The following is a 56,789-nucleotide window of genomic DNA, read 5'->3' on the forward strand; positions in this document are numbered from 1 at the left end:
GCGCCTGCAGCCTGTCAGCGTGCAGGACCTGCTCACCGGCCTCCCCGGCATCGTCATGGCGAACTCCGGCGGCATCGGCCAGCAGACCTCGCTCTTCATGCGCGGCACCAACTCCTCGCACACGCTGGTCCTGCTCGACGGCGTGCGTGTCGGCACGGTTGGCGCCGGCATCCCGGCGTATGAGCAGTTGCCGGTGGACCAGATCGATCACATCGAGATCGTGCGTGGCCCGCAGTCGAGCCTGTACGGCTCCGACGCCATCGGCGGCGTCATCCAGATCTTCACCCGCCACGGCCAGGCCGGCGAAGCGCCGACCCCGTCGCTCTCGGTCACCGGTGGCAGCCACGGCTACACCGACGGCCAGTTCGGCCTGTCGGGCGGCACGCAGCACAGCTGGTACAACGCCAGCCTCGGCGGCCAGTACACCTCGGGTATCAATGCCTGCCGCGTCGGCGCGGGCGAGGCCTTCAAGGGCTGCTTCACCGACGAACCCGACCACGACGCCTACCGCACCTACAACGGCGCGCTCTCCGGCGGCTATCGCTGGGACGACGGCACCGAGCTCACCGGTAGCTGGCTGCGCAGCAAGGGCGACATCGAGTATGACGGCGACTTCCAGAACCTGACCCGCCGCACGCAGCAGGTCGCCGGCACCAAGCTCGCGTTCAATGCGCTGGAGAACTGGCGCATGTCGATCAGCCTGGGCCAGAACCAGGATCGCGCCGACAATTACCTCAACGGCGCCGACAAGACCCTGGACTTCGTGAACTACGGCGTCGACAAGGCACGCGTCGGCTACCTCTACTCCAAGCGCAACCAGGCGTCCTGGCAGAACGACTTCACCCTCGCCCCGGGCCAGACCCTGAGCGTCGGCGTGGACTACCAGCAGGAAAAGCTGAAGAGCGACACGGATTACCTCAGGGACACGCGCGAGAACACCGGTGTGTTCGCGCTGTACCAGGGCATCTTCGGCGCCAACGAGATCCAGTTGTCGGCGCGTCACGACCACAACAACCAGTTCGGCAACCACACCACCGGCCAGGCCGCGTACGGTTTCCGCTTCGACAACGGCATGAAGGTCACCGCCTCCTACGGCACCGCGTTCCACGCGCCGACCTTCAACGACGAGTACTACCCGTACGGCGCCCCGGTGAACCTGAGCCCGGAGAAGTCGCGCACCGCCGAGATCGGCCTGTCGGCTCGTCCGGGCATCTGGAACTGGTCGGTCAATGCTTACCAGACGCGGTTCAACGACCTGATCGGCTCCGACGCCAACTTCATCCCGATCAACGTCAGCAAGGCGCGCGTCCGCGGTGTCGAAGGCCAGCTCGGCGCGGACGTCGACGGTTGGCACCTGCGTGCCTACGGCACCCTGCAGCAGCCGAAGGACCGCGACCACGGCGACGAGTACAACAACCTGCTGGCCCGTCGCCCGAAGCGCACGGCCCGCGTGGACCTGGACCGCGACCTCGGCGCGTTCACCATCGGCGGCTCGGTCTACTCGGCCGGTTACAGCTACGACGATGCCGCCAACACGACCCGCCTGGGCGGTTACACGACGGCCGACCTGCGTGCCACCTGGCACGTGGACAGCGACTGGAGCGTTCAGGGTCGCCTGGCCAATGCGTTCGACCGTAACTATGAGACGGCCGCGTATTACAACCAGCTGGGGCGGACGTATTACCTGACCGTGCGGTATTCGCCGGCGCGTTGAGGCCCCCTGACCATTGAGGCAACCCCATCGCCGCTGAAGCGGCTCCCACACAGAGCGGCTTTTGTGGGAGCGGCTTTTGTGGGAGCCGCTTCAGCGGCGATTGCCTCGATATAAATGAACGCAACACCCCTGCCTTCCGGCAGGGCCCCCACTAAAGGCACACGCGACACGGTCGCCGTGCCGTCATAAAGTCCACGGGCGCGGGTATGCTTCCCGCGATCACAGGAAGTGTCGTGAACTTTTTTGCACCATTCATTCGCCGGCCAATCGGTACGTCGCTGCTCGCGGCGGGGCTGACCCTTGCCGGTGCTATCGCGTACATGCTGCTGGGCGTGGCGGCGCTGCCCTCGATCGAGGTGCCGGCGGTATTCATCCAGACCCAGATGCCGGGCGCCAACGCGCAGACCATGGCGTCGACCATCATCGCGCCCCTGGAACGCCATCTCGGCCAGATTCCGGGCGTCGACCAGATGTACTCGAACAGCTCCGAAGGCGCGGGTTTCGTTCGTGTCCGTTTCACCATGGACCGCAGCACCGATGCCGCCGCGCGCGACGTGCAGGCGGCCATCAATGCCGCCGCGGCCGACCTCCCGGCCGGCATGCCGACGCCGCCGCAGTACTTCAAGTTCGACACCGGCCAGATTCCCGTCCTGCTTGTCGCCTTCACCTCGAAGACGATGCCGCCGGACAAGCTCTTCGACGTGGTCAATACGCTGATCATGCCGAGCGTGAAGCAGATCGACGGCGTGTCGCGCGTACAGGTGTTCGGCGGCACGCCGCATGCGGTGCGTATCGAGCTCGATACCAACGCGCTTTCCTCGAAGCAGCTCACGGCCAACGATGTCTCCAATGCGCTGAACGCGGCCAACGTGAATTCCCCGCAGGGCGTGCTTTCCGACGGCCAGACGCAGATGACCGTGACGGCCAACGATGGCCTGCGTGAGCCGGAAGACTTCGCCAGGATCCTGATCGCCGTGCGTAACAACGTGCCGGTGCGCCTGTCGGACATCGCCAAAGTGACCAGCGGCGAGCAGGACCAGTACCAGGCAGCCTGGTTCCAGGGCGAACGCTCGGTCACCATGCAGATCAGCAAGCGGCCAGAAGCTAACTCCATCGCCACCGCCGAGGCGATCCGCGCCGCGTTGCCGCGCTTCCAGTCGTCGTTGCCTGCCGATGCCGTGGTCACCCCGATCTTCGATCTTACGCAGACCACCCAGTCGGCCCTGCACGAGGTAAAGGTCGCGCTGCTCATCAGTATCGTGATGGTGGTGCTGGTGATGATGGTGTTCCTGCGCCGTCTCGGCCCCACCCTGATCGCCACGCTGAGCGTGCCGCTCTCGCTGGCCGGTGCGTTCGTGGTGATGTGGATACTCGGTTACACGCTCAACACCATGTCGCTGATGGCGCTGGTGCTGTGCATCGGCTTCGTCGTGGACGATGCCATCGTGGTCATCGAGAACATCGTTCGGCACATGGAGCGGGGCACGGCTCCGATGCCAGCCGCGCTGGAGGGCGTACGGGAGATCGGGTTCACCGTCGTCTCGATCACGCTGTCGCTCATCGCCGTGTTCGCGCCGCTGCTGTTCGGCAACAACATGATCACCAAGCTGCTGCGCGAGTTCTCGGTGACGCTTGCCGCTGCCGTGGTGATCTCGGCCGTGGTCTCGCTGACCCTGACGCCGGCGCTGTGCGCCCGGTATCTCAAGCATGACGAGGCCGATCGCAAGGTAAGCCGCTGGGAGCGGTCACTCGAGCGTTTCGATCGTGGACTTCTCGCCACGTACGAACGCGCGCTCGACTGGGCCATGCGGCATCGGAGGGTGATGCGCTGGCAGCCACTGATCCTGCTTATCGCCACCTTCGGGCTCGGCTTCGCCGTGGTGAAGACCGCCGGCGGCAATTTCATGCCTGATGAGGACACCGGCATGATGCAGGCCGAGGTGACGGCGGACGCGAACATCTCTCCTGACGAGATGTCACGCCGCCTCAAGCGGGTCGGCGACATCATGCAGAAGGATCCCTCGGTCGCCGACGTCAATACCATCCTTGGCAGCGGCAACGACGGCGCGGCCGTCGGCAACACCGGCCTGATGTTCATCGACCTCAAGCCGAAGGGCAGCGGGCCGGGATATCGCAAGGAGTCGATCAAGGAGATCATGGAGCGACTGGGCAAGGACTACGAGAAGCTCTCCGACGTCCAGGTGTTCATGAGTCCCGTGCAGTTCCTCGGCGGCGGTGGCAACAACGGCAACCGTGGGCAGTATTCCTTCCAGTTGATCAGTACCGGCGGCGAGAACCTCCAGCCCTGGGTGATGAAGCTGGTGCGCAAGATGCGCACGATTCCCGAGTTCAAGGATGTCGGCAGCGACTTCGACGTGGTCGGCAAGCAGCAGATGCTCCAGGTGGACCGCGATTCGGCGGGGCGCCTGTCGGTGGGCATGGGCATGGTCGATTCCGCTCTCTATAACGCCTTCGGCCAGCGTCAGGTATCGATCATCTACTCGGACATCAACCAGTACTGGGTGGTGCTCACGGCAGCCGCGGCGCAAACGTTGAGCCCCGATGCCCTGCTGAATACCTACGTGAAGAGCGCCACGGGCGTCATGGTGCCGTTGTCCGCACTGGCAAAGATCGCGCCCGTCGCGACGCCGACCACGATCACGCACCAGAACCAGCTCGAATCGGCCGACATCACCTACAACCTTCCGCCGAAGATCGCTCCGGACAAGGGCAACACCATGGTCGAGGAGGCCGTACGCCAGCTCAACCTGCCCGAGGGGATCCGCATGGACTTCACCGGCACGAACCAGCGCCTGAAAGACGCCCAATCCAACGGGATGGTGTTGCTGATCGGTGCGATCCTCGCCGTCTACATCGTGCTCGGCATCCTTTACGAGAGCCTCGGGCATCCGTTGACGATCATCTCGACGCTGCCGGCCGCGGGCGCGGGCGCCTTCCTCGCCATGCTGATCACGCAGCAGCAACTCACGCTGATGACGATCATCGCGGTGCTGTTGCTGATCGGCATCGTGAAGAAGAATGCGATCCTGATGGTCGATTTCGCACTCGTGGCCCAGCGCGAGTACGGCATGTCGCCGGTGGAGGCGATCCGCCAGGCCGCGCTGGTGCGCTTCCGCCCTATCACCATGACCACCCTGGTGGCGATGGGCGCGGCGTTGCCGCTGGCGATTGGTTTCGGTGTGGGTTCGGAGATGCGCCGTCCGCTCGGTATCGCCATCGTCGGCGGCCTGCTCGTGTCGCAGCTGCTGACGCTCCTGAGTACGCCGGCGATTTACCTGTGGAACCACGACCGCCGGATTCGCGTGGCGCGGCGCAAGCACCGTCGGTTGTTGAAGCGTCGGTATAAGCGCTGGCTGAAGATTCGCAAGGCTGCCGATAACGGTCGGGGCATCGCCGCTGAAGCGGCTCCCACATAAGGCGGCCCTTGTGGGAGCCGCGGCTCCCACCATTCAGACGACGGGCTCTGGCGCGGCGACGGGCGGTGGGGTGGCGGGCAACATATGGGCTTTCTTCCAGGTGCCACGGCGGTAATACACCGTCGTGATCGCCAGCGAGACGAGTGAGCCGACAGGAAAGCTCCACCAGATCGCATCCGCACCGATGACCGGTTCGAGCAAGGCGGCGAACGGATAGCGTACGAGCCACATCGAGATGATCAGCACCACCAGCGGCAGCATCACCGCGCCGGTGGCGCGCACGACACCGAACATCACGAAGGTCACGCCGAACAGCAGGAAGGACCAGACCACGATGTGGTTGAGGTGCTGGGCGATACCGATCGCCGAGCTGTCGCTACCGAGAAACAAGGCCAGCGCCGCACGGTTGAACAGGTAGATGACCAGCACCAGGCTGCCGGTCAGCGCGAAGTTGGTCAGCACGCCAGCACGACCGATGCCGGCCACACGGTCCCAGCGTTTCGCGCCCACGTTCTGCGCGACCATGGACGACACGGCACTGCCTATCGCCAGCGCAGGCATCTGGATGTAGGTCCAGAGCTGCGACGCGGCACCGAACGCGGCGGTGGTCTGTGAACCGTGGCGATTGACCAGGGACATCATGATGATCGCCGACGACGAGATCACGACCATCTGCGCGCCCATCGGCAGACCCTTGGCGAGCAGGCTCTTCAGGATCGTGAGATCCGGCACGAGCAGGCGCAGCTCGTTGCGATGGATGCACAGGAAATACTTCTTCCTGTACAGCCAGACAAGCAACGCCAGCAACGTGCTCGTCTGCGCAATCAGGGTCGCCACGGCGGAACCGGCGATACCCAGCGCCGGTACCGGGCCGAGGCCGAAGATGAAAAGCGGATTCAGGGCGACATCGAGAATGACCGAGACCAGCATGAAGACGAAGGGCGTACGCGAATCACCCGCGCCGCGTAGCGTCATGCCAAGGAAGGTATAGAGGTACATCGCAGGAAGTGCGACGAAGATGATCCGCAGGTATTCGATGGCATAGGGTTGCGCATCGTGCGGTGTGCCCATGGCGCGAAGCATGGCCGGCGTGCCGATGAAGCCGCCGATAGCGACCAGCAGCGAGATGGCAACGAAGAAACCCAGGCCCGTACCGACGACGCGCCTGGCCTCGGGAATGTCGTGCGCGCCTACCGTCTGCCCGACCATGATCGTCGTCGCCATGCCGATACCGAACACGACGCCGAGCAGGAAGAACAGGATCAGGTTGGCGTTGGATGTCGCGGCAAAGGCCGACTCGCCGAGGAAGTGACCGACCCACACGGCATTGATCGACGCATTGAGCGACTGCAGGACGTTTGCCCCGAGGATGGGCAGCGAGAAGAGCAGCAGGGTGCGGGCGATCGGACCTTCGGTCAGCGCAGCGCGTTTCGCCGGTGGCGTCATGCGTCACCGCCCGCGCGAGCGGCGAGCACGCGCACGTAATCGCGAATATCCGGTGGCCATGCGTTGGTCAGCGCGTCGAAGCGCACGCGGTCGCTGCGATGGAACGCGCGGGAGGCTTCTTCGTAGTCCGGCAGGTTCCCCGCCAGCGCCATCATGACGCGGTCCACGGCCTCGCTGGCCTGGCGCAGGCGATCCGCCGGTGCCTGCTCGCGGCTCGCGGTTTCGACCAGCCGGCGCAGGGCGACGGAGGCTCCGCCGGGCTGCGCTGCGAGCCAACCCCAGTGCCGCGGCAGGAGGGTGACCTCGCGCGCCACGACGCCGAGCTTCGGCCGGCCGGGTCCGCGTTTGGCAGGTGCTTCCTGGCCGGGCAGTCTGGCCAACACGTCATGCGTGGTGCCGCGATAGTCGATGTCGACAGGGCGGCCCGTGCTGTCGTCGTAGATGATCGGCGAGGCATCGGGCTGCGCATCGAGCAAATGCTTGCAGCGCTCGACGACGGCCGAAAGCGATCCCGCAGCAAGGCGCGTCATGCCATGAAAGGCGACGAAGGTGGTCATGGGGTGTTCCGGGCAACAGGTGCGATGCACAGATATTACCCGGATCAAATGATCCGTCAATACCCCCGGGTAAAATCCTGCTCTGCGACCCACTCGGCGAACGCATGCAGGCGCGCATTGTGCCGACGATCCGGCGGATAGACGAGGTACACCGGAAGCGGCGCGGGCTGCCATGCGTCGAGCACCGGGACCAGTTCCCCCCGCGCTACGTGTCCAGCCACGGTGAACCCAAGCGCCTGGACGAGTCCGAGGCCAGCGATCGCCGCTGCCGTGTGCGCGTTGCTCTCGTTGACTTCCACGGCAGCGGAAAAGGCGAACTCGAAGGTTCGTTCTCCTTCGCGGAACCGTAGCGGATGCATGCGTCCGCTACGTGCGGAAAAATAGCCGACGACGTCATGGCCGTCGCGGAGGATGTCTTCGGGCGCCGCAGGCGTGCCGCGCCGGGCCAGATAAGCAGGCGTGGCGCACAAGGTCCAGGGCAGCTCCGCGATCTGCCGCGTGACCAGGTTGGGATCGTCCCCCGTGCTGCGAATGGCGCAATCGATGCCTTCGCTGACCAGGTCCACCGTACGGTCGGTCACGCCGAGCTGGACGTGGATGCCGGGATAGCGCGCACGAAAGGCCGGCAGCGCAGGAATGATCAGGCCGGCCGCGACCGATCCGCCGGTGTCGATACGCAGGCTGCCCACCGGGTTGTTGCGGCCACCAGCGAGGGTGGTCTCGAATTCGTCCAGCTCGGCCAGCCACTGGCGGGTGCGCTCGTAATAGGCGGCGCCCTGGGCGGTGACCGTCACGCGGCGAGTGGTCCGCTCGAGCAGGCGCACGCCGAGCTCGGCCTCCAGTCCCTGGATCAGCTTGGTCACCGTGGACTTGGGCATGCGCAGGGCATCGGCGGCACGGCCGAAGCCGCCGGTCTCCACGAGCCGGCCGAACACGCGGATGGCGAGGAGGTGGTCCATGGTTGTTCCCCAACAGGAATAATGAAATCGCAATCCGATTATTTATCCACGGACATCGAATAACCATCTTGTGTGTATCGACCGCGCCGCGGTCATCGGAGCCGAAGACCATGCATACCCTCGCCACCAGCAACGTCCACACCACCCGCCACGCCGGCAAGATCGTCCTCGTCACCGGCGGCAGCTCCGGCCTCGGCCTCGCCACGGCGGAACGCTTCGTACGCGAAGGCGCCACCGTCTACATCACCGGCCGCCGCCAGGCGGAACTGGATACCGCGGCCGCATCCATCGGTGTCACCGCGATCCAGGGCGACATCGCCAAGGCTGCGGACCTCGATCGCATCTTCGCCACCATTCGCGAGCAGAGCGGCCGGCTCGACATTCTCTTCGCCAACGCGGGCGGCGGTGAATTCGCGCCACTCGGGCAGATCAGCGAAGCACAGTTCGACAAGTACTTCGGCATCAACGTGAAAGGCACGCTGTTCACCGTGCAGAAGGCCCTCGAACTGATGGGCCCGGGCTCGGCTATCGTGCTCAATGGCTCGATGGTGTCGATCAAGGGTGCGCCGGCGTTCGGTGTCTATGCGGCCACGAAGGCTGCGCTGCGTTCTTTCGCACGCACCTGGGCCAGCGACCTGAAGGGCCGCGACATCCGGGTCAACGTCGTTGCGCCCGGCACCGTGGTCACGCCGGCGTACACGTCGGAGCTCGGCATGAGCGAGCAGCAGATCGCCGATTACAGCGCGTACGTCGAGAGCATCACGCCGCTGGGCCGCACCGGCACGCCGGACGAAATCGCCAAGGCCGTGTCCTTCCTCGCCTCCGATGAAGCCAGCTACATCACCGGCATCGAACTGTTCGTCGACGGCGGCCAGGCGCAGATCTAAGCAAGCCGTGCGGGCCATGAAAGCCCATGGAATCCATAGCTTCCATGGCTTCCATGGTTTCCATGTGGGAGCCGCTTCAGCGGCGATAGCCAGATTCCCTCAACGCCATCGCCGGCATAGCCGGCTCTCACAAAGGGCTACAGGCCCCAAGCGTAGGAGTCCATCGAGAGGACGCCGTAGGTCATGCCCCCATCGATAGCGGTGGGGGCATCCGTGCCGGCGGCACCTGCCGCAACGAGGAGCGGAAGGTAATGCTCCTCGGTCGGATGCGCACGGATGGCACTCGGCGCAAGGCGGCGGTAGTCGCGCAGCGCGTCGGTATTGCCTTCGAGTACCGCCTTGCGACTCCAGGCCGCAAACTCGCTGGCATACGCGGCGTTTTCCCCCGAGCGCCGCACTTCGTAGAGGTTATGCGTGAGGCTGCCCGAGCCGACGATGACCACACCCCGGTCGCGCAGCGGCGCCAGTGCCTTGCCCAGGCGCAGTGCGCCCGCGGTATCCAGGTTGTGAGGCATCGATACCTGGATCACCGGTGCGTCCGCATCCGGCCGCAGATAACGTAGCGGCACCCACGCACCATGGTCGTAGCCGCGCTCCGGATCGACGATCGCAACGAAGCCTGCGTCGATCAACAGCGAGGCCGTTTCGCAGGCGAGCCCCGGCGAGCCTGGCGAGGGATAGGTAAGGGCATACAGCGGAGGCGGAAACCCGCCGAAGTCGTGGATCGTGGCCGGCATGGCCGCGCCGGTCACCCGGATACCGCCCGTCTGCCAGTGCGGCGAAACGACCACGATAGCCATGGCGTTCGCCAACCGCTCGCCGATTTCCGTCAGGCGTGGGCCAAGCAGGCCCGGCTCCAGCGCGAAGGTCGGGGCACCGTGGGAGATGAACAGGGCGGGGGCGCGAGGCATGACGAATACCTGATGCAGCGGAGGCGGTTGCCTTCCCTGATCAATGTAGGGGGTGTCGCCCTGGGGATAAATCGCCGTGGGAAGAACACATTGGCGCGCCGGGGGAACAACCGCCTCAGGTCGGGCTGACCTCACGCGCCGCGCGGCCCAGCTCGTCGATCGATACCGGACGCGAGAAGAAGAACCCTTGCATCGACGTGCATTCCTCGTCGAGCAGCCAGCGTCGCTGTCGATCGGTCTCCACGCCCTCGGCGACCACCTCGAGATTGAGGCTGCGGGCAAGGAAGACGATCGAGCGGCAGATGGATGCGTCGACATCCTCCTGCAGGAGGGCGCTGGTGAAGTGGCGGTCGATCTTGATCTTGTCCAGCGGGAGCCGGGACAGGTAGGTCAGGTTCGAATAGCCCGTGCCGAAGTCGTCCAGTGCAATGCTCACCCCCATCGCGCGTAGCTCGTGCAGGGTCCGGATCGCGCGCGCCGGCTCGTTCATGAAGGCGCTTTCGGTCAGCTCCAGCTCCAGCGATGACGCGCTCGCGCCCGTCTCGGCCAGTGCCTGGCGCACCTCGGCGACGAGGTCGACGTGCACCAGCTGCTGCGCGGAGATGTTCACGGCGATCCGGCAGTCCGGACCCAGCAGTTCGGCGATGCGCCGTTGTTGCCGGCAGGCCTCGCGTAGCACCCACTGGCCGATCTGCACGATGGCGCCGGTCTCTTCCAGCAACGGCACCAGCTTGTCGGGCGTGCCCAGGTCCCCCGGCGCGGACGGCCAGCGCAACAGCGCTTCCACGCCGATGACCCGGCCATCGTCACCCGCATGCTGGGTCTGCCAGGCGAGCGCCAGCTCGTTGTCGAGATTCGCACCGGACAACCGCGAGAGCACGGTGAGGCGCGCCATGGCCGTCGCGTGCATGTCGGCCGAATAGCGCTTCCACGTGTGCCGTCCCGAACGCTTGGCGTCGTACATCGCCGTGTCGGCGTTACGGATGAGCGTGTCCGCGTCCGAGCCGTCGCGTGAGCCGAACGCCACGCCGATGCTGCACTTCAGCCGCTGCATCGTCCCGCCCACTTCAAGCGGCTCTTCGATGGCGCGCTGGATGCGTGGGAGCACGTCGAGCGCCCGTGCCGGCGAGCAGGTGAACGGCAGCATCGCGACGAATTCATCGCCGCCGAAGCGGCCGATATGGCCGAGGCCGTCGAGTACATCGCCCAGCTTCAACGTAACGTCGCGCAGCACCTGGTCACCCAGGGCATGCCCGAGCGCGTCGTTGATGAACTTGAAATGGTCCAGGTCGATGAACAGCACCATGAGGCCGGTGCCATCGCTTAGAGATTGGCGGACCAGCTGCTCCAGCTTTTCGCGCAAGGCGCGGCGGTTGGGCAGGCCGGTGAGCTCGTCGTGTGTCGCCTGGTGGTTCAGCCGTTCCTCGTAACGCCGCTGCTGGGTCACGTCACGAATAATGGCCAGCGTGCCGCGGCCGCGTGAATCGCGGTAGTCGGAAAGCGCCAGCTCGGCCTCGAAAGGCATGCCGTCTTCGGGATTGAGCCAACAGGTGACGCTGCTGCCTTCGGGTGCGCCGCCACGCATGGCTTCCAGGGCATCGGCGTCCATGAATTCCGCCGCATGCCGGCCGACCAGGGTCGCGCCGTCCTGGCCGAGCCGTTCCTCGGCGAGCAGGTTGGCGTACTCGATGCGGTCGTTGCGCACGATGATCACGGGCAGCGGCATGCGCGTCATCAGCTGGTGATAAGCCGCCTCGCTGGCGGCAAGGTCGCGATCGGTGTCGCGCTGATGAAGCGTGCTCATTGATAACGCATGGATGAGGCGGCTCTGCCGGCGATAGGCGCGATCGAAGGCCGCCGCGAACGCATTGAGGAGCAGAACAAGCGCGAACGTCGCCAGCATCGACGAGCGCGCCTGCCGCAACCACTCGTCGAAAATGCCCGCGCGTTCCATGCCGACCTGCACGGCGAACGGGTAACGCGCCGACGCCGACCATGCGTACAGGGTCGCGTCGTCAGCGTGCTGTCCACTCGCCCCCACCGTCGGCGCCGGGCCTGTCCAGCGCGCACCCGCGCCCTGGCGATTGCTGGCGAAACGTCGACCATCCAGCGAGAACACGGCCATCTCCGCGCTCTCGCCGAGCATCGAGTGGCTCATGCCATCGCGCACCCGCGCTTCGTCGATCAGGGTGCCGAAGGCCGCTGGCTCCGCGACGCGCGAGTCGACAAGGATGCGGATCGACGCACCCGTACCGTCGTGGCCGTCCACGACAACGACGCGCACGCTGGCCCCCAGCGCTTCGCGACGGGGAGCGGCAAAGCTCTCGCGCCAGTTCATCAGGGGAACGCTGGTACAGGCGAGCACGCTGCCCTCGGCATCCAGCGCGACGAAGGTCGGTAACTCAGGATGCCGTGCCTGCACTTCAGCCAGGCCCATGTGCAGCGGACCCGGCTCGGAACTGCCTACCGAGTTGCGCAAGGCAAGCAAGGGCCCGAGGCTCGCGTCGATGTCCTGATCGACCATGCGTACCGTGCCATTGGCCGACGCGACGAGTTGACGGCGACCGTTGGCGAGCATGCCGCGGTAGGCCTCCACCTGGAGGATGGCTACCAGGGCGACGAGGCCCACGGTGAGGCCGAGCGAGACGCCCCAGGTGGTCAGACGGATACGCCGGGCGCGCAACGTCGCCGCACCCCTGTCCATCGCGCCTTCCACCGTCACGCCCCCTTGTGCCCCAACGCCGCCGTTCCCGCGGCCGGTACGGCGGCGGAGCCCTGTACGTCTGTAACGGCAGGCGGCCTGTCGTCTTGACCCCCGGGGCAGCGAACGCCTTCACATACGAAAGGGGAATGCAATATCGGCACGAATATTCTTAAGTACCCTCTTTCGTTCACGTTTGCTGGACGCTATTTACCGAACGATCCGGTTTACAAACAAACGCTCCTCATAAGGACTGCTCCCCCATGCGCTCGTCCCGCCTCGCTCTTGGCCTGCTGGCCGCCCTTTCACTCTCTGCCGTCGCCGTCCCCGCGGCTGCCGAGACCCACCTGGAAATCCAGGGTGGCCGCAGCTACATGGACACCCACGGCACCAACGTCTTCTTCCTTGAATCCGTTTTCAACGCCTACCAGATTGGCCAGAGCCGCTTCACGTGGTCACCCGATGTCTCGGTCGGCTACATCAACGGTCGCCACATTGCTCACTACGCCGACTACAGCCCGGGCGTGACCAACAACGTCTGGCTCGGCGCCGCCGGCGCGCGCTTCCACTACGGCACTGACAGCGACTGGTATCAGCCGCTCTTCTTCAGCTTCCAGGTCGCCGGCACGGCAGGCGGCCACACGCAGGCGCTGTCCAGCAGCTACGAGTTCGTCAGCACGCTCGGCTGGCAGATGAAGAACGTGAGCTTCCAGATCCGCCACATCTCGAACGGCAGCTTCAAGGAGCCGAATCGCGGCGAGACGATGGCGTTGGTGGGTATTGGTTTCGATCTCTGAGTTTGGTTCGGTCTCACGAGAAAAGCCGGCGCTTTGTTGCGCCGGCTTTTTTTGTTTGCGAACCCGACGAGGTGAGGGCAGGCTCGCCTCCGGCGATGTGGGAGCCGCTTCAGCGGCTCCCACAAGTGCTTGCTACGTCTTAATGGCCGGCGGCGGCGGGTCCCGCTTTTGCGGCGAAGGGTGGCTTGGCCAGCCACACCACGAACACCAGTGCGATGAACACGTAGCCGAGCAGGCGGAACACCTCGTTGAACGAGATCTGATAGCCCTGGTTGGTGATCATCGCGTTCAGTGCGGAGGTCGCGTACTGCGGATCGCCGTGGCCGATGGTGGTCAGCGCCTGCTGGGCCGTCGGGTCGAACGGGGTGATCGTTTCGGTCAACCGCTCGTGGTGGACGATGGCCCGTCGATCCCACAGGAACGTGGTCAGCGATGCCGCGAAGCTGCCGCCCAGCGTACGCAGGAAGGTGGCGAGGCCGGAGCCTGCCGCGATCTCGCGCGGCTGCAGGTCGGAGAGCAGGATGCTGAGGATCGGCATGAAGAACAACGCCACGCCCAAGCCCTGGATCAGCTGCACCATCGCGACACTGTAGAAGTCGATGTCGAGATAGAACTCCGAGCGCATGAAACACGTCGCGCCCATGACCAGGAAGGCACCCGAGGCCAGTACACGCAGGTCGAACTTGTGCGCGTAGCGACCGACGAAGGGCGTGAGGATCACCGGGATGATGCCCAGCGGCGCCGCCGCCAGACCCGCCCACGTCGACGTGTACCCGACGTTTCGTTGCAACCACTGCGGCACCAGCAGGCCGATCGCGAAGAAGGCCGCGTAGGCCAGCACCAGACATAGCGTGCCCATGGCGAAGTTCCGATGCCGGAACAGTTTCAGGTTCACGATCGGGTCCTTGTCCGTGAGTTCCCAGATCAGGAATACGGCCAGGCCGATCGCCGCGATGATGGCGGTGACGATGATGAAGGGCGACGAGAACCAGTCCTCGTCGTTGCCCTTGTCGAGCACCACCTGCAACGCGCCCACGCCGATGATCAGCGTGATCAGGCCGACGTAATCCACCTTGGGTTTCTCGGTGACTTCCGGGCGTCCCTTCATCTGGTTCGCCACGACGAAGCTGGCGAAGATGCCGATCGGCACGTTGATGAAGAAGATCCACGGCCAGGTGTAGTTGTCCGTGATCCAGCCGCCAAGGATCGGGCCCGCGATGGGCGCGACGACGGTGACCATCGCAAGCAGGGCCAGCGCCATGCCTCGTTTCGCCGGTGGATAAATCGAAATCAGCAGGCTCTGCGTGATCGGATACATCGGGCCGGCCACCGCGCCCTGGATGGCGCGGAAGACGATGAGCATGGTCATGCTCTGCGCGATACCGCACAGGAACGAGGCCAGCGAGAACAACAGCGTCGCCATGACGAACAGCTTCGTTTCACCGAAGCGGCGCGTCAGGAAGCCGGTCAGCGGCAGCGCGATGGCGTTGCTGACCGCGAACGAGGTGATGACCCACGTGCTCTGGTTGGAGCTGACGCCGAGGTTGCCCGCGATCGTCGGCAACGACACGTTCGCGATCGTCGTGTCGAGCACCTGCATGAACGTCGCAAGCGATAGGCCGATCGTGGACAGCGCCAGGTTGGGCGGTCGAAATTCGGTGCTCATTGGGCCGTCTCCTTACTTCGGAGCCTTCTGCTGCTCGCCTTCACCCGCCGATGCGTTTTCGTGGATCACGCGGGCGATGTCCTTGTCGGCGTCGGCAAGCTGCTTGTCGTAGATCGGCGTGGAGAACTCGGCCTTGGTCGGTGCCTGCGTCGAGAGCAGCGGGCCGCTCTGGTCGTGCAGATTCACCGTGACCTTGGTCGACAGGCCCAGGCGCAGCGGCTTCTCTTCGAGCTGCTTCGGCTCGGTGAAGACCACGCGTACCGGCACACGCTGCACGATCTTGATCCAGTTACCCGTGGCGTTCTGCGCCGGCAGGATGGAGAACGCGCTGCCGCTGCCGATACCGAGGCTGCGGATCTTCGCCTTGTAAACGGTCTTGCCGCCGTACACGTCCGCCGTCACTTCGACCGGCTGGCCGATGCGCATCTTGTTGAGCTGGGTTTCCTTGAAGTTCGCATCGATCCACACCTCGTGGAGCGGCACGACAGCCATCAGGGCAGCACCGGGCTGCACGCGCTGACCGACCTGCACGGTGCGCTTGGCAACGTAGCCATCCACCGGCGCGACCAGCGTGGCGCGAACATCGTCGAGGTACGCCGAACGCAGCTTGGCCGCTGCGGCGCGGACGTCCGGATGCGACGCGACAACGGTGTCGTCGACCAGCACCTTGTTGCTGCTGTAAGCCTGCTTCGCGGAGGACAGGCTGCTCTCGGCGGAGGTCAGCGTGTCGGAAGCGTGCGAGAGTTCCTCGGCGGAGATCGCACCGGACTTGGCCAGGTCACGACGACGGTTATAGTCCTGGCGTGCACGATCGACAGCCGTCTGGCGCACGGCCACATCGGCCTGCGACGAAGTCACATTGTTGTAGAGACCACGTACCTTGCGCACCGTATTGGCGAGGTTGGCGCGAGCACTCTCGAGCGCGACTTCGGCGTCGCTCGGATCGAGCTTCACCAGTACGTCGCCCTGGTGGACGAGGTCACCGTCGTCGGCACCGATGGACGTGACCGTACCGGCGATCTGCGGGGTGATCTGCACCACGTTGCCGTTGACGTAAGCATCGTCGGTGTCTTCTTCCCAGCGGCCGTCCACGAAGTACCAGACGGTCCAGCCGATCGCGGCGAGCACGATGACGGCAACCAGGAGCTTGAGGAAGAAACCGCGACGGCTCTTCGGGGGTGGCGCCACGACGGCGCCGGATGGGGCGATGGTTTCTTGTGACATCGGAAGCTGCCTCGGGGACGTTTAGTGGGTTGCGGGCGTGGCGGCGACGACCGGCTGGTCGTCCGCCTCGGGGCGGAAGCCGCCGCCGAGCGCCTGAATGAGTTGGACGGAGGTGTCGACCTGCTGGGCCTTCAACGAGGCCATGCGCTGCTGGGCTTCGAGCAGCTGCTGGCGCACCACGAGCGATTCCAGGTAGCTACCGACACCGGCCTTGTAGCGCAGCTGCGAAAGGTCGTACGCCTGCTGTGCGGCGTCCTGGGCGCGCTGTTGCGCCTGAATCTGCGTGCCCAGCGAGTCGAGGCCGGAGAGGTCGTCCGCGACTTCGTTGAGCGCACCGACCAGCGTCTTGTTGTACTGCGCGACCGCGAGGTCGTACTCGGCGTCCTTGCCCGACAGGTTCGCACGAAGGCGACCGCCGTCGAAGATCGGCAGGCTCACCGCGGGCAGTACCTGCCAGAAGCGCGCACGCGACGAGAACAGGTTGTCCGAACCACTCGCGGCCTGCGCAGCGAGTATGCCGAGTGACACGTTGGGCAGGAACTCCGTCTTCGCCGACGCGATGTCCTTCGAAGCGGCCTCGACGCGCCAGCGCGCAGCGACCAGGTCGGCGCGATGGCCGAGCAGGTCGGCCGGCAGGTTTGCCGGGATCGCGACCGCCGACGGCGTCAGCGCGGACGGACGGACGATGTCGATGCCACGGTCCGGACCCTTGCCCAGAAGCGTGCTGAGCGAGATGCGCGCGGAGTCGATGGCGCGCTCCGACACGGCGATCTCGCGCTCGGCCGAAGCGACTTCGCTATCGGCCTGCTTCACCTGCGTCTGGTTGTCGACACCGGCAGCCACGCGCTGCACGGTCAGCTTCTGCGACGCGTTGCTACGGTCGAGTTCGGCCTTGGCCACGTCCAGCTGGGTGAAGGCATAGCCGAGCTGCACATAGGCGCGAGCCACGTTGGTCGAGATCTCGATACGCGCGGCGCGGGCATCGACTTCGGTGGCGCGCTGGCTACCTAGGGCCGCTTCCCATGCGGCACGCTTGCCGCCCCACAGGTCGAGGTCCCAGCTGAAGTTGCCGTAGCCGAACTTCGTCCACGAGAAGTGGTTGCCCGGGGGCGACGGCAGCAGCGAGCCAGGCAGGCGGGCACCGGCAGCGCCCGCGCCGACGCTGAAGGTCGGATCGCGGGCGGCATCGGCGCCAGCGGCCTGGGCCGCGGCCTGACGCACGCGGGCGTCGGCGGTGGCCAGGTCCGGGTTGTCCTTCAGGGCTTCTTCGATCAGCGAGGTGAGCTGGCTGTCGCCGAGCCCCGTCCACCAGTCAGCCGCCGGCCAGCCGGCCGGCGAGACGGCGACCTTTGACAGGGTACGGTCGGCGTGGAGGGTGGTCGGGTCGGTGAGCTGACCCTGCGGATCCAGTCCACGGCTGGTGACACAGCCGGAAAGAATCAACGCGGCCCCGACGGCCGCCACGAGAGTGTGCAGACGCATGCGTATTGCCTCGGACGTTTAGTTCAGTCTTTGTCGCGGAGCGCGTTGAGCACGCGCTCCAGGTAATCGTGCAACTGATCGCGTTCGGTGGTGGAGAGGTCCTTCTGGGCCCGCTCCAGCGTGGCGATGTTGCTTTCGTACAGGTGTTTCCAGAGGGCCTCTCCGGCCTCGGTCAGTTCGATGCGAAGCGCCCGGCGGTCCTGCTCGTGCTGCTTGCGCCGCAGGTAACCCTTGGCCTCGAGCTGGTCGAGCTGGCGCGTCATGGCGCCGCCATCGAGATCGACCGCCCGGGCCAGTTCCGTCGCCGTCATCGCGCCGTGTGTCGCCAGGCGCTTAAGTACATGGAACTGGGTGAACTTGAGGTCCGCACCCAGGGCGGCGAGATCCGTTTCGATCGCGCGGACAATCTCGCTGCGCACCATGCCAATGAGGGCACCGAGCGTGTCGCGACCGTCGTAAGAGAGGCACAGGTGGCTGGTCATGGACGTGCATTCTATTGCCTGAATTATAGTTGTCAAGGCAAATATACGCACGGCGGATATTTCAGGTTTCCGGGATGTTCATCCTTCGTCGGCCAACAAGGCTGCCAGAGCGGGGTCGCGCACCTCGAAAAGGTCGAAGACGCCGAGCGCCCTCAGGGTCGGCAATTGGGCGAGGAGGCGCGGTTCAAGGCGCCGCACCTGTTCTTCCGGGGTGGTGGGATCGAGCATGGCGTGAGCGCAGGCGACGAAGGTGACCAGCGCATCGCCGGCTTCCGTGCCCTCGCTCAACTCGGTTAAATCGGTAGTGACGAGACGGATCATAAGGATCTCCGCTTCAGGGTCACGGGCGCAGGTGTCGGCGGATGCCGTACGCAGGGACATTTGCTTGGGGTTGCAAATGGTAACCATGGAAGCTATCGGCCTGATATCGTTAGTGGGCCAACTTATGTCGAGATTCGGCCAAATGCACGACGAAACCCTGCACCGACTGCTTGAGAGCACCGATGGTCCCCCACTTATTGCCTACGAGGCGAAAGGGGAGATACCCCTGCGCGAGACCGACTGGCATAGCCACGCGCGCGGCCAGTTTTTCTATGTGGAACAAGGGCTTTTCATCAACCGGACGGAGCATGGTTCCTACCTGCTGCCGCCGCACCGCGCGGGCTGGATGCCGCCGGGCGTGATGCATACCGTGAGCATCGCGGGACCGAGTCATGCCTGGGGCGTCTTCATCGCGCCCTGCGCCGCTGCCGTCCTGCCAGACCACCCATGCGTGGTGGGCGTGAACGATCTCTTCCGCGCCATCATCAAGCGCGCCGCGACATGGCCGATCGATGTCGTCACCACCGAGACGGACCCGGAGCGTGACCGGCTCTTCGCGGTCATGCTGGATGAGCTCCGACGCGCGCCGGTGGAGTCGCTGCACCTGCCGATGCCACTGGACCGCCGCCTTCGCCGCGTCGCCGTGGCCATGTACGAACGCCCGCACGACACACGTGGCATCGAAGAATGGGCCACCTGGGCCGGGATGTCCTCTCGCACGCTCACGCGCCTGTTCCGTCAGGAGACGAACTGCAGCGTCGCGCAGTGGCGACAACAGGCTCGGCTGACGCGCGGGCTCGAGCGGCTGGCCCACGGCGATCCGGTCTCGGTCGTCTCCGATGCGCTGGGCTACGCGACGCCAAGTGCGTTCGTCGCGATGTTCCGCCGTGCTTTCGGCGATTCGCCGGGGCGTTATCTGGCACGACAGGCAAGCGGAGCGTAATCGCCGGCACAGCGATGGGTGCTCGCCATGACCTCCCCTTTATCGCCACTATGAGCCAATAGACGCGTCTTCTTCCTTCCCGGGAATCCCATGACGCTCCCCAAACGCTTCATTCCCACGCCAACCGGCTACCTCATGGTGCTCACCCAGGGCGACGACGTCTTCGCACACCTCGAACACCTCGTGACCGAAACACGCCTTGGCGCCGCGACACTCGCCGGCTTCGGCTTTGTCCGCTCCGTTACCTTCGGCTTCTTCGACTTCAACGAGCGACGTTACAACCCGGCGACATTCGAAGCATGCGAGCTCGCGTCGATGACGGGCACGCTCGCATGGAAAGAGGGCAAGCCTTCCATCCATGCTCACGGTGTCGCCTGCGACAGCCAGTTCGCGAGTCACGGCGGGCATCTGCTTTCGCTGGAAGTTGGCACGGGCTCGGTTGAAATCGCGATCACGGTTGTTCGCGACGCGGATGAGCCGTTGCAGCGGACGATTGAGGCATCGATTGGCGCGAATATTCTGCGTTTCGCTTGATTTCATCGCTTCGCTGAGAGCATCGCCGCTGAAGCGGCTCCCACACGGACAAGCTGATTCACCGCCGGAGCTGATCACATGTGGGAGCCGCTCACCTGTGGGAGCCGCTTCAGCGGCGAAGGGCGCTTGCGGCAGCCTCCACCTCCGCCTCCACTATCGGCTTGCACATCCACAGCCCCTCGAACGTATATCGGTCGCCGCTCCTACGCTCCACCAGGTCGACCGCAATACGTCCGTGTCGCCACGGCCCATGGTGTCCCCGCGGCACGATGTCGTAGCAGGAGCGCGCACTGTCGAACTCACCTGACTCGGGGTTTGTCATCGCCGATTCCTGTGCGACGCATTCCGTCATCGCTTCGTCATAGTTCGGCATGGTCAGCTTGCCGCTGCTGAAGCGCTCTGCGGTGCAACGCATGGATTCGGCGAAGACGTGGGTGGTGGAGAGCAGGGAGCAAAGCAGGGTCGCTGCTGTCGATAGGCGACGGACAGTAGCGTGGGAACGAAACGATGTCATGACGTGCTCCTTGGTGAGAGGGGCGGACGGTCATGGGTTCACTCGTGCGAGGGAATCAGAATGATCTGAAAAATGGGGCGGGGTTGTGCTGGCGTGCGTTGTGTCACGTTTCGCGGCTCCGCAGCGGGCGTTTTTAGCGAAAGCACGCGCGATAGGTGCCGGTTTTGCGAGCACCTTTTCGCCGATGAATCGGCTCCCACATGGGGCTGGTGCCGATTTTGGTCAGGTGGCGGGGAAGCGGTAGCCGACGCCGGGTTCGGTTTTGAGCCAGCGGGGCGTCGCGGGATCGTCGCCGAGTTTCAGGCGGAGCTTGCCCATGACGATGCGCAGGTAGTGCGTGTCCTGCGTGTGGGTGGCGCCCCAGACTTCGCGAAGAATCTGCTGCTGGCTGACGACGCGACCCGGGTGACGGACGAGCAACGAGAGGACGGCGAATTCCTTGCGTGTCAGCGCAACCAGCGCGCCGTCGAGCAATACCTCTCGGCGGGCAAGATCAATCGCCAGGCTTCCGTCGTCGTAGCGCACGGGTGCGTCGGCCTGCCCACCTTTGGCACCTTGGCGCAACAGCACGCGCAAGCGCGCCATCAGTTCCTGGATGCCGAACGGCTTGGTGACGTAATCGTTGGCGCCATGGTCGAGCGCACGAACTTTCTCGCTCTCCGAATCGCGCACGGAAAGCATCAACACGGGCACTTCGCTCCAGGTGCGGATCTCGCGCAGCACGTCGTGGCCTTCCATATCCGGCAGACCGATGTCGAGGACGATGACGTCAGGCGACTGCGTCACGGCCAGGCCCAGGCCCTCCTGTCCTGTTGCCGCGAGGAAAACCTGATAGCCCTCGGCGCGCAGGCCGATGTCGAGGAAACGCCGGATCTGCGCTTCGTCGTCGATCACCAGGACTCGTGGAGCGGTGGGGTTCATGCGTTCTGGTCGGGAGGCGGCGGTAGCGGCAGCGAGACCCGAATGGTCGTGCCTCCGCCCGCGTGGGGCAAGGCCTCCACGCTGCCGCCGTGCGCGCCGACCATGCCGCGGCAGATCGCCAGCCCCAGGCCGGTGCCCTTGCCGCCGCGATCCCCGCGCGACACCGAATAGAACATGTCGAAAATCCGCGCCCGCTCATCTTCGGGAATGCCCGGACCGCGATCGGCGACGTCGACCAGCAAGCGACCGGCCTCCGAACGCACGGTGACACGGATCGGCTCCTCGGGCGGGGTGAAGCGGCCCGCGTTCTCGAGGATATTGAACAGCGCCTGCTCGATCAGGGCCGGGTGCACGTGAAGAAGGATAGTGTTGGCCGGCAGGTGCACGTCGATGCGCACCTCCGGAAACAGCTTGCGCATTCGCGAGACGGCAGCCGCGACGATCTCGCCGGCGTCGACCCAGTCACGATGGAGCTGCAAGGTGCCGTGGCCCAGACGGGTCATGTCGAGCAGGTTCTGGATGTAGCGATCCAGGCGCTGGCCTTCGCCAAGAATGGCCTGGAGCAGTTCATGCCGCTCGTTCGCGGGCAGTTGTGCGTCGTAGCTGAGCAGGGTGCCGGCGGAACCGATCATCGACGCCAGGGGCGAGCGGAGATCGTGCGAGACCGACGACAGCAGGGCGCTGCGCAGGCGTTCGGTTTCACCCTGTACGCGAGCGCTTTCCAGCTCGTGTGCGAGCCGGGCGCGATCGAGGGCCTGGCCGATGTCCTGGACCATCGCCAGCGCGAGGCTGCGGCGGTCGGCATCGGGCTCACGGGCACTCAGCGGAAAGCGCAGCGCCACGACGCCGGCGCGCTGTTGCTCGGCGCCGAGCGGAAGCATCCAGCAGGAGGCGGCGTGCAGCGTGTCGGTGAAGCGGCCGGCGGGTTCGGCGTGCCCTTCGCACCAGTCTGCCGCGGCCAGGTCCTGCGTCGACAAGGCGAACGCGTCAGGCACCGAGTTGACGACCTTGAAGTGCCCGCTCTCGTCCCGCGCGAGCATGGCGATCTCGATCGACAGAGCGCGGGCCAGCGCGGCTGCGCCGGCCTTGCGGATGCTGTCGGCGTCGGCGCTCGTGGCCAGCTGCTGGCCGAGCGCCACCAACGCGCGCGCGCGAACCTGTGATGCACGCAGCGAGGTCACCTGCCCGGCCAGTCGCGTTGCCAGGCGGCTGCAGACCAGCGCCACCACGAGGAACAGGACCACCGCCAGCACGTCGTCGGCGTTGGCGATCGCCAGCGTGTAACGGGGCGGGGCGAAGAAAAAGTTGTAGCCAAAGAAGCACAGCAGCGCGGTGTACACCGCGACAGCCATGCGCGTACGTACCGCGACGACGAGCACCGCCGTGAGGAAGATCAGCGAGAGGTTAGCCACCGACAGGAAGCGATCGGCGACGAACGACAACGCCATCGCCACCGCCGTCGCGCCGGTCGCGAAGGCGTATTCACGACGCGAGCCGTTACCGTCCTTGAAGCGCAGGCGTCTGCGCGCCCGCGCGCGTTGCGCAGGCGTGGCGACAATGGTCAGCTCCAGGTGAGCGGCACGGCGCAACAGCTGCTGGGTAAGCGAGTAGCCGAGACGACGCGCGATCGGGCGCTCGCGCGTGCGTCCGACGATGATCTGGCCCACGCCTTCGCGATCCGCCCAGGTGAGCAGTTCATCCGCGACAGCGTGGCCGCGAAGAATCACACCCTCACCACCCAGCCGGCGCGCCAGACGCATCGCGGCGTCCACGCGCTCGCGTCGCTCGGCATCGAGGCCGCCGCGATCGACGAAGACGACGCTCCAGGGCGCACCACGCCGCTCGGCGATCCGCCGGGTGATGCGCACGAGGTATTCGCTCTGGCCCTGGCCGTCGATGGCCGCCATGCAACGGCGGCGGACCGGCATGGCGTCCCCACGGGCCAGCATGCTTTCCCGCAGGTCGCTGTCCACGTGGGCTGCGACGGTTTCCACCGCGAGTTCACGCAAGGCGGCTAGATTCGTCGGCGAGAAGTATTTGTCCAGGGCGACCGCCGCCGTCTCCGGGACGTACACCTTGCCCTGCTTCAGGCGCCCGATCAGTTCGCGCGGCGGCAGGTCGACCAGCACGATGTCGCGTGCGCGGTCGAGGAAAGCGTCCGGCACGGTCTCGCGCACGGCGACGCCGGTGATCCGGCGTATCTGGTCGTTGAGGCTCTCGAGGTGCTGCACGTTGAGTGCCGTGTAGACCTCGATACCGGCATCGAGCAGTTCGGAAATATCCTGCCATCGGCGCGTATGCCGGCCGCCGGGGAGATTGGTGTGTGCCAGCTCGTCGACAAGGATGACGGCAGGCCGCCGTTCCAACGCGGCCTCCAGGTCGAACTCGCGGAAATCCCTGCCGGCATAGCGCACGGGTCGCGTCGGCAGGACCTCGAGGCCTTCGAGCAAGGCGGCCGTATCCGATCGGCCATGCGTTTCGACCAGGCCGACGACCACGTCGATGCCCTGGCGTTTAAGGTCACGCGCCGCCGAAAGCATGGCGAAGGTCTTACCGACGCCGGGCGCCGCGCCGAGGAAGACCTTGAGGCGCTGGCCGTCTTCTTCCTGGGCCGCACTGAGCAGCGCGTTGGCGCGGGCGTCGCGGTCGTCAGTCATGAGGGTGGCCGGGAAGTTGGGGGGCGCATGGGTCAAGGGTAATGGATGGAATGGGGTGGACTGGTTTCGCCGATGAATCGGCTCCCACAAAGAGCAGGCCGCGCGCTCTGTGTGGGAGCCGATTCATCGGCGATGCTCTTCCGACCGGACCGGACCGGGCCGGACCGGACCGGACCCGTCCCTACCTGGCCGCCTCATCGACAGCCAGGTTCAACTTCAGGACATTCACCCGCGGCTCGCCCAACACGCCCAGCTGACGTCCCTCGGTATTCGCCGCGACCAGCTCGCGCAGCTTCGCGGGATCCAGGCGGCGCACCCGGGCCACGCGGGCCAGTTGGTATTCGGCGGCCGCCGGACTGATCTCCGGATCCAGGCCGCTGCCCGACGCGGTCACGAGGTCCACCGGCACGACCGCCTTGTTGGCCGGATCGACCGCCCGCAGTGCAGCGATGCGATCACTCGCCGCCTTGGTCAGCGCCGGGTTGGTCGGACCCAGGTTCGACGGTGTGGATGCCGCACCGTTGTTCGGGGCCGGCGTCGTTGCCGACGGGCGTCCCCAGAAGTAGCCGGGTGCCGTGAACGACTGGCCGATCAGCGCCGAGCCGATCGTTTTGCCATTCGACACGACCTGGCTGCCATGGGCCTGCCACGGGAATAGAACCTGCGCTAAACCCGTCACCACCAATGGATAAGCGACGCCGGTGACCACAGTCATCAACAACAGCATGACCACCGCGTTTCGAATAAGCCTGCTCATGATGCTTGCCTCAGTAATGCAGAATGGCGTCGACCAGGGCAGTCACCTGGCTGCTCTTCTGGCCGGCGTTATAGGCCGGGAAATCGTAGGCGTGCTCGTAGCGAAACTCCGGGCGTATCTCCAGATCCTGCGACACCCAATGCGTCAAGCCAATCGTATGGCTGGAATACCGCGTCGCGTACCCGGTGCGCTGGCCCTGCTCGTCGTTATAGAACTCGTTGCGAATCGAGATCATGTTGTGCGGATTGAGTTCGATATTGAAGTAGTTGACGATGCCGAACGCCGGGTTATGGCCAGCCGGGAAATCCGGTGCCTGACCCAGCGGGTAGCCCGGAACGCCGGAAGGAGCGCCCTGTTGGTCACGAACGTAAATGCGATAGGCCTCGGTCAGCATGTGCACGTTGCGGCTGAAACGATGGCCCCACGTGAGCACGAATTCCTGCAGGTTGTTATAGGTCTGCCTGGATTTGTTATACGACTCGACGCACGGGTACAGCATGTCGTTGTTCGACTTCGACACCCAGCGCACGCAACCTTGCACGCTCAACCGACTGGTGCTGTCCCAGAACGCTGAATCGTCGCCACCGTGCACGCCAAACTGCACCGTCCACTGATCGTTGAGCTTGGTCGTCGTGATGATGCCGGTATTGGTATATGCATCGACCGTGTAGAGAATGGAGTGCGTCAGCAGATAGTTCTGCGGCGAGAACTGCGCTTCGATATCAGGGATGGAGAGGTAGCGACCCAGGGTGATCTGCATACCCTGAGCTACCCAGGGAATGTACAGGTCGACATACCAGATCATGGGATCGTTGCCGTAGAGCTTGCCCGGCAGCGGACTGTTGGAATTGGGGTGGTTGAGTAGCTGGTCACTGGTGACACCCTTCATGGTGGTGAAGTGGTAGTCGTAACCATAAAGGTCGTCAAAATGAAAACCCCAGTCCAGATGATCGGTCTGCACCGTGTCGGGCAGGCGCTCGATACGCAGAAGTGCCTGGTTGAACTCCACGCGATTGGGACGCGAGGCATAGGAAAGCGGGTAGTTTGAGAAGCTCGACGAACTCAGATTGGCTGACGGGTTGATCCAACCGTAAACCTCGATTCGGTTCTCCTGCATCCAGCGGCCGACGGGAGTACAGGCGAGCGCCTTCTCGAGGGGATACTGCGAATTCGTGTCGGGCACACCGATCGGATTATCCACGCCGCCGAGCTGCCACTCGGAGGACGGGAATGGCATCGAATCAAAGGGTGAATCCATGCCACGCCGCGCAGGTGCAGGGGCGTTCGGGTCGGCAGGCTGCTCGTCTTCGCGGTAAGCGGCGGCAAAACGCGAAACGAATCCCTGGGAGCAGTCGTCACTGCCCGCGGCCATGGCCTTGGAGACAGGAGCGAGCGCGAACATGGCGGCGAGGAGAGCATAGCGAGTGGTACGCATGGCGTTTTTTACCGATCCCTTTCGGGACCCCTTTATCGGTGGAATGGAATGGGTTGTGCTTTCAGGATCAGGCGGTTCAGATGCCGGCGTAGCCGCCGAGCGCGTATTCGTCATCGTTGGGTGGCGCGACCGGAACGATGCGCGGCTTGATCACCGCGACCGGCGCGCCCGCAACGGCGGCGACGTGTTCCTGGGCAACCACGCGGACTTCCATGTCCAGGTCGGCGTGGTCTTCGATGAAAACAGTGAGCTTCACGGATTGCATGGGGCGACCTCGGTCAGGCCAGTCCGAGCAGGACCAGCAACATGTCGATCAACTTGATGCCGACGAAGGGCACGACGATGCCGCCGAGCCCGTAGACGAGCAGGTTGCGGCGCAGGAGTGCACCGGCACCGAGTGCGCGGTACGCCACGCCCTTCAACGCGAGCGGAATGAGGCAGATGATGATCAGCGCGTTGAAGATCACCGCAGAGAGAATCGCACTCCGCGGCGTGGCCAGGTGCATGACGTTCAACGCATTGAGTGCGGGGTACGTCGTGGCGAAGGCGGCCGGGATGATCGCGAAATACTTGGCGATATCGTTAGCAATGGAGAAGGTAGTCAGCGAGCCGCGAGTGATCAGCATCTGCTTGCCGATGGCAACGATCTCGATCAGCTTGGTCGGATTGGAATCCAGATCGACCATGTTGCCGGCTTCTTTCGCCGCCTGCGTACCACTGTTCATCGCCACCGCGACGTCAGCCTGGGCGAGCGCCGGTGCATCGTTGGTGCCGTCGCCGCACATCGCCACCAGGCGGTTCTCGGCCTGCATGTCGCGAATCAGCTTGAGCTTGGCTTCCGGCGTCGCTTCGGCGAGGAAGTCGTCCACGCCGGCTTCAGCGGCGATCGCTGCCGCGGTGAGCGGGTTGTCGCCGGTGATCATGATCGTGCGGATACCCATCTTGCGCATCTCGGCGAAGCGCTCCTTGATGCCGTCCTTGACGATGTCCTTGAGTTCGACCACGCCCAGGGTCAGCGAGCCGTCGACCACGATCAGCGGCGTGGCGCCACGACGGGCCACGTCTTCGGCCATGCGGCGGACCAGCGGTGGCATGTGGCTGTCCTGCGAATCGAGATAGCGCTCGACCGCGTCCATCGCACCCTTGCGGATGTGACGCGTGCCGACATCGACGCCGCTCATGCGCGTCTGCGCGGTGAACGGCACGAACTCGGCGCGACGGTCGTCGTGGCGACGTTCGCTGACGCTCACGCTGATGTACTTCGCCGCGAGGGTAACGATGCTGCGGCCTTCCGGCGTTTCGTCGGCACGCGAGGCCAGCTCGGCGGCTTCCGCCAGTTCGCGTTCTTCGATGCCCGGTGCCGGGTAGAAGGCAACGGCCTGGCGATTGCCGAGCGTGATCGTGCCGGTCTTGTCGAGCAACAGCACGTCGACGTCGCCGGCGGCCTCGACGGCGCGACCCGACGTGGCGATCACGTTGGCGCGGATCATCCGATCCATCCCGGCGATGCCAATGGCTGAGAGCAGGGCGCCGATCGTCGTCGGAATCAGGCAGACGAGCAGCGCTATCAACACGGTCAGACTGATCGGCTCGCCCGCACCGGCCACCTGGACGCTGTAAATCGAGTACGGCAGCAGGGTGGCGCAGGCCAGCAGGAAGATCAGGGTGAACTTCGCCAGCAGGATCGTCAGCGCGATCTCGTTGGGGGTCTTCCGGCGTGAGGCGCCTTCGACCATCGAGATCATGCGGTCGAGGAAGCTCTCGCCCGGGTTGCTGCTGATGCGCACCACGATCCAGTCCGAAAGCACGCGGGTGCCACCGGTAACCGCGCTGCGGTCGCCGCCGGACTCACGGATCACCGGCGCGGATTCTCCGGTGATGGCGCTCTCGTCCACGCTCGCCGCACCGACCACGATCTCACCATCGCCCGGCACGATCTCGCCGGCTTCAACGAGCACATGGTGGCCGAGGCGGAGCTCGCTGGACGGGGTGAACACGATGGCCGCGTCGCGATCGGCTGAGGCAAGCTTCTTCGCCATGACGTCACGACGCGAGCCGCGCAGCGCATCGGCCTGGGCCTTGCCGCGGCCTTCCGCCAGCGCCTCGGCGAAGTTCGCGAACAACAGGGTGAACCACAGCCAGAGGCTGACCCAGAAGATGAACGCGGTCGGCGCTTCGGCGTGGCCGGTGAGGGCCTGGATCCAGAGCAGGGTGGTCGCCACGCTGCATACGAAGACCACGAACATCACCGGATTGCGGAACTGCGTGCGCGGCGAGAGCTTGCGGAACGCGTCGCCGAGGGCGCGTGTCACCAGCGCGCGGTCGAAACCGCGCGGGGTATGGGCTTGGGTAGTCATGGATCAGTGGCCCGTGGCGGACATCAGTTGTTCGGCGATCGGCCCGAGGGCGAGTGCCGGAAGGAAGGTCAGTGCACCGACGACGATGACGACGCAGGCAAGCAGGGTGACGAAGAGCGGCGTGTGCGTCGGCAGGGTGCCGGCGGTCTCCGGCACGTGACGCTTGGCCGCCAGCGATCCGGCCATGGCCAGCATCGCGATGGCCAGCGGGAAGCGGGCCAGGAACATGCAGATCGCGAGCAATACGTTCCAGAAGGGCGTATTGGCCGACAGACCGCCGAACGCGCTGCCGTTGTTGTTCGCCGCCGAACTCACGGCATAGAGGATCTCGCTGAAGCCGTGTGCGCCCGGGTTGGAGACCGCCGCCGTACCGGCCGGGGTCATCACCGCGATGGCCGTGCAGATCACCACCAGGGCGCAGGGAATCAATACAGCGAGGCTCGCCATCTTCATCTCATGCGCTTCGATCTTCTTGCCGAGGTACTCCGGCGTGCGACCGACCATCAGCCCGGCGATGAACACCGCGACCACGGCGAAGGCGAGCATGCCGTACAGACCCGAGCCGACACCACCGAAGATCACCTCACCCAGCTGCATCAGCCACATGGGTACCAGGCCGCCGAGCGGTGTAAGCGAGTCGTGTGCCGTATTCACTGCGCCGCAGGAGGCTGCCGTGGTGATCGCGGCGAACAGTCCCGAGGCGGCGATACCGAAACGCGTCTCCTTGCCTTCCATGTTGCCACCGGCCTGCGTGGCCGAGGCCTGCGCGTCGATCGCCAGTCCGTGCAGCGCTGGGTTACCGGCCTGCTCGGCGGCAACGAGTCCGAGCGTCAGCGGCACGAAAATAAGCAGCATGGTGGCGAGCAACGCCCAGCCCTGGCGGCGATCGCCGACCATGCTGCCGAAGGTGTAGCAAAGTGACGCCGGAACAAGAAAGATCGCCAGCATCTCGACGAAGTTGGAGAACGGCGTCGGATTCTCGAACGGATGCGCGGAGTTGGCGTTGAAGAAGCCACCGCCGTTGGTACCGAGCATCTTGATCGCGATCTGCGAAGCCGCCGGTCCCATCGGCAAGGTCTGCTGGCCGTGCTGCAGGGTCGCGACGTCCACATAGGCCGACACGTTCTGCACCACACCCTGCGAAACCAGCAACAGGGCGATCGCCAGGGAGAAAGGAATGAGGACGTAGAGCGTGGCCCGGGTCATGTCGACCCAGAAATTGCCGACGGCGTTCACGCCGCGACGGCTGAAGCCGCGAATCACGGCGATCAACACCGCGATACCGGTGGCCGCCGAGAGGAAGTTCTGCACGGCCAGGCCGATCGCCTGCGTGAAGTAGCTCATCGTCGACTCACCGGCGTAGCCCTGCCAGTTCGTGTTCGTAGCAAAGCTCACCGCGGTGTTCATCGCCGAATCCGGCGTAATGGCGCCGAAATGCTGCGGGTTCAGCGGGAGCCACTGTTGCGTGCGCTGGAGGATGTAGACCACGGCAAGGCCGGCCACGTTGAAGACCAGCATGGCGATGGCGTAGCGCTTCCAGCTCATGTCTTCGTCGGCACGGATGCCGGAAAGGCGGTAGAGCAGGTTCTCGGCGCGTGCGCCGAAGCGGTTTACGCGGTTGGGCGTCTCGGCGAACACCTGGGCCATGTAGTGGCCGACCGGCTTCACCAGAACGAGGAGGACGGCCAGGTACAGCCCGACCTGGAAGAAGTCGTTCGCGGTCATTCGAACCACTCCGGCTTCAGCAGGGCGACGCAGAGGTAACCGGTCAGGGCTACCGCAATGACGGTGGCGATAAACAGGACAACGGACATGGCGTGCTCCTCAGCGGCGACCGAGACGGTCGCAAATCATGAGGAAGCCGATCGTCACCGCCGTAAGGACGACAACGACAAGGACGTACAGGAGTTCCACGGGCGCGTTCCGTCGAAGAAGACGGCGCATTGTTCTCCTGGGGCGATATTTCTTGCGTATCGCGCCCCGCCGGGGGCGTAAAGCCTCCGTAAAATTTGTGGGAGCCGCTTCAGCGGCGAATGAGGCAATGTGGGAGCCGCTTCAGCGGCGAAAAGCCAACGGAGCGGTTTAGCTGGAAAGGCCCATCGCCGCTGAAGCGGCTCCCACACTAAGCATCGCCGCTGAAGCGGCTCCCACATTTATCTATTGGTGCAGGTTCTGCTGGAACAGCTCGTCGATGCGGCGGTATTCGTCGTACCAGGAATCCGGGTGGACGAAGCCGTGGCGTTCCAGCGGATACAGCGACATCCAGAAGTTCTTCTTGTGCAGCTCGATGAACCGCTGGTACAGGCGGACCGTGTCGCTGGCCAGCACGTTGTCGTCGATCAGGCCGTGTTCCATCAGCAGCGGATCGGACAGCTCGTCGGCGTAGTTGATCGGCGAGCTGGTGGCATAGGCCTCGGGATCGAGCTGCGGATCGTTGAGGATGTTGGCCGAATATTCGTGGTTGTAGCTGGTCCAGTCAGTGACCGGGCGCAACGCCGCGCCGGCGGCAAACTCGCCCGGGGCACGCAACAGCGCCATCAGGGTCATGAAGCCACCGTAGCTGCCGCCATAGATACCCACGCGCTTCGGATCCACGTGCTGGTTCTTCACCAGCCAGGCCTTGCCGTCGAGGAGGTCGTCCAGTTCCGGATGACCCATGTTGCGGTAGATTGCGGTGCGCCAGTCACGGCCGTAACCCTTCGAGGCGCGGTAGTCCATGTCGATCACGACGTAGCCACGCTGCACCAGCAGGTTGTGGAACATCTGCTCGCGAAAATACGACGGGTAGGACAGGTGCACGTTCTGCAGGTAGCCAGCGCCGTGCACGAAGATCACGGCCGGCCGCGACGCGGTGGCGGTGTCGTTCGCCGGACCATAGAACTTGGCCCAGATGACGCCCGCGCCATGGCTGGACGGCACCTGCACGATTTTCGGTGCAATCCATTCGCGCGCCTTGAAGCCGGACTTGCGCGTGTCGGTCAGCTCATGCGCGGCCGAGCCGTCGACCCCGATGGTCGCCAGCTGCGACGGGATGTAAGGCGAGGAATGCAGCACGCCCAGGGTCCGGCCGTCCGGCGAAAGGCTGAAGTCGTCCAGGCCTTCGAACTTCGTGATGCGGGTAAGGGCGCCACCGGCCGAGGGCACGCTGTAGATGTCGTAGCTATACGGTGCGACCTGGTTGGTGCGGACGTAGAACGTCGCGCCGTCCGGGCTGAGGATGGGGTGGTCGGTCTCGAAACGACCGCTGGTGATCGCCGTGGCCTTGCCACCGAGCGGACGGGTATAGAGCTGGGCGAAGCCGGATTCCTCACTCAGGTACCAGAGGGTACGGCCGTCGCGCAGCCAGCCGAAATCGTTGCCGTCCCAGTTGATCCACGCCTTGTCGGTCAGGCGGTGCTGGCTCACCAGCGCGTGCCTGTCGAAGTCGACGCTGGCGATCCAGCGATCCTTGTTATCGATCGCTCGCAGCTGCAATGCCACGTTGCGGCCGTCGTCGCTCCAGACGATGCCGGGGCTGTACTCGCCGTTGACGATGACCGGGCGAACCTTCGGCGCGGCGAGCGCGTCGGCGCGATCACCTTTACCGTCCTTGCGCAGCGCGGCGATGGTCTTCGCGCGCAGTTCGGCCAGCGGGTCTTCGGCGATGCCCGGGAGTTTCGCGGTGTCGAGGTCGAAGCTGGTGTGCGCGCGAAGATCCAGCAGGCGCAGCGATTGCGGCGCGGGATCGTTGCGTCCGACATAGACGCGAGTGGCCTCGGTTTCGGCATAGCCGGAGTCGGTCACGTAATGCGTGAGGTCGGGAATCTTCCCTTCCTCGGCATCCTTGGGCTGCGTGACGACCAGCAACCAGCGGCCATCCGGAGACAGCGAGGTGTCGGTCACGGTCACGTTCTTGCCCAGCCAGAACGGCTGCGGTGCCTGGCCGGGATCGGCGGCGGCGCGGGCATCGGCATCCGCCTTCAGGGCCTCGTCATCCGCGCGCAGGCCGCGCAGCGTCGAGAAGAGGGCCTGCTGGTTGTCCTTGAGGTCGTCGGATTTCTTCGCTTTCGGGTCATCCTTCTCCTCGAGCACGGCGACCTGGGTCACCGGGCCACCGGCGACCGCATAGGTGAACCAGTTAGTGCCACTGCGGAAGGAGAGCAGCCGGCCGTCGAGTGAGAAACGGGGGTCGCGCTCCTTCGCCGATGAGCGGGTGACCTGCACCGTGCTGCCGGTGCCGAGGTCACGCAGGAAGATGTCGTCGTGGCGGATGAAGGCCGCATGGCGGTGCTCGCGGTCGAAGACGAGCTTCGTGCCGTCGGCGCTGACGGCAGCCTTCGGGTCAAGCTGCACAGGCGTGCCACCGGTAGCGGCGACCCGGTAGAGATCGCGCACGGGGTTGCCGTCGTGCTTCAGCGAGTAATAGAGCTGGGTACCGTCGACACTCCAGTAGGCGTCCTCGACCGGTGCGCCGATCCAGTCCGGGTCGGCCATGATCGTTTCCATGTCCAGCGGCGGCGGTGGCGCGGCGAAGGCCGGCGCGGTGGCGAGGACGGTGAGCAGGGCAGCGGCAAGTACGCGCATCGAACGTTTCCCGGTGGCGGCAAATCGGTCGAGGATAGCGCGCCTTTGCTACGCTCGGGTCCCCGCCACCGGAGTCGTCCCCCATGCGTGACCTCGTCCCCCGCCTGCTCGCCGCGAGCCTGTTCGCTGCCTGCAGCGCCCATGCTGCCGCTGCCAACCCGCCACCGACCCCGAAGCACGTGGTCGCCGAGACGCTTGCCGGGCAACCGGTGAACGACGCCTACCGCTGGCTGGAGAATCCGGACGCCGCCGACGTCACGACGTGGATCGACGCGCAGAACGCGTATACCGAGTCGACCATCGGCGCCATGCCCCTGGGCAAGACGCTAAGCGCGCGTATTCGCGAGCTGGCGATCACCTCGACCACGCGCTCATCGCCCACGCTGGCCGGCGGGACGCTGTTCTACTTCGAGAACACGCCGCCGCAGCCGCAGCCGGTGCTGGTCGCCAAAGCCTGGCCGGATGGCCCCACGCGTACCCTCGTCGACCTCAACCAGGGCGAGGGGAACACCGCCATCACCGAGTACTGGCCCTCGCCAAGCGGGCGCTACCTCGCCTACGGCACGGCGGAAGGCGGCAGCGAACTGACCACCATCCATATCCTCGACACCACCAACGGCAAGGCATTGGGTGATGTCCTCCCGCTGGCCGGCGGCGGCACGACACCACAGGCGCTGGCCTGGGACGCCGACGAAAAGGGCGTGACCTACGCGCGCTTCGAGGCGCCGAAGGCCGAGCCAGCCGCTGCGCGAATTCGACGCCGTACTGGCTCATCACACCATCGGCGAGCCCGCCACGAAGGACCGCACCGTCTTCGGCAAGGGTTACTCGCATGTCGCCGAGTACATCCTGCTCGAAGGCAGCGCCGGCAAGTCGGTCGCGTTGCTCGCCAACGAAGGCGATGGCGGCCCGGCCGAGGTTTACCTGCGCGAAGGCAAGGGTGCTTTCGCCCGCGTGCTCGGTCATGACGCCGATGCCCGTTCGGCCGCCTGGGTGGGCGACCGCCTGTTCGTGGTGAGCTTCGCCGGTGCGCCACGCGGCAAGATCGTCGCCGTCGGTGCCGGCGGCAAGACCAGCCCCGTACTCGACCAGGGTGAAGGCGCGATCCAGCGCGTGACCCCGTTGGGCGATGGCTTCCTGGTCGTACGCAGCGCCGGTCCCGACTGGTGGGCCGACCAGTACGACGCGAAGGCGGGCTTCGTACGCCGGGTGCCGTTGCCGGCGACCGGTGTGACGATCAACGGCGTCGCTTCCGAGTCCGGCCAGAACAAGGCCCTGGTGGCCTACGCCGGCTGGACCACGCCCACGCACTGGGCCGAATACGATGGCGCCAGCGGCTCGCTGAAAACGGTGTTCGAGGTGAAGCCCGCCGCCGACTATTCGAAGGTGCGCGTAACGCGTGTCGACGGCGTCTCGAAGGATGGCAGCAAGGTCCCGGTCACCGTGATCTCGATGGACGGCATCACGCCCAACGGCAAGCGCCCGACCATTCTTTACAGCTACGGCGGCTTCGGCATTCCGGTCACGCCGGGCTTCATCGGTGCCAACCTTGCCTGGCTCGAACGCGGCGGCGTGCTGGCTTACGCCAACATCCGTGGCGGCAACGAGTTCGGTGAGGCGTGGCACGAGCAGGGCCAGAAGCTGCACAAGCAGACCGTGTTCGACGACTTCTACGCTGCTGCACAAGCCATGGTTTCGTCAAACTGGACCGACACCAAGCACCTCGGCATCCTCGGCGGCAGCAACGGCGGCCTGCTGATGGGCGCGGCACTTACCCAGCACCCGGAGCAGTACCGCGCCGTGGTTGGTGCCGTCGGTATCTACGACGTGCCCCGCCATGAGACCGCCTTCGCCAACGGTCCGTATAACGTCAGCGAGTACGGCACGGTCAAGGACGATGCGCAGGCGAAGGCCACGCTCGCCTGGTCGCCGCTGCATAACGTCAAGAAGGGCACCGCGTATCCCGCGGTGCTGCTGACCACGGGCGCGAACGATCCGCGCGTTGCGCCTTGGCAGTCGCGTAAGTTCGCTGCGGCATTGCAAGATGCGACCACCTCGGGTCAGCCGGTATTGTTGCTGACGCGAATGAATGCGGGGCATGGTATCGGTGCGCCCTTCAGCCAGCGCGTGGGTAATGCGGCGTTGTCGATGACGTTCTTCGCGACGGAACTGGGGTTGGGGGAGTAGTGCGTTCGTGATCACCCCGGACCTGTTCACCCTGCCCGCTTTCGTCGCGTATCTCGCCCTGGGCATCATCTATTTCGTCGCCTTCGTCGTGACCTACGTCTGGATCACGCCGCAACGCGAGATGGCTCTGATCCGCGACGGCAACCTCTCCGCCGCGATCAGTCTCGGCGGTGCGGCCATCGGTTTCGTGCAACCGCTGGCCAGCGCGATCGCGCACAGCGTGAGCCTTGTCGATCTTGCTCTATGGGGCGTCGTCGCCTGGATCGTGCAGTTGCTGACCCATTTCGTGCTTCGGCTCATGGTGCGGGATCTGCGCCAGAAGATTGAAGACGACGTGCGGTCCGTCGCCTTGTTCGTCGCCGTCGTCGCGATCTGCGTCGGCGCGTTGAACGCCGCCGCGATGTCCTACTGAGGCAGGCGTCATGACGAAGGAAACGAAGAAAGACACGACATCGTCAGGCATTGGCCACCGGAAGGACGCGACCTTCCGGCCCGCACCCGGTTATCGGCACCCCTCGTTTTACCCGGAAAAAGAGCCGCTGACGCGCAAGCGCACGGTCGCCATTACCCTGGGGGTGCTTGGCGTAGCCGCGGTGGGCTTTGCCACCCTCGGTGGCAAGGATGTGCAGCGAAACAGCTACAACTCGCAAGAAGACTGCGAGCACGACTATGCAACGGGACAGTGCACGCAGGATCGGCCAGTGAGCGGCACGGGCGGCGGTGGTGGGTATCACTACTACGGGCCGTGGTACCGGAGCGACTGGCGCAATCATCCTGTGAGCGGCGATCCGGGGCCGGGTCGCAGTTTCGCCTTGGGTGGAGGATTCACGGGACACGGACCAAGCGGATTCGATTTCGGCAGCCGCGGCGGTTTCGGCTCCAGCGGCCGCGTCTCCGCGCGGGGTGGCTGATGCGACGTGAATCCATCACTGCGCGCGACGGCTGGCAGGAAAAGGTCGAAGCCCTCGGCTTTGGCTTCCACACCATCGACGGCCAGGCCTACTGGCGTGAGGACGTGTGCTACGTCTTCGATGAAACCGCCGTGGACATCCTGGAAGCGGCAACCGCCGAGCTGCATGGTCTCTGCCTGGAAGCTGTCGATCGTATCGTGCGTGCAGGTCGCTACGCCGACCTCGGCCTCGACGATCGCGCCGCGCAACTGATCGAACGCAGCTGGTTCGACCGCGATCCCGCACTCTACGGTCGCATGGATCTCTCCTTCGACGGCCAGTCGCCACCGAAGCTTCTCGAGTACAACGCCGACACGCCGACGTCGCTGTTCGAAGCCTCGGTGGTGCAGTGGTACTGGCTGGAGGATGTCGCGCCCGAGGCCGACCAGTTCAACTCGATCCACGAGAAACTGATCGAGCGCTGGCGCATCGTTGGCGGCGGTTCGCGTGTTCATTTCGCCGCGTGCTACGACAACCCCGAAGACGCGACCACGACCGACTACCTGCTCGATACCTGCCAGCAGGCGGGCCACGCCACGGAAGCGCTCGACATCGAATCGATCGGCTGGTCCGGCAAGACCTTCATCGATCTCGCCGACCGCCCGATCAACCGGCTGTTCAAGTTGTATCCGTGGGAATGGTTGATGAGCGAGGCATTTTCCACGCACATCCCGGCCAGTGGTACGCGCTGGATCGAGCCGCCCTGGAAGATGCTCCTGTCGAACAAGGCGATCCTGCCCATTCTGTGGGAATACTTCCCGGGTCATCCGAACCTGCTGCCTGCGAGTCGCCGTCGCGAGGACGTCGAGGGTGCGGTGGTGTCTAAGCCGTACTGGGGGCGCGAAGGGGAGGGTATCGTCGTGCTCGGAGCGGACGAGCGTGGATCGTCGTTGCCGCTGCAGGTCTATCAGGAGCTGGCACCGTTGCCTGTGTTCGACGGCAGGCATGCGCTGGTCGGGTCCTGGGTGATCGGGGACGAGCCGGCGGGTATTGGCATTCGCGAAGACAGCGATCGGATCACGCGGAATACGAGCTGCTTCGTGCCTCACCTTTTTCGGTAACCGCGTGTGCCCGGGCGCCGAGGGCATCGCCGCTGAAGCGGCTCCCACATGGGGCATGACATGCCCTGCTGTGTGTGGGAGCCGATTCATCGGCGATGGGTGCTCGCGCGATCGGTGGATCGAGCGAGCACTCCAAGGACGCCGTGTACCATGTCCCGCATTCATTCGCCTCCAGGAATCCGTCCATGCCCCTGCCTACCGTCGAGAAAGAAACCGGGCCGTCGCCGACCTGGTCGGTCATCTGGCTGCACGGCCTCGGTGCCGATGGCAACGACTTCGCGCCGATCGTGCCGGAGCTGGTCGACGCGAGCTGGCCGGCGGTACGTTTCGTCTTTCCGCACGCGCCGGTCAGGCCGGTGACCGTAAACAACAATGCGCCCATGCGCGCGTGGTACGACATCAAGGGTCTCGCCATCGCCGACAAGCAGGACGCCGAGGGCATCCGCGATTCGATCGAAGAAGTCGAGGCGCTGATCGCACAGGAGGGGGCGCGTGGCGTACCCGCTTCACGGATCATCCTCGCCGGATTCTCGCAGGGCGGTGCCATGGCGCTCTCCGCGGGACTGCGCCACCGCGAGACGCTGGCAGGGTTGTTGATTCTCTCCGCCTACCTGCCCCTGCATGAAACGATCGAGGCCGAGCGCAGCGGCGCCAACCACACCACGCCGATTTTCTGGGGCCATGGCACGGCCGATCCTATCGTTCCGGTCGTCCTGGGTGAGCAGTCGCGTCAGGCGCTCGAAACGCTGGGCCACCACATCGACTGGCACACCTATCCCATGGCTCACCAGGTGAGCCTTCCGGAGATCGCCGACGTACGCGCCTGGCTGACCGAGCGTTTCGCCAACGCGTGATCGCGTACGCGCCGGGGTGAGCGAGCATCCGGCATACTCGCCGCATGTCCGTCACCCCTACCGCGAAGACTGGCGCATCCCGCCCGCCATCGGCACCGCTGCCTGATTTCTGCAGCCTGCCGGTGCTCTTCGCGTTGCTCGTGGTCGGCGCGCTCACGGTCACGCTGATGTGGCTGGCTCCCGGCGGCACGGGCAACTTCCGCGATTACTGCATCGCCGTGCTCTTCACCAGCTGGCTCTCGGTGTTGCTCACGGTGCTCCTGTGCAAGCTTCGCACCGGCATGCAGCGGCTGCCCGGATTGCTTCCTTATGCCGCCGTGTGGCTCCTGCTGGTCGCCACCGTCGGCATCAGCGCGGGCGTGTGGGGCTGGATGGACCATAGCCTCGCGATCGGCCTCACCCCCGGGCCCACGTATCGTTTCGTTCGCGACAGCACCCTGGCCACCGGCCTGCTCGGCGCCGGCCTGCTGCGTTACTTCTTCGTCGTCGCGCAGTGGCAAGTCCGCATGGCCGCCGAGGCGCAGGCGCAGGTCGCCGCCCTGCAGGCGCGCATCCGGCCCCACTTCCTTTTCAACAGCATGAATGCCGTGGCCGCCCTGATCCGCGTCGATCCGGATGCGGCGGAGCGCACCGTCGAGAATCTCGCCGAACTGTTTCGCGCGGCACTGGGCAACGATCCGGAATCCATCGGCACCCTGGGCGAGGAGTGGACGCTGGTGGACCGTTACCTGGAGATCGAGTCGCTACGCCTCGGCGATCGCCTGCGCGTCGAACGCGACATCGACCTGACGCTCGACCTGCCCATGCCACGGCTGCTCCTGCAGCCGCTCGTCGAGAACGCCATTCGCCACGGCGTCCAGCCCAGTCGCAGCGGCGGCACGATCCGCCTCGGTGGTCGCAAGGTCCAGGGTGGCGTGGAGATCCTGGTGGATAATCCCATCGCCGACGGCGCACCGACGCCGGGCACGGGGCATGGCTTGCGCAATGTGCGCGAGCGCGTCCGCTTTCATTACGGCGAGCGGGCGGGGGTGCGGGTGGAGACCCTTGCCGATCGTTTCATCGTGACCGTTTTCCTGCCGGAGTCCGCGAATGCGCGTCCTGATCGCCGATGACGAACCGCTCGCGCGGGCCCGGCTGGATTCCTTGCTAGCGCGGCGCGCCGATGTGCAGGTGGTCGGCAGCGTGGCCGACGGCGAAGCGGCGCTCGAGGCTTGTGCCTCCTTGCAGCCGGACCTGATCCTGCTCGATATCGAGATGCCCGGCCTGGGCGGCACCGCCGTGGCTCGCCGGCTCGCCGAAGAGCCCATCCGGCCGCAGGTGGTGTTCTGCACGGCGTACGAACAACATGCCCTCAGCGCATTCGACATCGGCGCGACCGACTACCTGCTCAAGCCGGTCCGTGCCGAGCGTCTGGACGAGGCACTGGATCGCGTGGCGACCCGGCTTCGCCCGGCGGCACCGTCGCAAGCGGCCTGGCTTCGTGGCCGCAGTGGCGCCGACGAAGTCCGCGTTCGCCTGGACGACGTGCTTTACCTGCTGGCCGACGAGAAGTACGTCGCCGTGCACCACGGCGGGGGCATGTGGCTGATCGACGAGTCCCTGCGCCAGCTCGAGACCCTGCACGGCGAACGGCTGGTGCGGCTGCATCGCAACTGCCTGGTGCCACGCGTGCGCCTGCTCGGCCTTCGCACGCTTAACGACGGGCGCGTATTCGCCCGCCTCTCCGGCACCGAGGTCACCCCTGAGGTAAGTCGTCGCAATCTGCCCGCAGTGCGCCAGCTATTGCGCACCGACGCCGGCTGAGCGTGCAAGAGCGGGCCGAAACGCGGGACAATCGCGCCTCGACCGATCGACCGCCTGGATAGAGATGACCGCACCGCTTCGCATCGCCACCCGCAAGAGCGCCCTGGCCCTCTGGCAGGCCGAGCACGTAGCCACCCTGCTACGCCAGGCGCACCCGGGATTGCTGGTGGAACTGGTGCCGTTATCCACCCGCGGCGACGAGATCCTTGACCGGTCGCTGGCGACCATCGGCGGCAAGGGCTTGTTCCTCAAGGAACTCGAAGTGGCCATGCTGGAAGATCGCGCGGATATCGCCGTGCATTCTCTGAAGGATGTGCCGGCGGAACTGGAACCGGGCTTCGTGCTTTCGGCCATCCTGCCGCGCGCGGATGCCGCCGACGCCTTCATCAGCAACCAGTACAAGACCCTCGCCGACCTTCCGCACGCCGCACGCGTGGGCACCTCGTCGCTGCGTCGCCAGGCGCAACTTCGTGCCGTGCGTCCCGACCTGCAGCTTCTCGACCTGCGCGGCAACGTGAACACCCGGCTGGCCAAGCTGGATGAAGGCCATTACGACGCGATCATCCTCGCCTGCGCCGGCGTCGAACGCCTGGGCATGGGCCAGCGCATCACCGCACGGCTGGCCAGCCCTGACTGGCTGCCTGCGCCGGGCCAGGGTGCGATCGCCGTGGAGTCGCGTGCCAGCGACACGCGCGTTACAGAGCTGATGGCTGCCCTTGGTGATCCGGAAACACAGACTGCCGTGGACGCGGAGCGCGCCATGAATGAGCGGCTGGGTGGTAGCTGTGCCGTCGCAATCGGCGCGTGGTGCGTGGTGGCCGAGTACGGCCTCACGCTGCACGGCATGGTCGGCAATGCCCATACGGGCGAGCTGCTGCGTGCGCAGGCCGATGCGACATCCGATACCCCGGTGGCACTGGGGCATGAAGTGGCCGCGATGTTGATCGGGCTTGGGGCTGAGGAGTTTTTGTCGCCCCAGCGGTGAGGTAGGCCGTCCCGCTGCCGCGGGATCGCCGATGAATCGGCTCCCACATAGAGCATTGCCGATGACTCGGCTCCCACAGGGCCGCTCTGTGTGGGAGCCGATTCATCGGCGATGGGTGCTCGCGACCGGAGCCGCTACAAGCAAGCAACCTCAGAAGTTATAAACGAGGTTCGTCGTCATCAACTTATCGGTGCTCACCGTACCCGGCTGCGTGTCGCTGTTGTAGCGGATCTGGTAGCCAAGCTTCAGCGCCATCTTCTTGGTCATGCTGACCGACAGGCCGATATCGTTCTGGTAGTACTGGTTCTTCGAGCCCGCTTCGACCAGCAGCGTGTCTTCCAGCGCCGTGTTCTCGGTAAGGCGGTATTTGCCGTTGATCAGGCTACGCGCGACCACTTCACCTTCGGTGTTCGGCGTGTAGGGCACCGACACGGCATCACCGGTCACCGGATCCACCACGGGCGTGCCGTCGGCGTTGAGCTCTGGGCGAGTGGACTTCGCCGGCTGGTAGCGCTTGTAACCGGGACCGACTTCGAACGACAGCTCGGCACGCTCGTTCTTCAGAGCGATGTAGCCGTAGCCGACCGAGACGATGCCCTGCCACAGGTTGGCGCCGAAGTCGTCGTGTTCATAACGCGCGGCGGTAACGATGTAGCTGCGCGGGTCGAACTTGTAACCCACCGACGCGCCGGTGTCGTAGCGGTTGGCCGTGGTGCTGAACTTGTCGATGGTGTTGCCGTCGGCATCCGTGACCGACGTTTCGCCCTTCGACCGCAGGCCGTTGAGGTAGATGTTGTTCTTCCAGAGCTCGTTTTCCTGGCTCAGGCCGAGCTTGGCGTTGGCGTTTTCCGTGCGCGAGTTACCGCGTGACGAAGCGAAACCGAATTCGCCGGAGCCCGTCCACCCGCCGTTCTGGGCGGCATTGGGCGCACCGGTAGGCGAGGGCGCGTTGGCGTCGAACGGAACCGTTGGGGCAGGCGCGGGCACCGGGGCAGGGGCCGCCGCGGTCGTCGTCGTGGTGGTCGTCGTTGTAGCAGCGGTCGTGGCTGCGGGCGTGGTGGTTGTGGTGGTCGTCGTCGCAGGAACCGTCGTCGCGGCGGTCGTCTTCGTGGCGGCGGCATCCTGCGCCGACGCGGTGAACGGCAGTGCGGCAAGGACGAGCGTGGCGATCAGGCGTTGTTTCATCGTCTACCCGTGGGTGAATTGAATGGAAGTGTAAAAGGCTAATTCGTGGCGAGCTGTGCAAACGCGCGCCCATAAAGTCGTTGTTCGAGACATTGACCGATAACGCAGCTTAACGCGGCCAGACCGGCAGCCGGCGCCAGCAGGTGCCCGGCGGGATGGGACACCAGTAAAAGGCAGGGCAAGCCTACCGAAAGCACCGCGACCCCCACCCTGCCGACCAGCAGGCGCGCCGCGCTACCACCGGCGGTAAAGCGGTCGGGCACACCGCGCTCCTCGGCCAACTGGCGCAGTGCCCGCCAGCGCATACCCTCCACGATGCCCAGCGCCAGCGCCACGGCAAGGAGCCCGAGTCGCCAGGGGGTGAGCGAATCGATCGACGTCTCACTCTGCAATGCGACGCAGAACCAGAACCAGAGGCCGCCAGCAAACACCGCCGAGACGGTGCGCCCCACCGGTTGCGCATTGGCCACGGCGGCCACGCTGGCCGTGAGGCTCCGGGAGGCACTACGGGCCGTATAAACGAGCGTGGCGAGCGTGCACAGCGCCAGGATCGCTCCTGCCAGGCGAGTGGCCCAGAAGTCGTTACCGCCCCGCGCCAGCCCGGCCAGCGCCAGCATGGGCAGGTAATTGGCCATGGCGACCAGGCCTTCGACTGTCGGCATCATGCGCCTGGCGGGGTTCCAACCGTGCCAGTCCGGAGCAAAGGGCAGGCGCACGCAGGTGGCCAGCAGACCCAGGCTGACGAAGACCACGCCGACGGACAGGGGAACCAGAACCTCACCGCGCCCGTCGGGGTAGAGCCCGAGGGCCAGGGCCGTGCCCAGCACGGTCCAGAGGCCGTAACCGGCCGCCGTCGCCGTCTGGATGACCACGAGGGGGGTGGAAAACAGGATGTCGGCGCGAGGAACGTCGGCCGGCGAATCGCGGGGATCCACCAGGGCCGGACCTGCGTGCTTGGGTTCCGCCATGGTCGGGGGGAGGCCTTCGGCGAATCGCAAAGCAGCATTTTTGCGCCTTATGGCCCCCGGCGCAAACTTGCGACCGTGAGACCCCACGAATGGCCGAGTCTCATGTCCCTTGCGGACGGCCAGCGCCACCGCCATGCTTGAGCCGCGTAGATACGGGCGTCACGCCCGCGCGGACACACTTCCCGAAGCACCATCTGCCGGCGACACCCATGGACCGCTACGAGCGCATTCTTACCCTGCACCGCCTGCTGAAGTCAGCGCACTATCCCGTGCCGCTGTCGCGGCTGATGGACGAACTCGAATGCTCGCGCGCCACGCTCTACCGCGATGTCGCGTTCCTTCGCGACGCGCTGGGCGCGCCGGTGCAGAGCGTGGCCGGGGAGCAGGCCTCCTTCCGCTATGACGCCGCCGAGGCAGACAGCTTCGAGTTGCCCGGCCTGTGGCTGACCAGCGACGAGCTGGCCGCGCTGATGGCGCTCAACGAGCTGATCGGCCGATCCGACCCCGGCGTACTTGCCGGTGCTCTTGCTCCGTTCAAGACACGCATCGAAAAACTGCTCTCCGATCACGGCAGCGGCAAGGCCCTGCCGGTCGACCGCATCCGGGTGATTTCCTGGGGCGCGCGCAAGATGGACCAGCAGGTGTTCCGCATCGTCGCCGGCGCCACGCTCGAACGCCGCCAGGTGACGTTCCGTTATCGCGCGCGCACGACGAACTCCGACTCCAAGCGCACGGTATCGCCGCAACGCCTTACCCACTATCGCGACAACTGGTACCTGGATGTATGGGATCACGATCGCGAGGCGCTGCGCAGCTTCGCGGTGGATCGCATCGCTGATCCCCAGTCGCTCGAGGCGAAGGCAAAGGATGTCGACGACGCCGAACTCAACGACCTGCTCGCCTCCAGCTACGGCATCTTCGCCGGCAAGCCGAAGGCCTGGGCCACGATCCGCTTCTCCTCGCATGCCGCGCGCTGGGTCGCGGACGAGCACTGGCACTCGCAGCAGAAAGGCGAGTCGCTGCCGGATGGCCGCTACGAACTCAAAGTGCCGTATTCGAACTCGCGCGAGTTGCTTATGGACGTACTCAAGTACGGCCCGGACGCCGAGATCGTCTCGCCGCTGCCGCTTCGCGAAGAAATGAAGATCCTGCTCCAGCTGGCCCTGACCGGCTACCAGAACAGTTCAAACAACCACCACTGAGCGCCGCCGTTGCATGAGTGAGATCGACATCGCGGATCCGGGCGCCCTGCCCGCGATCAGCAGCACGCCGCGAAAACCACGCGTTGCCCTCGCACTGGGTGCAGGGGCAGCCAAAGGGCTGGCCCACATCGGTGCGATCGAAGTCCTCGAGGCACGCGGTTTCGAGATCGTCGCCATTGCCGGCACGTCGATGGGCGCGCTCATCGGTGGCATCTACGGCATGGGCAAGCTCGACATCTATCGGGACTGGGTGTCAGCGCTCGCGCGCTTCGACGTCCTGCGCCTGGTCGACTGGAGCTTCTCTGGCGGCGGCTTCATCAAGGGTGACCGGATCATGGCCGCGCTACGCGAGCTCATCGGCGAGGTCAACATTGAGGAGCTCAACATCTCCTACACCGCGGTCGCCACCGACCTGGACCGCGAGCGCGAGGTGTGGCTCACCAAGGGGCCGCTCTTCGACGCCATTCGCGCGTCCATCGCCATCCCGACGCTGTTTCGTCCGTACGTCCACGACGGCCGCCGACTGGTCGACGGCGCGCTGCTGAATCCGCTGCCGGTGTTGCCACTGATGCGCGAAGACGCCGACTACGTCATCGCCGTGAGCGTGGACGGTGCGGCCGAGCTGCAGAAGCCGCCGGAGAAGGATGTCACCGTGCGGACCGACGAAGGCTATACCGCCAAGCTCGGCCGCCTGATCGGCCGCGTGCTGCCTTCGTCGGATGGCAAGCCGAAGCTTCGCGATCCCGGTGCCTTCGACCTCATGACACAGGCGATGGACCTGATGCAGGCGAACCTCTCGCGTCTACGCCTCGCCGCTTACCAGCCGGACGTGCTGATCGAGATTCCGCGGAATGTATCGACGGTTTATGAGTTCTACCGTGCGCGGGAACTGATTGAACTGGGTAGGGAGCGGACCGCGAGGGCGCTGGATGCGTGGCAGCCGCGGATGGTTTTGCGGTAGGAGCCGAAGAGCATCGCCGCTGAAGCGGCTCCCACAAGAGCATGTTGCCGTGCCCCTGTGGGAGCCGCTTCAGCGGCGATGCTTAGCGCCCCTGTGGGAGCCGCTTCAGCGGCGATGCTTCACACCTCTTCGGTACGCGTCACCTTCGCCCGCCGCATCAGCCAGGCCACGCCGCGTAGGTCGGCCAGACCCACCCACAACCGGTCCAGCATGCCGTACTTCGACGTGCCGGCCGTGCGCGGGCGATGCCCGACGGGAACGCTCTGGCTGACGAACCCGGCGCGCTTGACCAGCGCCGGGAGGTAGCGGTGCATATGGTCGAAGTAGGGCAGGCGCAGGAAGGTCTCGCGCTCGAACAACTTCAGGCCGCAACCGGTATCCGGCGTGCTGTCCTTGAGCATGCGCGAGCGCACCGCGTTGGCGACCTTCGACGAGATGCGCTTGTTGAAGCTGTCGCGGCGGGTGACACGCCAGCCGGCGAACAGTTTCAGGTCGGGCGACGCCGCGCGGGCGGCAAGCAGCTTGGGAATATCGGCCGGGTCGTTCTGACCGTCGCCGTCGAGCGTGGCGATCCACGGAGCGCGGGCGTTGCGCACGCCGTTCCACACGGCGGTGCTCTGACCGCTGCGGGTGAGATGCCGGATGACCCGTAGCTCCGGGTACTGAGCCTTGGCCGCTGTGAGCACGGCGACGCTGTCGTCGGTGCTGTCGTCGTCGACGTAGATGATCTCGAAGTCGATCCGGCCGCGCAGCGCCGAGGCGATCTCGGCGAGGAGGGGCGGGATGTTGTCGCGCTCATTGAAAACGGGCACGACTACGGCGAGGTCGGTCATCGCGATTCCGGGGTGGCTCGATTCGGGGCGGCATTATCGCCCAATGTGCTCCGGAACGGGCCGCGCCCGCCGCCGCCGTTCAGATCCGGCCGACCACCTGGGGGGCCGGACCCTCGATCGCCGCCCGCCAACCGCGCTCGACGGCGTCCATCGCGCTGCGGCTGGCGCCTTGCTGCGCAAGGACAACGAGGGTGCCGCCGCGGAGCGGCATCTGCCGTCCCTGCCAGCCATCGCGCTCGAACGTGCCGGGCTTGGTGTCCATTTTTCCGGGCATGTACAGGGCTACCACCGGCTCGTCGTTCATCCGCGTGACCAGATGCACCGTCGGGTACGCGCCCACCGTGCAGTCGTGCACATAGGTGACGCCTGCCGGCATCGGCCCCTTCAGGTGCGTCGCGCGGCCCACGAAACCGGCCTCGACCTGGGCATCGGACATGGGTTCGGTCAGGCTCAGCGACTCGATCTCCCCGGGCATGTGAGCCACGGCAAGGGCGGGCAGGGAGTTGAGATCATTCTGACGCCAGAGCATGCCTACGCCGGCGAAGGCGATAAGCACCGACGCGGCCATGGCCATCCAGGCGCGGCGCATGCCGACCTGCCGCCGACGCTCGCCCGTGGCCTGGGTCAGGAGGATGCGATCGACCAGGCCCTCGGGAACGGGAATCGCAAGGGCGGCTTCGAGGTCGTCGTCGAAGCGCTGGGCGCGCTGCCAGAAAGCGGCACAGCCGTCCTTGCAGCTATCCCGATGGGCAAGCAGTTCGGGGGCTCGCGAGCGAGGCTCGGCACCGATGCGGCGGCGGAATTCGAGGCAGTTCATTTCCGGCCTCCTTCAGCCGCGGCGCGTCCGCCAAGCAGGTCTTTCAGGCGCTGACGAGCGCGGAACAACTGGGTCATCACCGCGCCGGGCTGCTGGTCAGTGGCGGCGGCGATCTCGTCGCAACTCATGCCACCGAGCACCTGCATGGCCAGGGGCTCGCGGTATTTGTCGGGAAGCTTGAGCATGGCGTCGCGCACCTGCGCGGCATCGCCACTGCGTTCCGGGCTGGCGAAGGCGGCTTCTTCGGGCACGGTGTCGTCCAGTTCCACGGTGTCGAAGCGCTTTCGTTCGTAGAGGCGCGCGTGCTCGCGACGCAGGATGGTGATGAGCCAGGGTTTGGCCGACTCGGCGTCGCGCAGGGAGTCGAGGTTCTTCCATGCGCGCAGGAAGGTCTCCTGGACCAGGTCCTGGGCCACGGATTCGTTGCGCGACAGCCAGAAGGCAAACCGGTAAAGGTCGGCCGACAGGGCGCGCACCATCGCTTCGTACTGGCGCTGCTTCGGGTTCACGTCCTTATGGACCGGAGGCATGGCTATTTCCTTTCAGGGCCGCGCTTAGCGGACCTTGCTCAGGATGCCGTCGAGCTCGTCGAGGCTGTGGTAATGGATGACCAGCTTGCCCTTGCCGCCACGGCCGTGGGCTACCTCGACGCGCGTGGCAAAGCGCTCGGCCAGTTCGCGCTCGAGGTTGGCGATGTTCGGATCCGCCGGGTTCGCCTTGGCCTTGCCCTTGGGCTCCAGCTGGGCCTTGCGCGCGGCTTCTTCCAGTTCGCGCACCGTCCAGCCGAGGCGTGCCGCTTCCAGCGCCAGCGGTTCGGCAATGCTGTGCGGCAGGGTGAGCAGAGCGCGCGCGTGACCCATTTCCAGCTTGCTTTCGTCGAGCAGCGTCTTGATGGACGCCGGCAGGTCGATCAGCCGCAACAGGTTCGACACCGCGGCGCGCGAGCGGCCGACGGCGTCGGCGGCCTGCTGGTGCGTGAGGTCGAATTCGTCGATCAGGCGCTGCAGCGCCTGGGCTTCCTCGAGCGGGGTGAGCTCCTGGCGCTGGATGTTCTCGATCAGCGCCATGGCGAGCACGGATTGCTCCGGCACGTCCTTCACCAGCGCCGGGATCTCGCTCATGGAAGCGCGCTGCGCTGCGCGCCAGCGACGCTCGCCGGCGATCAGCTCGTAGCTGTTCTTGCCGATCGCGCGAACCACCACCGGCTGGATCAGGCCCTGGGCCTTGATCGAAGCGGCGAGCTCATCGAGGGCTTCGTCGTTCCAGTGGCGGCGCGGCTGGTACTTGCCGGCCTGGATCTGGTGGATGGGCAACATGCGCAGCTCGCCTTCCTGCTCGACGATCGACGGGCTGGCATCGGGGCCCGCACCGCCACCGAGGAGGGCGTCCAGGCCTCGGCCGAGTCCACGTTTCTTCGCTGCTGCCATCGGGAATTCCTTAGGGTGCCGTCGGAGCCGCGTCGCTGGCGTCGGGCGCCGCGTCGTCGGTCTCGGAGGTGTCGCTTGCCGCGTCCAGGGCCGCATTCATGGCGCGCTCGCGGCGAATGATTTCGCCGGCGAGGCCTATGTAGGCAATGGCGCCGCGCGACCCGCGATCGTAGAGATGAATAGGCTGGCCGTGGCTGGGTGCCTCGGCGAGGCGCACGTTACGCGGAATGATCGAGCGCAGCACCTTGTCACCGAAGTGCTGGGTGAGCTGGGCCGAGACCTCGTTGCCGAGGTTGTTGCGCACGTCGTACATGGTGCGCAGCAGGCCCTCGACCTCGAGTTCCGGGTTCAGGCGCATGCGCACCGCCTTGATCGTGTCGAGCAGGCTCGACAGGCCTTCCAGCGCGAAATACTCGCACTGCACGGGAATCAGCACGCCGTCGGCCGCGGTGAGCGCGTTGAGCGTCAGCAGGTGGAGCGACGGCGGGCAGTCGATAAGAATGGTGTGGTAGTTGGCCGAAACCTTGGCCAGCTGCTCTTTCAGGCGGTGCTCGCGGGCCATGCCGTCCATGAGCTTGAGCTCGGCGGCGGTGAGGTCGCCGTTGCCCGGCATCAGGTCGTACCCGGCCTCGGTCTTGACCAGCACGCTGCCGATTTCCACTTCACCCAGCAGCACTTCGCAGCCGTTGGGCTTGGCTTCGTGCTTATCCACACCCGACGCCATGGTGGCGTTGCCTTGCGGATCGAGGTCGACAAGCAGCACCTTGCGCCGCGCGGCGGCCAGGGCCGCGGCGAGATTGACGGAGGTGGTGGTCTTACCGACGCCGCCTTTCTGGTTGGCGACTGCGAGGATGCGGGCCATGGAGGGTCGTTATCTACCGAGCGCTGAAGGGGCGCTAGCGTAGCATTGCCGGGAGGCGTAGCCCTACACGGCCCGTGAGAGCGCTCTTTGCGGGAGCCGATTCATCGGCGAAGGGTGCTCGCGATCAACGCCCGGCTCACCCCCGACGAATAACCACCAGATGCCGCTCGCCTTCAACCCCCGGCACCGTCAACACGTGAATCCCTTCGACGGTAAACCCAGCCGGCACCCCGTCCAGTTCCTCGGCCGGATGCTTCCCCTTCATCGCGAGCCACACTCCACCCGGCGCGAGCAGGTGCCCGCCCCAGCCGAGCATGTCGGCCAGGCTGGCGAAGGCACGCGCCGTGATGCAGTCGAACGTGCCTTCCACATCCTCGACGCGGCTCTGCAGGGCACGGCCATTGGTCAGCTTCAGCGAACGGATCGCCTCGCGCAGGAAGCGGACCTTCTTGCCGTTGGAATCGACCATGAGGACTTCGCGCGCCGGCTCGGCGATCGCCAGAGGAATACCCGGCAAGCCCGGACCGGTGCCCAGGTCCGCCAGCGTGGTGCCCTCGACAAACGGCACGATAGCCAGCGAATCCAGCAGATGGCGCGCCACCATCTCGTCCGCGTTGCGCACTGCGGTGAGGTTGTAAGCCGAGTTCCAGCGTTCCAGCAGCTCGCGATAATCGAGCAGGCGAGCGACGGCGCCGTCAGGCAGGGTGGTGCCGAGCGTGGCGATGCCGCGCTCAAGCTGGGTTTGCAGGGCTTCGCGCGCAGTCATGCGGCACCGGGAGAGGTGGTGGGGGCGCAAGAGTATGAAAGCGCCGGCGCGAAGGCGCCAGCGCGGGGCGACTCAGGCGGCGTCGAGCTCGACGCGCGTGACCAGCATGCCGCGCGAACGGAGCGAGCCATTCATCGTGTGCTTGAGCTGGGTGCCGACGGCGCGGCGATCGGCCGAGTGAGCAGTGCTGGCGTCGCGCAGGGCTGCGACGACATTGCTACGAATCATCTCAGGCGCTTGGTCGATGACTTCGTCAGCCACTTCCGGTTCGAGCACCTGCCAATAGACCGTGCCGCCTTCGAAGCGAAGCACCTGGCCACCGAGGTCGATCTTATGGAAAACACGGTCGATACCCGGCAGGACCACGTGGGTTCCGGCGGTCAGGAGTGACGGTGTACGGCCGAAGCGGCGCACGCTGTAGACCTTACCTTCCGGGATGCGTCGCACCGAGGCCGCCGCGAATGCGAAGGCGACAAAGGTGGTGGCAATGAGGATGGTGGTCAACATGGCTGCTAATTCAGAGAGTTACCGTGGTTTCCTGTCGCACCGCATGGCGAGATACGCCAAGGCGGTGATTCGTGTGGTGTTAATTCTAATTTAACAAAGTGTTTAACGCTAGCTTTACCAAACCCCCGTATTCAGTTAACGGTCGGTTTGGTCAAAACTTGAGCAGCGGTGATTTTTTGACCACCCATGAGGGCCGCGAGAAATTGACGACCCGGCCCTAGATGATAATAATTATCAATCAGTCATTGACCCGGCCACGCGAATGAACCTCCTCGGCTGCCTGTCGGCCCTCGTCGCCATGGCTCTCGCTTATCTATGTGCCAGGAACCAGCGCCTGCTAGCCAGACCCCTGGGACGCGGCGCCCGCATTGCCGCGTGGATCCTTTCCGCGGTGGCCTTCGCCACCTGGATGGCCGGTGAAACCTCGCTCCCCGGCATCTTCGCCGCCCTGACGGGGCTGATGCTGGGCGCGGTGGCTCTTCCTTATGTGGCGTGGCTGTTCCGTCCCGCTGCCGAGCGGAAGCCGCGCTGATGCTGGCCAAGACCTTCGCCGGCATCCTGCTCGGGCTGCCGCTGGCGCTCGCCCTGATCGCCGTGGTGATCTGGATCTGGCCGGGCTCGAGCGAGTCGGTGACGATGCCTTTCCTGGTCGCCTTCTTCCCGGTCTGGACCGGGATCATGGGCGGTACTTATATGTTCCGCAGCGGCGTCCGCGCCTGGACATGGCTGGCCGTTGCCAACCTCGCCGCCTTCGGCGCGCTCTTCCTTGCCAAACACACGCTGCCGGGGCTCTGAACCGATGAAAGCCTCGACGATCCGCACGTTCACCGTCGTGCACACCTGGACCGGCCTGCTGGCCGGCTTCGCGTTGTTCATCGCGTTCTATGCGGGCGCGCTGACCATGTTCCACGACGAGATCGACACCTGGGCCTCGCCCAAGGCCGAGATGGCCCGCGCGGACACCATGGACCGCGTTGAGAAGATGCTCGAAGGCATCGTCGCCACGCATCCTGGCGCCCGGGATCAGGTGGGCGTGACCTTCCCCGCCGACCATCCGTCGCATGAAGTCGCGGCGTACTGGATGGACAAGAACGGGGAGTGGAAGACGCAGACCCTCGATGAAAGCGGCGCGCGCGATGCCGAAGACCACGAGCACGCGCTGGCCGACTTCGTCTACGAGTTGCACTACGACCTGGGCATCCCGGCGATCGGCATCTACCTGATGGGCATCGTCAGCGTGATCTACGGTCTCGCGCTGCTGACCGGCCTACTGATCCACCTGCCCAATCTCGTGCGCGAACTGTTCGCGCTGCGTCCCGGGCATAACCTCAAGCGGCTGTGGCAGGACGCGCACAACGTCATCGGCATTCTCAGCCTGCCCTTCCACATCATCTTCGCCATCACCGGTGCCTTGCTCTGCCTGACCATGGTCATGCTGATGGCGTTCAACACCGTGGCCTTCGACGGCAAGTTGCTGCCTGCGTTCGAACGCATGACGAGCGCCCTGCCGGAGACGCCGGCGAAGGGCGGTAGCGCCGTCATGCTCACGCCCATGGAACTCGGCGCGCGTGCGCGACAGGCCGCGCTCGCTTCGGGTGCGGCGAACTTCGAACCCGATTACATGCGGTACGTGCATTACGGCCAGCAGGGCGCGGCAGCGGAAGTGCGGGGCACCTCGACCAAGACGCTCGGTGAGTACGGCATGGTGTCGCTCGACGCGACTGACGGCCACCTGCTTCAGGTGCAGGTGAGCGGCGGGCGTGATGCGAATCATGCGACGTACGCCGCGATCTTCGGCCTGCACTTCGGTTCGTTCGGCAACGTATCCCTTCGCTGGCTGTACTTCCTGCTGGGACTCGCCGGTGCCTTCCTGTTTTATTCGGGCAACCTGCTCTACATCGAAACGCGGCGTAAGCGTCGTCAGGCCGAGCAGCCGATGAAGGTGCGCGCGATGGCCACGGCTACCGTGGGCGTCTGCATCGGTACGTGTTTCGCGATTTCCGTCACCTTCCTGGGCAACCTGATCGGGCCGTTGTTCGGCGCCCAGCCGGAGGCCATCGTCGAGCCGGTTTGCTTCACCGCCTTTGCTGCTGCCGTGATCTGGACCTTCTGGCGTAGGCCGGCGAAGGCTGCGGTCGATCTGCTGTGGGCGACGGCGCTGGTGAGCGTCGTTGTCGGCGTGCTGGACATGGCGATCCATGGTGATCGACTGATGCGCACGCTGGCCGAGGGTCGTTACGCGGTTCTCGGCGTCGATATCGTCGCTATCGCCATGGGTATTGGCTTCGCCTGGCTGGGCATCGCCACCCGTAGGCGAGCCGTCGAAGGTGATTCCTGTAGCGTGTGGTCGTCGAAGCGCGCGGCCACCGTGGCCGCCACCTCGACAAACGCGCAGCAAGCCTGACGGATCAAGTCAGAGCCAGCGGTTCGGCCGGCAGCGATCTTCTGTCGGAGCCGATTCATCGGCGATGGGCTGCTTGCCTCAATCTGTCCCGCTGCCGCGGGATCGCCGCTGAAGCGGCTCCCACAGAACGAGTCGGGCCCATCGGGCCCGACGCAAGAACTCGCGGTTCTCCATGTAACGCCCGTTACTAAACGCGACATTCATTCATATCCGTGAAGTTTTCGTTCAGAGAGCTGCTGCGCCGCCGCAAACGTTTACGTACCACTCAACTCGCTGGCACCAAACGAATTTATCGTGTCGACGACCAAGTGGTATCACGTAACGGAAAGATTACTACTGCATCGCAACAACCCCTTGTTTGCGCACGCTTTACAAGCCGCCATGAAAACGTTTACGTTCCGCGCCATCAGCCCTCCGGGGCGGGGGAAAGGGCGAAAACGCGTGAGTGTGACCATCAAAGACGTCGCGAGAATGGCCAACGTTTCCGTGGCCTCGGTTTCCCGCGCCCTTAACGGCCACGGCGGCGTGACGGCCGAGACCCAGAAGCGCATTCGTGAAGTTGCGACCCGCCTCCGCTACGTTCCGCACAATGCTGCGCGCAGCCTGATCACCCGTCGCACCCAGACCATCGGCGCCCTGCTGCCCGACCTCCATGGCTCGTTCTTCTCCGAGCTCATTCGCGGTATCGACCTGGCCGCTCGCGCCCGGGGCCTCTATCTGCTGGTCTCCAGCTCCCATGGCGATGCCACCGAGGCGGCCATCGCCCTGCGCGCCATGCAGGGTCGTGTGGACGGCCTGCTGGTGATGTCTCCGCATGCGGACGAAGCCTTTCTCGACGAGAACCTGCCGGCTGTCCTGCCCACCGTGCTGATCAACAGCCACGTGCGCTCGGATCGCCATGCCTCGCTGGACGTGGACGATTTCGGCGGTGCACGCGCCATGACCCAGCACCTGCTGGGCCTGGGTCGTAAGCGCATCGTCTTCATCGCCGGTCCGGAAGTGAACCATGACGTGCAGGAGCGTATCCGCGGTTATCGCGACGCCCTAGCCGCTGCCGGTTTCGGCGAGCGCGCATCGGTATTGCCGGGTGACTTCACCGAAGAGTCCGGCTACCACGCCGGCAAGCAAGCGCTGGCGATGGTGCCACGCCCCGACGCGATTTTTGCCGCCAACGACATGATGGCGATCGGCTGCCTGTCCGCCCTCGCCGAAGCGAAGGTGCGCACGCCCGACGACATCGCCGTGGCTGGTTTCGATGACATTCCCATGGCGCGCTATGTGTCGCCGCCGTTGACGACGGTGCGCATCCGCATCGCCGAACTCGGTGAGGCCGCGCTCGAGCGCCTCGCCGCCATGATCGAGTCTCCCGACGACGCCGCTCCCGAGCCGCATGTCGTCAGCACCGAAATCGTCGTTCGCGCCTCGTGTGGCGGGAGCGACACGGTAAGACGACGGGCCTGACGCCCGTCGGAATACACGGCTTGCCGGGCCGTGACTGGAATCTCAGGGACGGCGTCAAACACAGGACTTCGATCGATCCTCCGGTCCGCTAACGCGGAACGGGCGCGATACACGGGGGGCAGAACGCTCTTTGAAGAGTGGCCGACACAAAAAAGTCGACCGCCGTGTCTTGCGCTCAGCCGGGCCGGAAAAGCACACACAGAACCTTTTGGGAGAGGGGAAAAATGAAAGCCTCGATGCATTTGAAGAAGAAGCTACTCGCCAGCGTCATCACCGCGACGGTAGCGACCGCGGTGGTTGCACCGTCGGCCTTTGCGCAGTCCGCCACCGCGAGCTTGCGCGGCAAGACCACGCCGGGTGCGAATGTCACCGCGTTCAACCCGCAGACCGGCTTGACGCGCCACGTCAAGGCGGGCGCTGACGGCATGTACATCATCAACGGCCTGCCGCCGGCTTCTTACAAGGTCGATGCAGGTCCGGGAACGGAACAGACGGTCACGCTGACGGTAGCCTCAAACGCCACGCTTAACCTCGCCGCGGCCGCGGCCGGTCCGGGCGACGTCACGGCAAAGCCGGCCAACGCCACGGCGATGGAAGGCATGACCGTCAACGCCACCACGCTGACCGAAGTGAAGACGCCGGAAGTCGGCGGCACCATCTCGCTTCACCAGATCCAGACGATTCCGCAGGTCTCGCGCAACTTCCTCGAGTTCGCCGACACCGTGCCGGGCATGGTGTTCAACGTCGACGCGCAGGGTCACACCTCGCTCAAGAGCGGCGGACAGAACTCCAGCGCCGTGAACGTCTTCATCGACGGCGTGGGCCAGAAGAGCTACGTGAAGTCGGGTGGCGTGTCCGGCCAGACCGCCAGCCAGGGCAACCCGTTCCCGCAGCTCGCCATCGGCGAGTACAAAGTCATCACCAGCAACTACAAGGCCGAGTACGACCAGGTCTCGTCGGCGGTGATCACGGCCGAAACGAAATCCGGCACGAACGAATTTCACGGTGAAGTGTTCGACACCTACACCTCGGACACCTACCGCAGCCCGACGCCCGCAGAGCACGACGCTGGCAAGAAGGCGAACTCCTTCGAGAAGGAATACGGCTTCGCACTCGGTGGTCCGATCATCAAGGACCAGATGCATTTCTTCGTGGCTTACGAAGAGAAGAAGTTCGACACGCCGACCACGGTGAGCCCGGGCGACAACTCGCCGGCCAACGTTGCGGCACTTCTGCCGCCTGGCGTCGCAGCGCAGCTTGGACCGGCCAACCTCCCGTTCAACGAGAAGCTGTACTTCGGCAAGATCGACTGGGAACTGACCGACCGCGATCGCATCGAAATCAGCACCCAGGTCCGCCGCGAGGAACAGGCGGACGGCATCACCAAGGCTGTCGCCAAGTCGGCCAGCGTCGAGATCGCTAACCACGACACGCGCGGCACGTTCCGCTGGCAGCATAGCGGTGACTGGTTCTTCAATGAGTTCAAGGCAAGCTACGAGAACTCGTCAAATGATCCGCTGCCGATCAACTATGGAAACGGCTTCGCCTACGCTTATCGTCCCGCCAACGATTCGACCATCGTCCAGGTGGGTTCCGCCGGCCCGCTCGCCACGCAGATCAAGGGTCAGGAAGGTCCGATGTTGTCGGACGACTTCACGTTCAACGACCTCTCCTGGTACGGCGACCACACGATCAAGACTGGTTACAAGTACAAGGAAGTGACGCTGCACGCGCAGGACTCGCAGGACACCAACCCGCAGTTCACGTACAACGTAGGTCCGGACGGCACCGAGCCGCTGCCATATAAGGCGAACTTCTCAAATCCCGTACCGGGGCTCAACCCGGTGTCAGAGACGACCAGCAAGCAATATGGCGCATATATCCAGGACGACTGGGCGGTCAACGACCATCTGACCCTGAACCTTGGCGTGCGTTGGGATAAGGAAGAAACCCCGTCGTACCTCAACTGGGTTACGCCCGCGAACGTCGTCGATGCTTTCGGGCAACTTGATCCCAATGCTCAGGGCCTGTTCCCGGGCCAGACGTACGCGCAGACGCTCGCCAAGGGCGGCGTGAATTATCAGGACTACATCAGCAACGGTCATAACCGTAAGGCGCAGAACGAGTGGCAGCCGCGCGTCGGTTTCTCGTACGACCTGTTCGCTGACGAAGAGCACGTGATCCACGGCGGCTACGGTCGTTCGTATGACCGAAACCTCTACGACTACCTGCAGCTCGAGCAGACGAAGTCGGCTCTGCCGTACCAGGAAATCGACTTCAATATTCCGGGT

At 65.3% G+C, this 56,789-nt stretch carries 50 protein-coding genes and 1 pseudogene (1 of these 51 running past the window's edge); 22 read left to right on the forward strand and 29 right to left on the reverse strand.

The features are described from left to right. On the forward strand, window positions 1-1,714 hold a 1,714-nt coding region (locus ACVWWJ_RS00005), incomplete at its 5' end, for a TonB-dependent receptor domain-containing protein (RefSeq protein WP_456966309.1). 233 nt (window positions 1,715-1,947) lie between these two features. Then, window positions 1,948-5,151, forward strand: a complete 3,204-nt coding sequence (locus tag ACVWWJ_RS00010) for an efflux RND transporter permease subunit (protein ID WP_159890302.1) — start codon at window positions 1,948-1,950, stop codon at window positions 5,149-5,151. 33 nt (window positions 5,152-5,184) lie between these two features. On the opposite strand, the gene ACVWWJ_RS00015 is transcribed toward ACVWWJ_RS00010, so the two are convergent. From ACVWWJ_RS00015 to ACVWWJ_RS00025, 3 genes are read right to left on the reverse strand one after another with little or no spacing between them, the layout of a single operon-like run. Continuing rightward, entirely contained in the window at window positions 5,185-6,597 is a 1,413-nt protein-coding gene (locus tag ACVWWJ_RS00015) for an MATE family efflux transporter (protein WP_159890300.1), read from the reverse strand. Then, window positions 6,594-7,154 (reverse strand): DUF2239 family protein, encoded by a 561-nt coding sequence (locus ACVWWJ_RS00020; RefSeq protein ID WP_159890298.1) that lies wholly within the window; start codon window positions 7,152-7,154, stop codon window positions 6,594-6,596. The genes ACVWWJ_RS00015 and ACVWWJ_RS00020 overlap by 4 nt, the downstream gene beginning before the upstream one ends. 56 nt (window positions 7,155-7,210) lie before the next feature. Beyond that, entirely contained in the window at window positions 7,211-8,113 is a 903-nt protein-coding gene (locus ACVWWJ_RS00025) for a LysR family transcriptional regulator (RefSeq protein ID WP_456966310.1), read from the reverse strand. Between the two features lie 110 nt (window positions 8,114-8,223). Here ACVWWJ_RS00025 and ACVWWJ_RS00030 point away from each other — a divergent pair, with 110 nt between their 5' ends. Further along, a complete protein-coding gene (locus ACVWWJ_RS00030; protein ID WP_159890344.1) occupies window positions 8,224-9,000 on the forward strand; it encodes an SDR family oxidoreductase in 777 nt (258 codons plus the stop codon). A gap of 137 nt (window positions 9,001-9,137) precedes the next feature. On the opposite strand, the gene ACVWWJ_RS00035 is transcribed toward ACVWWJ_RS00030, so the two are convergent. Then, on the reverse strand, window positions 9,138-9,911 hold the full coding sequence (locus ACVWWJ_RS00035; protein WP_456966311.1) for a dioxygenase family protein: 774 nt from the start codon (window positions 9,909-9,911) through the stop codon (window positions 9,138-9,140). A gap of 115 nt (window positions 9,912-10,026) precedes the next feature. After that, complete coding sequence (locus tag ACVWWJ_RS00040) at window positions 10,027-12,615, reverse strand: EAL domain-containing protein (protein ID WP_456966312.1); 2,589 nt, start codon at window positions 12,613-12,615, stop codon at window positions 10,027-10,029. Window positions 12,616-12,875: 260 nt separating this feature from the next. On the opposite strand from ACVWWJ_RS00040, the gene ACVWWJ_RS00045 reads away from it, so the two are divergent. Beyond that, window positions 12,876-13,409: an acyloxyacyl hydrolase gene (locus ACVWWJ_RS00045; protein ID WP_159890292.1), complete on the forward strand. Its 534-nt coding sequence runs from the start codon at window positions 12,876-12,878 to the stop codon at window positions 13,407-13,409. 139 nt (window positions 13,410-13,548) lie between these two features. On the opposite strand, the gene ACVWWJ_RS00050 is transcribed toward ACVWWJ_RS00045, so the two are convergent. The 5 genes from ACVWWJ_RS00050 to ACVWWJ_RS00070 form a co-directional block, all read right to left on the reverse strand. Next, window positions 13,549-15,075, reverse strand: coding sequence for a DHA2 family efflux MFS transporter permease subunit (locus tag ACVWWJ_RS00050; protein ID WP_159890290.1), 1,527 nt, complete (start codon window positions 15,073-15,075; stop codon window positions 13,549-13,551). 12 nt (window positions 15,076-15,087) lie between these two features. Further along, window positions 15,088-16,299: an efflux RND transporter periplasmic adaptor subunit gene (locus ACVWWJ_RS00055; protein ID WP_159890288.1), complete on the reverse strand. Its 1,212-nt coding sequence runs from the start codon at window positions 16,297-16,299 to the stop codon at window positions 15,088-15,090. Between the two features lie 21 nt (window positions 16,300-16,320). After that, the gene (locus ACVWWJ_RS00060) at window positions 16,321-17,781 is read right to left on the reverse strand and encodes an efflux transporter outer membrane subunit (protein WP_159890286.1); all 1,461 of its coding nucleotides are present in this window, start codon (window positions 17,779-17,781) and stop codon (window positions 16,321-16,323) included. Window positions 17,782-17,804: 23 nt separating this feature from the next. Continuing rightward, window positions 17,805-18,263, reverse strand: a complete 459-nt coding sequence (locus tag ACVWWJ_RS00065) for a MarR family transcriptional regulator (protein WP_159890340.1) — start codon at window positions 18,261-18,263, stop codon at window positions 17,805-17,807. A gap of 78 nt (window positions 18,264-18,341) precedes the next feature. After that, the gene (locus tag ACVWWJ_RS00070) at window positions 18,342-18,584 is read right to left on the reverse strand and encodes a hypothetical protein (RefSeq protein ID WP_456966313.1); all 243 of its coding nucleotides are present in this window, start codon (window positions 18,582-18,584) and stop codon (window positions 18,342-18,344) included. A 142-nt stretch (window positions 18,585-18,726) separates the two neighbouring features. Here ACVWWJ_RS00070 and ACVWWJ_RS00075 point away from each other — a divergent pair, with 142 nt between their 5' ends. Together ACVWWJ_RS00075 and ACVWWJ_RS00080 are read left to right on the forward strand one after the other, a co-directional pair. Further along, a complete protein-coding gene (locus tag ACVWWJ_RS00075) occupies window positions 18,727-19,527 on the forward strand; it encodes an AraC family transcriptional regulator (RefSeq protein WP_456966314.1) in 801 nt (266 codons plus the stop codon). A 90-nt stretch (window positions 19,528-19,617) separates the two neighbouring features. After that, a complete protein-coding gene (locus ACVWWJ_RS00080) occupies window positions 19,618-20,061 on the forward strand; it encodes a PPC domain-containing DNA-binding protein (RefSeq protein ID WP_456966315.1) in 444 nt (147 codons plus the stop codon). Between the two features lie 109 nt (window positions 20,062-20,170). Here ACVWWJ_RS00080 and ACVWWJ_RS00085 read toward each other — a convergent pair whose 3' ends face one another. The 10 genes from ACVWWJ_RS00085 to ACVWWJ_RS00130 form a co-directional block, all read right to left on the reverse strand. Further along, window positions 20,171-20,575: a hypothetical protein gene (locus tag ACVWWJ_RS00085; protein ID WP_456966316.1), complete on the reverse strand. Its 405-nt coding sequence runs from the start codon at window positions 20,573-20,575 to the stop codon at window positions 20,171-20,173. 222 nt (window positions 20,576-20,797) lie between these two features. After that, window positions 20,798-21,496, reverse strand: coding sequence for a response regulator (locus ACVWWJ_RS00090; RefSeq protein ID WP_456966317.1), 699 nt, complete (start codon window positions 21,494-21,496; stop codon window positions 20,798-20,800). Beyond that, window positions 21,493-24,153 (reverse strand): ATP-binding protein, encoded by a 2,661-nt coding sequence (locus tag ACVWWJ_RS00095; protein ID WP_456966318.1) that lies wholly within the window; start codon window positions 24,151-24,153, stop codon window positions 21,493-21,495. The genes ACVWWJ_RS00090 and ACVWWJ_RS00095 overlap by 4 nt, the downstream gene beginning before the upstream one ends. 181 nt (window positions 24,154-24,334) lie before the next feature. Next, a complete protein-coding gene (kdpC, locus tag ACVWWJ_RS00100; protein WP_456966319.1) occupies window positions 24,335-24,910 on the reverse strand; it encodes a potassium-transporting ATPase subunit KdpC in 576 nt (191 codons plus the stop codon). A 10-nt stretch (window positions 24,911-24,920) separates the two neighbouring features. Further along, a complete protein-coding gene (locus tag ACVWWJ_RS00105) occupies window positions 24,921-26,345 on the reverse strand; it encodes an outer membrane beta-barrel protein (RefSeq protein WP_456966320.1) in 1,425 nt (474 codons plus the stop codon). A gap of 76 nt (window positions 26,346-26,421) precedes the next feature. Then, entirely contained in the window at window positions 26,422-26,610 is a 189-nt protein-coding gene (locus tag ACVWWJ_RS00110) for a hypothetical protein (RefSeq protein ID WP_456966321.1), read from the reverse strand. Between the two features lie 13 nt (window positions 26,611-26,623). Next, window positions 26,624-28,702: a potassium-transporting ATPase subunit KdpB gene (gene kdpB, locus ACVWWJ_RS00115; RefSeq protein ID WP_456966322.1), complete on the reverse strand. Its 2,079-nt coding sequence runs from the start codon at window positions 28,700-28,702 to the stop codon at window positions 26,624-26,626. 3 nt (window positions 28,703-28,705) lie between these two features. Next, window positions 28,706-30,427, reverse strand: a complete 1,722-nt coding sequence (gene kdpA / locus ACVWWJ_RS00120; RefSeq protein ID WP_456966323.1) for a potassium-transporting ATPase subunit KdpA — start codon at window positions 30,425-30,427, stop codon at window positions 28,706-28,708. Beyond that, window positions 30,424-30,516 (reverse strand): K(+)-transporting ATPase subunit F, encoded by a 93-nt coding sequence (gene kdpF / locus ACVWWJ_RS00125; RefSeq protein ID WP_456966324.1) that lies wholly within the window; start codon window positions 30,514-30,516, stop codon window positions 30,424-30,426. The genes kdpA and kdpF overlap by 4 nt, the downstream gene beginning before the upstream one ends. A 343-nt stretch (window positions 30,517-30,859) precedes the next feature. Further along, the gene (locus ACVWWJ_RS00130) at window positions 30,860-33,265 is read right to left on the reverse strand and encodes a S9 family peptidase (RefSeq protein WP_456966325.1); all 2,406 of its coding nucleotides are present in this window, start codon (window positions 33,263-33,265) and stop codon (window positions 30,860-30,862) included. 83 nt (window positions 33,266-33,348) lie between these two features. Between ACVWWJ_RS00130 and ACVWWJ_RS00135 the strand changes: the two are divergent. From ACVWWJ_RS00135 to hemC, 9 genes and pseudogenes are all read left to right on the forward strand, one after another. Continuing rightward, window positions 33,349-33,948 (forward strand): annotated as a pseudogene (locus ACVWWJ_RS00135) (hypothetical protein); the annotation flags it as partial. A gap of 97 nt (window positions 33,949-34,045) precedes the next feature. After that, a complete protein-coding gene (locus ACVWWJ_RS00140) occupies window positions 34,046-35,452 on the forward strand; it encodes a prolyl oligopeptidase family serine peptidase (RefSeq protein ID WP_456969639.1) in 1,407 nt (468 codons plus the stop codon). A 7-nt stretch (window positions 35,453-35,459) separates the two neighbouring features. After that, entirely contained in the window at window positions 35,460-35,864 is a 405-nt protein-coding gene (locus ACVWWJ_RS00145; protein WP_456966326.1) for a DUF350 domain-containing protein, read from the forward strand. Between the two features lie 10 nt (window positions 35,865-35,874). After that, window positions 35,875-36,363, forward strand: coding sequence for a hypothetical protein (locus ACVWWJ_RS00150; protein ID WP_456966327.1), 489 nt, complete (start codon window positions 35,875-35,877; stop codon window positions 36,361-36,363). Next, window positions 36,363-37,463 (forward strand): glutathionylspermidine synthase family protein, encoded by a 1,101-nt coding sequence (locus ACVWWJ_RS00155; RefSeq protein WP_456966328.1) that lies wholly within the window; start codon window positions 36,363-36,365, stop codon window positions 37,461-37,463. The genes ACVWWJ_RS00150 and ACVWWJ_RS00155 overlap by 1 nt, the downstream gene beginning before the upstream one ends. Before the next feature lie 185 nt (window positions 37,464-37,648). After that, window positions 37,649-38,317: an alpha/beta hydrolase gene (locus ACVWWJ_RS00160; RefSeq protein ID WP_456966329.1), complete on the forward strand. Its 669-nt coding sequence runs from the start codon at window positions 37,649-37,651 to the stop codon at window positions 38,315-38,317. 44 nt (window positions 38,318-38,361) lie between these two features. After that, window positions 38,362-39,429 (forward strand): histidine kinase, encoded by a 1,068-nt coding sequence (locus tag ACVWWJ_RS00165; RefSeq protein WP_159890250.1) that lies wholly within the window; start codon window positions 38,362-38,364, stop codon window positions 39,427-39,429. Further along, entirely contained in the window at window positions 39,407-40,120 is a 714-nt protein-coding gene (locus ACVWWJ_RS00170) for a LytR/AlgR family response regulator transcription factor (RefSeq protein WP_456966330.1), read from the forward strand. Before ACVWWJ_RS00165 ends, ACVWWJ_RS00170 begins: the two co-directional genes overlap by 23 nt. A gap of 64 nt (window positions 40,121-40,184) precedes the next feature. Beyond that, the gene (hemC, locus tag ACVWWJ_RS00175; protein ID WP_456966331.1) at window positions 40,185-41,105 is read left to right on the forward strand and encodes a hydroxymethylbilane synthase; all 921 of its coding nucleotides are present in this window, start codon (window positions 40,185-40,187) and stop codon (window positions 41,103-41,105) included. A 150-nt stretch (window positions 41,106-41,255) separates the two neighbouring features. Here the strand turns inward: hemC and ACVWWJ_RS00180 are convergent, their stop codons facing one another. Both ACVWWJ_RS00180 and ACVWWJ_RS00185 read right to left on the reverse strand, forming a co-directional pair. Further along, window positions 41,256-42,290: a DUF481 domain-containing protein gene (locus ACVWWJ_RS00180; protein ID WP_200851532.1), complete on the reverse strand. Its 1,035-nt coding sequence runs from the start codon at window positions 42,288-42,290 to the stop codon at window positions 41,256-41,258. 38 nt (window positions 42,291-42,328) lie between these two features. Further along, window positions 42,329-43,258, reverse strand: a complete 930-nt coding sequence (locus ACVWWJ_RS00185) for a hypothetical protein (protein ID WP_159890244.1) — start codon at window positions 43,256-43,258, stop codon at window positions 42,329-42,331. Between the two features lie 209 nt (window positions 43,259-43,467). On the opposite strand from ACVWWJ_RS00185, the gene ACVWWJ_RS00190 reads away from it, so the two are divergent. Together ACVWWJ_RS00190 and ACVWWJ_RS00195 are read left to right on the forward strand one after the other, a co-directional pair. Beyond that, the gene (locus ACVWWJ_RS00190; RefSeq protein ID WP_159890242.1) at window positions 43,468-44,460 is read left to right on the forward strand and encodes a helix-turn-helix transcriptional regulator; all 993 of its coding nucleotides are present in this window, start codon (window positions 43,468-43,470) and stop codon (window positions 44,458-44,460) included. Between the two features lie 13 nt (window positions 44,461-44,473). After that, window positions 44,474-45,421: a patatin-like phospholipase family protein gene (locus tag ACVWWJ_RS00195; RefSeq protein WP_456966332.1), complete on the forward strand. Its 948-nt coding sequence runs from the start codon at window positions 44,474-44,476 to the stop codon at window positions 45,419-45,421. A gap of 119 nt (window positions 45,422-45,540) precedes the next feature. Here ACVWWJ_RS00195 and ACVWWJ_RS00200 read toward each other — a convergent pair whose 3' ends face one another. From ACVWWJ_RS00200 to ACVWWJ_RS00230, 7 genes are all read right to left on the reverse strand, one after another. Continuing rightward, complete coding sequence (locus tag ACVWWJ_RS00200) at window positions 45,541-46,254, reverse strand: glycosyltransferase (protein WP_159890238.1); 714 nt, start codon at window positions 46,252-46,254, stop codon at window positions 45,541-45,543. 79 nt (window positions 46,255-46,333) lie between these two features. Next, entirely contained in the window at window positions 46,334-47,071 is a 738-nt protein-coding gene (locus ACVWWJ_RS00205; protein ID WP_159890236.1) for a DUF3379 family protein, read from the reverse strand. Next, on the reverse strand, window positions 47,068-47,601 hold the full coding sequence (locus tag ACVWWJ_RS00210; RefSeq protein WP_159890234.1) for a sigma-70 family RNA polymerase sigma factor: 534 nt from the start codon (window positions 47,599-47,601) through the stop codon (window positions 47,068-47,070). The genes ACVWWJ_RS00205 and ACVWWJ_RS00210 overlap by 4 nt, the downstream gene beginning before the upstream one ends. Window positions 47,602-47,625: 24 nt before the next feature. Then, complete coding sequence (locus tag ACVWWJ_RS00215) at window positions 47,626-48,498, reverse strand: ParB/RepB/Spo0J family partition protein (RefSeq protein ID WP_456966333.1); 873 nt, start codon at window positions 48,496-48,498, stop codon at window positions 47,626-47,628. Window positions 48,499-48,508: 10 nt separating this feature from the next. Further along, complete coding sequence (locus ACVWWJ_RS00220) at window positions 48,509-49,360, reverse strand: AAA family ATPase (RefSeq protein ID WP_159890229.1); 852 nt, start codon at window positions 49,358-49,360, stop codon at window positions 48,509-48,511. A gap of 136 nt (window positions 49,361-49,496) precedes the next feature. Then, entirely contained in the window at window positions 49,497-50,126 is a 630-nt protein-coding gene (gene rsmG / locus ACVWWJ_RS00225; protein ID WP_456966334.1) for a 16S rRNA (guanine(527)-N(7))-methyltransferase RsmG, read from the reverse strand. A 72-nt stretch (window positions 50,127-50,198) separates the two neighbouring features. Next, window positions 50,199-50,633, reverse strand: coding sequence for a hypothetical protein (locus ACVWWJ_RS00230; protein WP_159890223.1), 435 nt, complete (start codon window positions 50,631-50,633; stop codon window positions 50,199-50,201). A gap of 262 nt (window positions 50,634-50,895) precedes the next feature. On the opposite strand from ACVWWJ_RS00230, the gene ACVWWJ_RS00235 reads away from it, so the two are divergent. The 5 genes from ACVWWJ_RS00235 to ACVWWJ_RS00255 all read left to right on the forward strand — a co-directional run. Continuing rightward, window positions 50,896-51,165, forward strand: coding sequence for a hypothetical protein (locus ACVWWJ_RS00235; protein WP_456966335.1), 270 nt, complete (start codon window positions 50,896-50,898; stop codon window positions 51,163-51,165). After that, the gene (locus ACVWWJ_RS00240; RefSeq protein WP_456966336.1) at window positions 51,165-51,428 is read left to right on the forward strand and encodes a hypothetical protein; all 264 of its coding nucleotides are present in this window, start codon (window positions 51,165-51,167) and stop codon (window positions 51,426-51,428) included. Before ACVWWJ_RS00235 ends, ACVWWJ_RS00240 begins: the two co-directional genes overlap by 1 nt. A gap of 4 nt (window positions 51,429-51,432) precedes the next feature. Next, the gene (locus ACVWWJ_RS00245; protein ID WP_456966337.1) at window positions 51,433-53,037 is read left to right on the forward strand and encodes a PepSY-associated TM helix domain-containing protein; all 1,605 of its coding nucleotides are present in this window, start codon (window positions 51,433-51,435) and stop codon (window positions 53,035-53,037) included. Window positions 53,038-53,478: 441 nt separating this feature from the next. Next, window positions 53,479-54,498, forward strand: a complete 1,020-nt coding sequence (locus ACVWWJ_RS00250; RefSeq protein ID WP_200851530.1) for a LacI family DNA-binding transcriptional regulator — start codon at window positions 53,479-53,481, stop codon at window positions 54,496-54,498. 224 nt (window positions 54,499-54,722) lie between these two features. Continuing rightward, on the forward strand, window positions 54,723-56,789 hold the 5' portion of the coding sequence (locus tag ACVWWJ_RS00255) for a TonB-dependent receptor (protein WP_456966338.1). 981 nt of this gene lie beyond the right edge of the window; only the first 2,067 of its 3,048 coding nucleotides appear in the window; its start codon is at window positions 54,723-54,725; the stop codon falls past the right edge of the window.

The organism is Luteibacter sp. HA06 (assembly GCF_054061215.1).

Excerpts from the sequence above, each read along its gene's own strand:
- ACVWWJ_RS00015 (WP_159890300.1), bottom strand. The coding sequence starts at position 6,597 with ATGACGCCACCGGCGAAACGCGCTGCGCTGACCGAAGGTCCGATCGCC.
- ACVWWJ_RS00020 (WP_159890298.1), bottom strand. The coding sequence starts at position 7,154 with ATGACCACCTTCGTCGCCTTTCATGGCATGACGCGCCTTGCTGCGGGA.
- ACVWWJ_RS00025 (WP_456966310.1), bottom strand. The coding sequence starts at position 8,113 with ATGGACCACCTCCTCGCCATCCGCGTGTTCGGCCGGCTCGTGGAGACC.
- ACVWWJ_RS00030 (WP_159890344.1), top strand. The coding sequence starts at position 8,224 with ATGCATACCCTCGCCACCAGCAACGTCCACACCACCCGCCACGCCGGC.
- ACVWWJ_RS00035 (WP_456966311.1), bottom strand. The coding sequence starts at position 9,911 with ATGCCTCGCGCCCCCGCCCTGTTCATCTCCCACGGTGCCCCGACCTTC.
- ACVWWJ_RS00040 (WP_456966312.1), bottom strand. The coding sequence starts at position 12,615 with ATGGACAGGGGTGCGGCGACGTTGCGCGCCCGGCGTATCCGTCTGACC.
- ACVWWJ_RS00045 (WP_159890292.1), top strand. The coding sequence starts at position 12,876 with ATGCGCTCGTCCCGCCTCGCTCTTGGCCTGCTGGCCGCCCTTTCACTC.
- ACVWWJ_RS00050 (WP_159890290.1), bottom strand. The coding sequence starts at position 15,075 with ATGAGCACCGAATTTCGACCGCCCAACCTGGCGCTGTCCACGATCGGC.
- ACVWWJ_RS00055 (WP_159890288.1), bottom strand. The coding sequence starts at position 16,299 with ATGTCACAAGAAACCATCGCCCCATCCGGCGCCGTCGTGGCGCCACCC.
- ACVWWJ_RS00060 (WP_159890286.1), bottom strand. The coding sequence starts at position 17,781 with ATGCGTCTGCACACTCTCGTGGCGGCCGTCGGGGCCGCGTTGATTCTT.
- ACVWWJ_RS00065 (WP_159890340.1), bottom strand. The coding sequence starts at position 18,263 with ATGACCAGCCACCTGTGCCTCTCTTACGACGGTCGCGACACGCTCGGT.
- ACVWWJ_RS00070 (WP_456966313.1), bottom strand. The coding sequence starts at position 18,584 with ATGATCCGTCTCGTCACTACCGATTTAACCGAGTTGAGCGAGGGCACG.
- ACVWWJ_RS00075 (WP_456966314.1), top strand. The coding sequence starts at position 18,727 with ATGCACGACGAAACCCTGCACCGACTGCTTGAGAGCACCGATGGTCCC.
- ACVWWJ_RS00080 (WP_456966315.1), top strand. The coding sequence starts at position 19,618 with ATGACGCTCCCCAAACGCTTCATTCCCACGCCAACCGGCTACCTCATG.
- ACVWWJ_RS00085 (WP_456966316.1), bottom strand. The coding sequence starts at position 20,575 with ATGACATCGTTTCGTTCCCACGCTACTGTCCGTCGCCTATCGACAGCA.
- ACVWWJ_RS00090 (WP_456966317.1), bottom strand. The coding sequence starts at position 21,496 with ATGAACCCCACCGCTCCACGAGTCCTGGTGATCGACGACGAAGCGCAG.
- ACVWWJ_RS00095 (WP_456966318.1), bottom strand. The coding sequence starts at position 24,153 with ATGACTGACGACCGCGACGCCCGCGCCAACGCGCTGCTCAGTGCGGCC.
- kdpC (WP_456966319.1), bottom strand. The coding sequence starts at position 24,910 with ATGAGCAGGCTTATTCGAAACGCGGTGGTCATGCTGTTGTTGATGACT.
- ACVWWJ_RS00105 (WP_456966320.1), bottom strand. The coding sequence starts at position 26,345 with ATGCGTACCACTCGCTATGCTCTCCTCGCCGCCATGTTCGCGCTCGCT.
- ACVWWJ_RS00110 (WP_456966321.1), bottom strand. The coding sequence starts at position 26,610 with ATGCAATCCGTGAAGCTCACTGTTTTCATCGAAGACCACGCCGACCTG.
- kdpB (WP_456966322.1), bottom strand. The coding sequence starts at position 28,702 with ATGACTACCCAAGCCCATACCCCGCGCGGTTTCGACCGCGCGCTGGTG.
- kdpA (WP_456966323.1), bottom strand. The coding sequence starts at position 30,427 with ATGACCGCGAACGACTTCTTCCAGGTCGGGCTGTACCTGGCCGTCCTC.
- kdpF (WP_456966324.1), bottom strand. The coding sequence starts at position 30,516 with ATGTCCGTTGTCCTGTTTATCGCCACCGTCATTGCGGTAGCCCTGACC.
- ACVWWJ_RS00130 (WP_456966325.1), bottom strand. The coding sequence starts at position 33,265 with ATGCGCGTACTTGCCGCTGCCCTGCTCACCGTCCTCGCCACCGCGCCG.
- ACVWWJ_RS00150 (WP_456966327.1), top strand. The coding sequence starts at position 35,875 with ATGACGAAGGAAACGAAGAAAGACACGACATCGTCAGGCATTGGCCAC.
- ACVWWJ_RS00155 (WP_456966328.1), top strand. The coding sequence starts at position 36,363 with ATGCGACGTGAATCCATCACTGCGCGCGACGGCTGGCAGGAAAAGGTC.
- ACVWWJ_RS00160 (WP_456966329.1), top strand. The coding sequence starts at position 37,649 with ATGCCCCTGCCTACCGTCGAGAAAGAAACCGGGCCGTCGCCGACCTGG.
- ACVWWJ_RS00165 (WP_159890250.1), top strand. The coding sequence starts at position 38,362 with ATGTCCGTCACCCCTACCGCGAAGACTGGCGCATCCCGCCCGCCATCG.
- ACVWWJ_RS00170 (WP_456966330.1), top strand. The coding sequence starts at position 39,407 with ATGCGCGTCCTGATCGCCGATGACGAACCGCTCGCGCGGGCCCGGCTG.
- hemC (WP_456966331.1), top strand. The coding sequence starts at position 40,185 with ATGACCGCACCGCTTCGCATCGCCACCCGCAAGAGCGCCCTGGCCCTC.
- ACVWWJ_RS00180 (WP_200851532.1), bottom strand. The coding sequence starts at position 42,290 with ATGAAACAACGCCTGATCGCCACGCTCGTCCTTGCCGCACTGCCGTTC.
- ACVWWJ_RS00185 (WP_159890244.1), bottom strand. The coding sequence starts at position 43,258 with ATGGCGGAACCCAAGCACGCAGGTCCGGCCCTGGTGGATCCCCGCGAT.
- ACVWWJ_RS00190 (WP_159890242.1), top strand. The coding sequence starts at position 43,468 with ATGGACCGCTACGAGCGCATTCTTACCCTGCACCGCCTGCTGAAGTCA.
- ACVWWJ_RS00195 (WP_456966332.1), top strand. The coding sequence starts at position 44,474 with ATGAGTGAGATCGACATCGCGGATCCGGGCGCCCTGCCCGCGATCAGC.
- ACVWWJ_RS00200 (WP_159890238.1), bottom strand. The coding sequence starts at position 46,254 with ATGACCGACCTCGCCGTAGTCGTGCCCGTTTTCAATGAGCGCGACAAC.
- ACVWWJ_RS00205 (WP_159890236.1), bottom strand. The coding sequence starts at position 47,071 with ATGAACTGCCTCGAATTCCGCCGCCGCATCGGTGCCGAGCCTCGCTCG.
- ACVWWJ_RS00210 (WP_159890234.1), bottom strand. The coding sequence starts at position 47,601 with ATGCCTCCGGTCCATAAGGACGTGAACCCGAAGCAGCGCCAGTACGAA.
- ACVWWJ_RS00215 (WP_456966333.1), bottom strand. The coding sequence starts at position 48,498 with ATGGCAGCAGCGAAGAAACGTGGACTCGGCCGAGGCCTGGACGCCCTC.
- ACVWWJ_RS00220 (WP_159890229.1), bottom strand. The coding sequence starts at position 49,360 with ATGGCCCGCATCCTCGCAGTCGCCAACCAGAAAGGCGGCGTCGGTAAG.
- rsmG (WP_456966334.1), bottom strand. The coding sequence starts at position 50,126 with ATGACTGCGCGCGAAGCCCTGCAAACCCAGCTTGAGCGCGGCATCGCC.
- ACVWWJ_RS00230 (WP_159890223.1), bottom strand. The coding sequence starts at position 50,633 with ATGTTGACCACCATCCTCATTGCCACCACCTTTGTCGCCTTCGCATTC.
- ACVWWJ_RS00235 (WP_456966335.1), top strand. The coding sequence starts at position 50,896 with ATGAACCTCCTCGGCTGCCTGTCGGCCCTCGTCGCCATGGCTCTCGCT.
- ACVWWJ_RS00240 (WP_456966336.1), top strand. The coding sequence starts at position 51,165 with ATGCTGGCCAAGACCTTCGCCGGCATCCTGCTCGGGCTGCCGCTGGCG.
- ACVWWJ_RS00245 (WP_456966337.1), top strand. The coding sequence starts at position 51,433 with ATGAAAGCCTCGACGATCCGCACGTTCACCGTCGTGCACACCTGGACC.